A 53,356-nucleotide genomic window follows, 5' to 3' on the forward strand; every position below is an offset into this window, starting at 1 on the left:
TGGGTTGTGGCGGGCGCCGCCGGGGCGGCGGGGGGGGGGGGGGGGCGGGGGCGGCGGGGGCGGGGGGGGGGGGGGCGCCCCGCGGCCGCCCCCCCCCCCCCCCCAGCGCGCGGATCTCCGCGCAGCCCAGCGCCGCGCGGCTGAACCACCGCGCGGTGACGTGAACGCGACGAGAAGGGACCAAAGGCGTGGCGGACTCAGCGGCCGGCCCCGTCGACCTGGTCGTCCTCGGCGGTGGCAGCGGCGGGTACGCCGCCGCGCTGCGCGCCGCCGAACTCGGCCTGAGCGTAGTTCTGATCGAGAAGGACAAGCTCGGCGGCACCTGCCTGCACCGAGGATGCATCCCGACCAAGGCGCTGCTGCACTCGGCGGAGATCGTCGACAACATCAACGACAGCGAGTCCTTCGGTATCCGCTCGACCTTCGACGGCATCGACATGGCGAAGGTCCACTCCTACAAGGACTCGGTCGTCGCGGGCCTGTTCAAGGGGCTGACCGGCCTGGTGCGCTCGCGCGGCATCGAGGTCGTCGAGGGTTTCGGGCGGCTGGTGTCGCCGACCGCGGTCGCCGTCGGCGACCGGGTGATCTCCGGACGGCATGTGCTGCTCGCCACCGGCTCGCAGCCAAAGACGCTGCCCGGGCTGGAGATCGACCACGAGCGGGTCATCACCAGCGACGACGCCCTGACGATCGACCGCGTGCCGCAGTCCGTCGTCGTGCTCGGCGCCGGGGCGATCGGCTGCGAGTTCGCCTCGGTGTGGCGTTCGTACGGAGCCGAGGTGACGATCGTCGAGGCGCTGGCGCACCTGGTTCCCCTTGAGGACGAGTCCAGCTCCCGGCTGCTGGAACGGGCGTTTCGCAAGCGCGGCATCGCGCTGGAGCTCGGCGCCCGATTCGCCGGAGTGAAGACGACCGATCACGGGGTGACGGTGTCGCTGGAGAGCGGCACGACGATCGACGCCGAGTTGCTGCTCGTCTCGGTGGGCCGCGGGCCGGTGTCGGCGGGCCTCGGCTACGAGGACGTCGGCGTCGCCACCGACCGTGGTTACGTTCTGGTCGACCGGGACCTGCGTACGAACATCCCGACCATCTCGGCGCTGGGCGACCTGCGCCCAGGTCTGCAGCTCGCCCACGTCGGCTTCGCCGAGGGCATCTATGTGGCCGAGCGCCTCGCGGGGCAGCGCCCCGTCCCGGTGGACCACGACAACATCCCCCGCGTCACCTACTCCCACCCCGAGGTCGCCTCGGTGGGGCTCACGGCGGCAGCGGCGCGGGAACGCCACGGCGAGATCCGTACCTACACATACAACCTTGCCGGTAACGGCAAGGCGCAGATCCTGCGCACCGCCGGGGCCGTCACCCTGGTGGCGCTGCCCGATGGTCCCGTGGTCGGCGTCCACATGGTCGGCGACCGGGTCGGCGAGCTGATCGCCGAGGCGGAGCTCATCACGAACTGGGAGGCCTATCCCGCAGAGGTCGCCCAGCTCATCCACCCGCACCCCACGCTGTCGGAGGCGCTCGGCGAGGCCCATCTGGCACTGGCCGGAAAGCCGTTGCACGTCCACGGCTAGGCCGGCGACGACCGCTCCCCGCGGACGGCCATGGCCGCGCATAACGTGCCACGCCGCACCGCACTCGCACCGCACCGCAGGTAACGCCCGCGGCGGGAAACCGCCTTCAGCATGTAATGCCCAGTTCAATCCGCCCCAGCAGGCAACGCCATAGCATCAAACGCCTCCGGCCGGCCGCTCTCGCGGTACATGCCGGATGCGACGAAGGAGTCGTTCCAGCATGTCTGTATCTGTCACGATGCCCCGGCTCGGGGAGAGTGTCTCCGAGGGAACCGTCACCCGTTGGCTGAAGCAGGAGGGCGAGCGCGTCGAGGCCGACGAACCGCTCCTCGAGGTCAGCACGGACAAGGTCGACACCGAGATCCCCGCCCCCGCGTCCGGTGTCATCAGCTCGATCAAGGTCGCCGAGGACGAGACCGTCGAGGTCGGCGTCGAGCTCGCGGTCATCGACGACGGCTCCGGCGGCGGCAGTGCCGCGCCCGCCGCCGAGGCCGCGACGCCCGCCGCACCCGAGCCGGAGCCCGAGCCCGAGCCGGCGAAGCCCGCCGCCGCAGCGCCGCCGCCCGCACCCACCCCGCCGCCCACGCCGGCCGCCGCGCCGGTCCGTGCCCCGGAGCCGGTGCCCGCCCAGGCATCGAGTGCTCCGGCACCGGCCGCCACCGCGAACGGTGACGGTGGCATCGGGCGCTACGTCACTCCGCTCGTCCGCAAGATGGCAGCAGAGTTCGGCATCGACCTCGCCGACGTGTCCGGCACCGGCCCGGGTGGGCGGATCACCAAGCAGGACATTCAGGATGCCGCCCGCGCAGGCGGTGCGGCACCCGCACCCGCACCCGCCGCCGCACCGGCACCGGCACCGGCCGCGACGGCTGCCCCGACCGCCCCGGCACCGATCGCCCCGGCCGCGGCCGCGCCAGCTGCCGCCGCACCCGCGGCGTCTGCCGTCCCGGCGCCTGTCCGTGGCCGCACGGAGAAGCTGTCCCGGCTGCGGGCCCTGGTCGCCCGGCGGATGGTCGAGTCGCTGCAGATCAGCGCCCAGCTGACCACTGTCGTCGAGGCGGACGTCACCCGTATCGCGAAGCTGCGCGACCGGGCGAAGGGCGGCTTCCAGTCCCGCGAGGGGCTCAAGTTGTCGTTCCTGCCCTTCTTCGCGCTCGCGACCTGCGAGGCGCTGCGCGAGTTCCCACAGCTCAACGCCAGCATCGACGTCGACGCGGGAACCGTCACCTACCACGGCGAGGAGAATCTCGGCATCGCCGTGGATTCCGAGCGCGGTCTCGTCGTGCCGGTCATTCACCACGGCGGTGACCTGAACCTGACCGGCCTGGCCCGCAAGATCGATGATCTGGCCAGTCGCACCCGCTCCAACAAGATCTCCCCCGACGAGCTGGGCGGCGGAACGTTCACCCTGACGAACACCGGCAGCCGCGGCGCCCTGTTCGACACGCCGATCATCAACCAGCCGCAGGTCGGCATCCTCGGCACTGGAATCGTGACCAAGAAGCCGGCGGTCATCGACGACCCCGACCTCGGCGAGATCATCGCGGTGCGGTCGACGGTCTACCTGTCGCTCACCTACGACCACCGCATCGTCGATGGCGCGGACGCCGCCCGCTTCCTGACATTCATCAAGCGGCGGCTCGAGGAGGGCGCCTTCGAGGCCGACCTGGGCCTCTGACCGCGCTGACCTTCGGCGGCACTGGCGCCGGTCCGCGCCTACGGCAGGTCGTGGCCGGTCGGCCGTCTCGCGTCGGGGACGGAGACCGGCCACGATGGTCGCCATGCGCATCGTGGTGACCGGGGCTTCCGGTCTGATCGGCTCGGCGCTCGTGCCCGCCCTGCGCGCCGACGGGCATGAGGTGAACGTCCTGGTGCGGCGCCCGCCCCGCGCCGGCGGCGAGATCGCGTGGGATCCGGCGGCCGGCCGGCTGGACCCGGCGGCGCTGGCCGGTGTCGACGCCGCGGTGCACCTCGCTGGCGCCGGCGTCGGCGACCACCGGTGGACGGCCTCCTACCGGCGCACGCTGCGGGACAGCCGGATCGCCGGCACCGAACTGCTGGCCCGGACGCTCGCCGGACTCGACCCGCGGCCACGGGTGCTGCTTTCCGGCAGCGCGATCGGCTGGTATGGCATCGACGCCGGCGCCGCCACGGGCCCGCTCGACGAGTCGGCGCCGGCCGGGGACGGGTTTCTCGCCCGTCTGGTCGAGGACTGGGAGGCCGCCGCCCAGCCGGCCCGGGAGGCGGGGATCCGAGTCTGCACGCTGCGCACCGGAATCGTGCTCGCGCCCGACGGTGGGGTGCTTGCCCGCCAACTGCCGCTGTTCCGCCTTGGACTCGGCGGACGGCTCGGGTCGGGCCGGCAGTGGCTGAGCTGGATCGCGCTGCCCGACCATGTCGGGGCGGTTCGCTTCCTGCTCGCCACCCAGCCGGTGTCGGGCCCGGTCAATCTGGTGGCCCCCGAACCAGTGACCAACGCCCGGTTCACCTCCGCACTGGCTGGCGCACTGCACCGGCCAGCGTTCGCCGCGGTACCCCGGGCCGCCCTACGCCTGGCACTCGGCGAGTTCGCCGACGAGGGAGTGCTGGCCTCCCAGCGTCTGGCGCCGACCGTCCTGACCACCGCGGGTTTCCGCTTCGCCCACAACGACATCGACGGCGCACTGCGGTCGATCCTGACCAGTCGATCCTGACCAGGTGACCATGACCTGCTGCTCCTGGTCAGACGTCTCTGGTCAGTTGACGACGTTGAGCGACTGCGACACCCGCCAGCCCACCGTGGTGTGCTGGAGTACGAGGTCGCGCTGGACCGGCGCCTTCGCGTCCTGGTGGCCGATGACCTGTCCGCCGGCATCGAGGAAGTCGTAGCTTTCCAGCCGGTCGGTGACCCGCAGGAGGGTCTGCCCTGAACTGCTGGACCGCACCTGCAGCGCGAGGATCTCGGTCCGCAGCGGCGAGGAGTGCGCGCCACGGCCGACGATCGTGCGGATCAGCTGCACGTCGCTGTTGTAGGCCTGGCTGCCAGGCACGTCCGAGTCCGCCAGCAGCACCTCCTTGCCCTGTTCGAACGCCCGGCTGCGGGCCGCGTTGAGCCCACCGAGGACACCGCGCCAGACCTGCTCGGGAGACTGCCCGGCGACCGGGGAGGCCGTCGGCTGGCCCGCGGGCGCGGACGTCGCCTGGGCGGCTCCCGCGGCGGCGGAGGCCGATGGCCGCCCGGAAGCGGGTGACGCGGACCGCGCCGGACCGCCATCGTCGGAGGGGTTGGTCAGCAACAGCACCGCGGCCACGACGGCGACGAACAGCCCCACGCCGGCGGTCGCCGGGAGCAACCAGCCTCGTTTCGGTGCTCCCTCGCGCCGCGGCCTGCGGGCCGAGCCGGAGGACCCGCCTGGCCGGGGCGCGGATCCGGCTGAACCGCGCCCCGGCCCCGCGTCGGTCGCCGACGGCCCCGCGGACGGCCCCGATTCCGACTCCTCGACACCGCCGGCGGCCCGGCGGTCGCGGGCCGCTGCCGCGGGGCCGTGGCCACTCGCCCGCGCCGCACGGCGCGTCGGCGTTGAGCGCCGCGGTGGCGGCGGCAACGAGTCGAGCAGTTCCCCGGCCGCCACGGCGGTGGCGCCGGTGGCTCCCCGGCCCGGTCGCCCGGACTCTCCCCGCCCGGCGCCCTCGCCCCCGCGGGTGCCGTCACCCCCCTGGCCGAGGCGGGCGCCGCCCAACAGCCGCGGTCGTGCGTCCCCGTCCTGCGCCACATCCGGCGGCACCGGCCGGGACGGCTGGCGGGCCGAGCGCCGCCCGGTGGCCGGCGGCTCGCTCGGTGCGGTCTCGGTGACCGGACCCCCGGTCTGTGCCGGAGCCGAGGAGCCCTGACCGGAGGGCACCGCGGCGGGGAGATCGGGCAGATCGAGCCGGACGGGCAGCGGTGTCGCGCTCCGGGCGAGCGCCGCGGCCACATCGTCGGCGCTCGGCCGCCGGTGGGCATCGTCGACCATCGCCGTGGCCAGAGCCACCGCCACCGCGGCCGCGTCCGGCCCGGTGGCCTCGCGCATCGACTCGAGCAGCATCGTCGCCAGGTCGTACACATCGCCCGCGGCCACCGTGGCGACCGCGGGCGACATGGGCGCGGTCCGCCCGGGGTCGGCCAGACCTGCGACTCCCAGCCCCACGAGCACCGGTCGACCGGTCGGCTCGAGCAGGATGTCCTCGCGGGCGAGCCGGCCGTGGACGATGCCGGCGGCGTGTGCGGCTCCCAGCGCCTGCGCGATCGGCAGACCGACGGTCACCACCTCGCCGGGGTCGAGCGCACCGCGGGCCGAGAGCAGCCGGGCGAGGCTGACCGCCCCGCTGACCGGCCCGGTGATCAGGGCCAGACCATCGGACGTCGGCAGCGCCATGATCACCGGGACCAGATGGGGATGGCTGAACCCGGTGAGCCCCTGCGCCGCAGCGAGAGCTGCCGAGCGCAACACCGGGTCGGGCGCCAGGCGCACCCGCCGCACGACGCACTCGGCGCCGGACTGCTCGATCTGCCCGGCCCACAGCTCACCGGCACCGGCGTCCCGCAGGCGTGAGCGCACACTCACGCCTGGCACATCGGGTGTGCCGCCGGCTCGCCGGGCCGGCCTGCCCGCGGGATCGTCCGAGAAGGTCACAAGTAGCGACGCTAGGCTCAAAACCGGCGGGGCAGCAGGCTTCTCGACCAGTTGTGGATAACTTTTTACGATCTCCTGGCCGGTTGTCCACGCAGCCCGCGCCGACGACCAGCCGACGACCAGAAAGCGATGCGCCGTGCAGATCCTCGCCACCAGCGCCGGTTTCGTCCCCGACGGCCGCTACGGCGCGCGGGTCGGCCCCGTCCTCACCCACGCCCTCACCCTGTCGGGTGCTGGGCCGCGCCCGCGGGTCTGCCTGTTGCAGACCGCCCTCGGTGACGACCAGGCCGCCTACGCCCGGGGCTACGCGGCGTTCAACCGGGACCGCCCGGACGTGCGGCTGTCCCATCTGGCCCTGTTCCCGATGCCGAACATCCCGGACATCCGGGCCCATGTGCTGGCCCAGGACGTGGTGTGGGTCGGCGGCGGAAGCGTCGCGAACCTGCTGGCGGTCTGGCGGGCGCACGGGCTCGGCGAGATCCTGCGCGAGGCGTGGCAGGCCGGCGTCGTCCTTGGTGGGGTGTCCGCCGGGTCGCTGTGCTGGCATGTCGGTGGCACCACCGACTCGTTCGGCCCGGACCTGCGTCCGGTGACGAACGGGCTGGGCCTGCTGCCGTTCAGCAACACTCCGCACTACGACTCCGAGCCGGGCCGGCGTCCGCTCTACCAGCGGCTCGTCGCCGACGGCACGCTTCCCGCCGGCTGGGCCACCGACGACGGCGTCGGGCTGCACTTTCAGGGGACCGAGCTGGTGGAGGCGGTGGCCGACCGGCCCAACGCCCGTGCCTGGCGGGTCGAGCCTGGACCGGACGGCGGCGTGGTCGAGACCCCGGTCGAGCCCAGGCTGCTGGCAGGGGCGTCCAAGGGTGATTCCCAGTAGCGAGATCGTACGTTCCCGCCGCGACGGAGCACACCCCGCGCGCAGTCCGGACAGCCGACGGGCGGGGCGTACGCTTTTGGGGTGGACGTGCTCAGGCTGGCCGTGGTCCCCTACCGCGAGGCGTGGGACCTGCAGCGCTCCCTCGCCGAGGCCCGCGTGGCCGACGAGGTGGACGACACCCTCATCCTGGTCGAACATCCCAGCGTCTACACGGCGGGCCGGCGCACCCAGCCCTTCGAGCGGCCGCTGGACGGCACCGAGGTGATCGATGTCGACCGGGGCGGTCGCATCACCTGGCACGGCCCCGGCCAGATCGTCGGCTATCCGATCCTGAAACTGCCTCGCCCGCTCGATGTGGTGGCCTACGTCCGTGCCCTGGAGCAGGCGCTGATCGATACCTGCGCCGAGTTCGGCCTGCGGACCCGCCGGGTCGAGGGCCGCAGCGGCGTCTGGACCGCGGATGGCCAGCGCAAGATCGCCGCGATCGGTGTACGGGTGCGCCGCGCCGTCACCACCCATGGTTACGCCCTGAACTGCCTGACCAAGCCGGACGGCTTCGGCCAGATCGTGCCCTGCGGGATCGCCGACGCCGGGGTGACGAGCCTGTCCGCCGAGCTCGGCCGGCCCGTGACCGTCGCCGATGCCCGTCCGGTGCTGGAGCGGCACACCGTCGCCGTGCTCGGCCGATATCTCGGTGGGCGTCATCTCGGGGACCGCGTCACCGCCCAGGTCGAGTCGGCGGATTCCCCCGTCCGTGGCGGACAACCCGGCCGGTCCACCGGTCCACGGCGGGAACCGACTGGCCGACCCGAGGAGCTGGTGGGATGACCGTCGCGCCGGAGGGCCGTTCACTGCTGCGCCTGGAGGTCCGCAACGCGCGGACCCCGATCGAGCGCAAGCCCCCGTGGATCCGCACCCGGATGCGCACCGGCCCCGAGTACCAGGACCTCAAGGGCCTCGTGCGGGGCGCCGGGCTGCACACGGTGTGCGAGGAGGCGGGCTGCCCGAACATCTACGAATGCTGGGAGGACCGGGAGGCGACGTTCCTGATCGGCGGGGACGTGTGCACCCGGCGGTGTGACTTCTGCCAGATCGACTCGGGCCGTCCCACCCCGCTGGACGCCGACGAGCCACGGCGGGTCGCCGAGTCCGTGCGCACCATGGGCCTGCGTTACGCCACCGTCACCGGGGTTGCCCGCGATGACCTCACCGATGGCGGCGCCTGGCTCTATGCCGAGACGGTCCGCAAGATCCACGAGCTCTCCCCCGAGACCGGGGTCGAGGTGCTGATTCCGGACTTCGGCGCCCGGCCCGACCAGCTCGGCGAGGTCTTCGCCGCCGAGCCCGAGGTGCTCGCGCACAACCTCGAGACCGTACCGCGGATCTTCCGGCGCATCCGCCCGGCATTCCGTTACGAGCGTTCGCTCGACGTGCTGCGCCAGGCTCGCGCGGCGGGGCTGGTGACCAAGTCGAACCTCATCCTGGGCCTCGGCGAGACGCCCGACGAGGTGCACGCGGCGATGCGGGACCTGCACGACGCCGGATGCGAGCTGCTCACTGTCACCCAGTACCTGCGACCCACCCCGCGGCATCATCCGGTGGAGCGCTGGGTGCGCCCCGAGGAGTTCCTCCGCTGGGAGCAGGCCGGCGCCGAGCTCGGGTTCGCCGGGGTGATGTCCGGCCCACTGGTCCGCTCCTCCTACCGGGCCGGCCGGCTGTATCAGCAGGCCATCACCGCACGTGGCGAAGATCCTGACCGGATGTCCGAATTTCCCCCGAGCAAACCCGTGACTTCTCACACGCAGTGATGGTGAGCCTGGTGGCCACCCCCGGACGGGGGTTAGGGTGGCACCACAGGTTCACCCCAGGTCACCAATGAGCTCACTCCAGGTCGCGATGGGTCTGTGTTCGCGGCCGAATGTTCTCGCCCCGCGTCGCTCCTTCCACCCGTGCCTACGACCGTGCCCGGGAGGTCGTTCCCGTCGTGCTCCGTTCACTGCTCAGCGTCCTTGAAGAGGCCACCCTGCTCGTGCTGCCGCACGGCGGCCAGAAGACTGCCCGGCGCAACGCCTGGCGAGCCGCCGCCGACCTGCAGGGCATCCGGAGTTATCGATGGCTCGAACCCGTCGCGGTCACCCCGCAGCGCCCCGCGCCCGGTCCCCCGCTCGCCGACGTCCCCTCGGCCGCTGACCGCCGACGGGCTGACGTGCCCCGGGCTGACCTCGGCTCCCGGGCTTTGGCGCCTCGGGCTGACGACGTGTCCCGGACTGATGACGTGTCCCGGACTGATGGTGCGCGGGCACGGGTGCCCGCTGAACGGGCGCTGGTCGAGCCGGCCCTCGCCGAGGGCGCATGCGCGGTCAGCGATCTCTTCGCGCCCGCGGGCTTGCCGCCCGCGGCCCACGCGGCCCGTTCGACCCGACGCGGCGGCCGACGTTCCGGCGCCCGCGTCCTGTTCCCCGCCGCGATCGCGCGTAGCTGACCAACCGGTCGGTGACCACCGTCCTGATCACCCAGCGGTGATGGTCACGCGGCGGAGGCTGCTGATCGCCTCGTGATGGCGGCGCTGATGGGACGAGGTCGTAGGCCGTAGGCTCGCGGTCATGGCACTGAGGAAGCAGCCACGGGACTCCGCCCCCGCGGCACCGCAGAAGAGCACGCCCGCGGGATCGGGCGGAAAGAACGGGACAGGCCGGGGCGGCGCCTCCGGTCGAGGCGGTGGCGACGACAGGGCCGGGCGGTCCACGGCCGATCGCGGCGCAGCCGCGGCGAAGACGAGTGGTCGCGGCGCGGCGGCACCATCGGCAGCACAGGGCACGGGTTTCCGTGCCCGACTGTCCCAGCTACGGCTCGTGTTCGCGATGACACGCAAGCGCGACCCACAGGTCCTGTGGATCACCCTTGCCGGACTCGGTCTTCCGCTCGCCCTCGGCATCGTCCTCGGCCTGTTTGTCGGCCCGCTGTATGTCTGGATCCCGATCGGCCTCCTGCTCGGCGTCGTCGTCGCCCTGAACCTGTTCAGCCGTCGGGTCCAGCGCACCGCCTACGCCGAGATGGAGGGCAAACCGGGCGCCGCCGCCGGAGTCGTCGAACGTATGCGGGGCGACTGGCGGATCACACCCGCGGTCGGCATCAACCGTAACCAGGATGTGGTGCACCGGGTGGTGTCCCGGGCCGGAGTGGTGATCATCGCCGAGGGCCGCGGCCGCGGGCCTCGGGAACTGCTCGCCGCCGAGAAACGCCGCATCCGCAAGGTGGTGGGCGACACCCCCATCACCGACATCATCGTCGGTACCGGCGAGGGCGAGACGCCGTTGCCGAAGCTTCAGAGCACCCTCATGCGGATGCGCCGCGCACTGCGCCGCGGCGAGGTGGATGCCCTCGACCGCAGGCTACGCGCCATGGGTGGTGCTGCCCTGCCCATCCCCAAAGGCCCGATCCCGCGCAACATCCCGCGCGGCGGACGCCCCCGCTAGGTCGCCTCTCCTCGATCTCCAGCCCACGGGACCCGCCGTCACCCCGGCCATCTCACCGTCCGTGGTCGCTTTCGGGGGTGGTGGCGCTGCTGATGCGCGGCGATGTCGCTTCTACCGGGTTTTTCGTCCGATTTGCACCTTCGTAACCCTGTAGAAGCGACATCGAGAGATAGAAGCGCTGGTCCGGTCGTCACGCGCGGCGGCGGGGAGGGCGGCGGCGGGGAGGGGGCCTGGCTGTGACTGGTCGGAGCTGACGGTGACGGCGCAGCCCCGCGTGCACCACCTGCCACCAGCCACTCGGTACGCCGGATGGTGCGCTTGCCGCCGAGGACGTCGGACGTGGTCCGAGCCCGACGACGGTCCGAGCCCGACGACGGTCCGAGCCCGACGACGGTCCGAGCCCGACGGTGGGTCCGAAACCCGGCGATGGTCGGGCCCGACAGGCGTCGGCGGCCGACGATGGCGGCTTACTGGTCAGCGCCGACCGGGTCGCGCACCACCACGGTGCCGGCGGCCCGGTCATGCGTGCCACGCAGGTCGCGGTCCCAGATCAGGACCGGTACGAGCAGCGCCAGCAGCAGGGTGCGCAGGGCGATCCACGGCCAGGACTGACTCGCCCGGTCCCGCAGCCGGATCACCCGCAGGCCCAGCAGCCGCATCCCGATCGTCTGCCCGGCGGCGCTGACCAGGATGAATTCCTCGAGCAGAAAAACCACATAGATCGCCAAGCCCCGGACGTCGGCCGAGAAGCGCAGTCCGACGAGGTAGAGCACGCCGACGATCAGATTCGCGGCGATCGCGTCGATGAGGTACGCGGCCAGGCGCGGGCCGAGGCCCACCACCGAGCCCCGGCCGTGCTCGGGCAGCCCCAACCGCACGCCCGGCGGCTGGTCACGCGGCATGCCAGGGCCCTCAAGCCAGCCACCAAGTGCTCGTCCCACGACGCAAGCCTATGCGCCCCGAAGACCTGCACCCAACGGGTCACCAAGAGTGATAAAGTCCCTTCCCGTAACATCGGCGAAACGACTTTGTGATGTCATGTGTCTGCCCGGGCATGACGAAAGACATCTGGACATGCCGCGATGTGCAGACCGGGAAGCGTGACGGGAGACTCGAGGACGAATGTTCACCAACGCCGAGGACGTGCTCCGCTATATCCGCGACGAGAAGGTACAGTTCATCGACGTACGGTTCTGCGACCTGCCCGGGATCATGCAACACTTTACGATTCCGACCCAGGTTTTCGCGGAGTCTGTCTTCACCGACGGCCTGATGTTCGACGGTTCTTCCATCCGCGGTTTCCAGGCCATCCACGAATCCGACATGCTGCTGCTCCCGGACCCGCAGACCGCCTTCGTCGACCCGTTCCGCGAGCATAAGACCCTGGCCATGACGTTCTTCATCCACGACCCGATCACCAAGGAGCAGTACTCGCGCGACCCGCGCAACATCGCCAAGAAGGCGGAGACCTACCTGCGCGGCACCGGGATCGCCGACACGGCCTACTTTGGGCCGGAGGCGGAGTTCTACATCTTCGACGACGTCCGGTACGACTACAACCCGTATGGCTCGATGCACCAGGTCGACTCGGTCGAGGCGGCCTGGAACACCGCGCGCAAGGAGGAGGGTGGCAACCTCGGCTACAAGCCGAGGTTCAAGGGCGGCTATTTCCCGGTGCCACCGACCGACCACTTCACCGATCTGCGCTCCGAGATGACCAGGGTGCTCTACCAGACCGGCATCACCGTCGAGATGCAGCACCACGAGGTCGGCACCGCGGGTCAGGCCGAGATCGACATTCGCTACGACACGCTCCTGAAGACCGCCGACAACCTGATGCTCTACAAGTACGTCATCCGCAACGTGGCCCGCAGCCGGGGCAAGACCGTCACCTTCATGCCCAAGCCGCTGTTCGAGGACAACGGGTCCGGCATGCACGTGCACTCAAGCCTGTGGAAGGACGGCGATCCGCTGTTCTACAGCGCCAACGGCTACGGTGGCCTGTCAGACCTCGCGCGCCACTACATCGGCGGCCTGCTGCACCACGCCCCGGCGCTGCTCGCGTTCACCAACCCGACGACGAACTCCTACCGGCGTCTGGTTCCCGGCTACGAGGCACCGGTGAACCTGGTCTACTCGGCGCGTAACCGGTCCGCCTGCTGTCGCATCCCGCTCGGCGGCGACTCACCGAAGGCCAAGCGGGTGGAGTTCCGCGTCCCGGATCCGAGCTGCAATCCCTACCTTGCCTTTGCCGCGATGCTCATGGCCGGCCTGGATGGAATCCGGAACAAGATCGACCCGCCGGACCCGATCGACAAGGACCTCTACGAACTGCCCCCGGATGAGCTCGCCGCCGTCCCGCAGGTGCCCGGCTCGCTGGAAAAGGTACTCGACGCCCTCGAGGCGGACCACGAGTTCCTACGCGAAGGTGACGTGTTCACGACCGATCTGATCGAGACCTGGCTAGACTACAAACGCCGCAACGAGGTGGACGCGATCCGGCTTCGGCCGCACCCCTACGAGTTCACCCTGTACTACGACATCTGAGCCGGTGATCCGACGGCTGAATGTTTCGCGGCGGGTGGCTGTTCCGACCGGTGGAAAATTGCCGGACATCGGCGCGGCACACGGGCCGGGCGGGCGGATCTGACACCCTGTCACCCGGCCGGCGGCAAGGACGACAGTCACCTACGAGAGATGAAGAATTAACAATCATGGAACGGTAAGGTAACAGGGCCCGACGAGGCTCCGACCGAACCCTCCCGTCATCGCGGCCTGGGTCGGCCTCCCCCTGGCCGACCACACAGTCGCACCGTGACGTACAGGACCAACAGCGGGGAGTAGTTGAGTGAGTTATCAGGCCGAGTACATCTGGATCGACGGCACCGAGCCCGACCCGCTGATGCGTAGCAAGACCCGCATCGTCAAGGACGGCAAGGAGCCGGAAATCTGGGGCTTCGACGGCTCAAGCACCAACCAGGCGCCGGGATCGAACTCGGACTGCGTGCTGCGTCCCGTCTTCGTCACGCCCGACCCACTCCGGGGCGGCGACAACCAGCTGGTGCTGTGTGAGGTCGAGCTGACCGACTTCACGCCGCACCCGACCAACACCCGGGCGTTCAGCCGCACCGTGGCCGAGAAGTACGCCGACATGTCGCCGAGCTTCGGCATCGAGCAGGAGTACACCTTCTTCAAGGACGGCCGTCCCTACGGCTGGCCCGAGGTCGGCTACCCCGCGCCGCAGGGTCCGTACTACTGCGGCGTCGGCGGTTCGAAGATGCCGGGCCGCGAGATCGTCGAGCGGCACACCCAGGCCTGCCTCGACGCCGGGCTCGCGATCGAGGGCACCAATGCCGAGGTCATGATGGGCCAGTGGGAGTTCCAGATCGGCGTTCTCCCCGCGCCCGCGATCGCCGACCAGATCTGGCTGGGCCGCTGGCTGCTGCACCGCATCGCCGAGGACTACGGCGTCGAGGTGTCGTTCGAGGCCAAGCCGATCGCCGGCGACTGGAACGGTGCCGGCGCGCACACCAACTTCTCCACCAAGCAGACGATGGCCGGCTGGGATGCCATCGTCGCCTGCTGCGAGGCGCTCGGCACCCGGGTCCTGGAGCACGTCACCCACTACGGGACGGGCATCCAGGACCGGCTGACCGGCAAGCACGAGACCGCCCCCTGGGACAAGTTCTCCTGGGGCGCCTCCGACCGCGGCGCGTCGGTCCGCATCCCGTGGGCCGTGGAGAAGGCGAAGAAGGGCTGGCTGGAGGACCGTCGTCCGAACGCCAACATGGACCCGTACCTGGTGTCCGCCCTGATGATCGACACCTGCTGCAGCGCGCTGGCCGGCGACAAGCCGACCCTGTTCGTACCGGAGCAGGGCACCCCTGTGGTCACCGGCGTCACCGCCAGCGTCTGACGGCCTGCCGGCCCGAAGCCGGCTCGTCCGCCCGGCCGCGGAACAGCGAAACATGGCAATGGTGGGACCGGACAGAAACGGCACGCAGCACAGCAGCACAGCCGGGGCGGTCGTGCGGGGGAGCGCGTACGCCCCGGTTTCTCCGCACATACTCCGCGGCTGCGCGACGGTGCGAACCGCGACGTGAGGCGACAGCCGGAAGGCCCGGCCTTCCGGCGTATGTGCTTCGTCGAGACGCGGCCGAACCGTGGCCGGGGCGCACAGGGCGCACTCAGCCCAAGTCTCGAACGAGGCACAGACGAGTCAGAAGGGACGAGAGCGAAGCTCAGCCGAAGTCCGCGGTCTCCTCGCGGGCGAAGATGGTCTCCACCACCTGTTCGGCACGCCGAGCCAGGCGCCCGTGCTCGACGAACAGTTCCGCGGCGCCACCTGCCGCCCACCCGGCGGCCCGCGCCGTCCGCTCGGCCTCCTGCGGGTCGGTCGGGATGAGATCGGGGTCGCGTCGACCGGCGAGCGTGCCCGCACCGCGGATGCGGGACGCGGACAGCCAGGCGGCCTGCAGATCGCCGGCGTCCCCCTCCCCCAGCAGTCCGGCGATGACCGCGGCGCGCAGCCCGGCGAGGGTCGAGGTGGTCCGCAGCGACGGCAGTTGCCGGGCATGGCGCAGCTGCAGGATCTGCACCGTCCACTCCACGTCGATGAGGCCACCGGGGCCGAACTTCAGGTGCCGGCCCGGGTCGACTCCGCGGGGTACCCGCTCCCGCCGCATCCGGCCGCGCAGCCGCACGATTTCGGCCAGCGCGGTGGCCGGCAGGGTGTAGGGATAGCGCACGGAGTCGATGAGCCGGCAGAACCGGTAGGCAAGATCCGGATCACCGGCCAACGGCCGGGCTCGCAACAGAGCCTGTGACTCCCAGTCCCTCGACCATCGCCGATAGTAGGACTCATATCCGTCGAGGGTGCGCGAGACCGGGCCGCTGCGGCCCTCCGGCCGCAGGGCCGTGTCCAGCCGCAGCGCCGGATCCGGTCCGGGCAGGGCCAGCAGCCGATGTAGTTCGCCGACAACGTCCGCAGCCGCCCGGGCCGCCACCTGCTCGGTCTCCCCGGCGCGGGCCTCGTGGACGATCACCACGTCGGCGTCGCTGGAGTAGGACATCTCGTCCCCGCCGAGCCGACCCATCGCGATGACGGCGATTCGCGCGGGCAGACGGTCGGGGTCGCCGCCGGCGACGCGGCGCTGCGCCACGAGCAGACTCGCCGCGATCGTCGCCGCCGCGGCGTCGCTGAGCGCCCTCCCGACCGCGGCGACATCGAGCAGCCCGAGCAGGTCGGCACAGGCGACTCGGACCAGCTCGACGCGGCGCACCGCCCGGGCCCGGCCCACGGCGTCCGCCCAGTCCGGGTTGCGGTGCACGATGGCCAGCAGCGTGCGCGAGAGTACCTCGCGGGGCACCGGCACCAGATCGGCCTCGGTGCGCAGCAGCCGCACCGACTCCGGCGCCCCCGCCATCAGCTCGGCCACGTAGGGGCTGGTCGCGAGCACCCGGGCCAGCCGGTCGGCGGCGCCGACGGAATCCCGCAGCAGCCGCAGATACCAGGGCACCCGGCCGAGTGCCTCGCTGACCTTACGGTAGGCCAGCAGCCCCGCGTCCGGCGTCGGCGCGTCGGCGAAGGTCGGCAGCAGCGTGGGCAGCAGATGCCGCTGGATCGCCGCGGTCCGGCTGACCCCCCTGGTCAGCGCCTCGATGTGCCGCAGCGAGCGTTCCGGCGCGGCGAAGCCCAGGGCGGTGAGCCAGTGCGCCGCCTCGGCGTGCGAGAGCCTGATCTCCTCGGTGGACAGCCGGGCGACCGCCTCCAGCAACGGCTGGTAGAACAACCGCTCGTGCAGGGACCGGACGGTGTGCACGATCCGGGCCCGGGCGGCCTCGAACTCGTCGGCGGTCCGCATACCCATCGAGCGGGCGAGCCAGCGCAGCTCGGACTGCTCTCGGGGCAGGCAGTGCACCCGCCGCAGGCTGCGCAGCTGCAGTCGATGCTCGGCGTTGCGCAGGAAGCGGTAGGCCTCGGCGAGAGCGGCGGCGTCGCGGCGCCCGACGTACCCACCGCGGGCGAGACCGTCGAGCGCGGCCAGCGTCGCGTTCTCCCGCAGCTTCGGGTCGGCCCGGCCGTGGACCAGCTGGAGCAGCTGCACCGCGAACTCCACATCGCGCAGGCCACCCGGGCCCAGCTTGAGATTGCGTTGCGCCTCCCCTCGCGGCAACGTCGACTCGACCCGTCGCCGCATGGCCCGCACGTCGGCGACGAAGTTCGGCCGGGACGACGCGGTCCACACCAACGGGGCCACCCTCGCGCAGAACTCCGCGCCGAGGCCCAGGTCGCCGGCGATCGGCCGGGCCTTGAGCAGCGCCTGGAACTCCCAGGTCCGCGCCCAGCGGTGGTAGTAGGCCACATGGCTGTCCAGGGTGCGCACCAAGGCGCCGTCCCGTCCCTCGGGCCGCAGGTTCGCGTCTACCTGGAACAGTGCTCCCGCGGAGGTCACCAGCCCAGCGGCCCGGACCAGGCCCTCGGCCAGCCGCGTCGCCGACCGCAGCATCGCGTCGACCCCGACCCCGACCCCGACGCCGACGCCGACGCCGACGCCGGCCGCCGCCCCAGCATCGCCCTGCCCGTCGGCACCAGCCTGCGCATCGGCCTCCGTGCCCGCCTCGGGCGGCGCGGCGACGAACAGGACGTCGACGTCGCTGACGTAGTTGAGTTCCCGGCCGCCACACTTGCCCAGGCCGATCACAGCCAGCCGCACGGGCGGCAGGTTCGCCGGCAGACCCGCGCGGGCGATCGCGAGGGCCGCGTCGAGCGCGGCTCCGGCAAGGTCGGCGAGCTCGGCGGTGGCGTCGTCCAGAGCAACGGCCCCGGTCAGATCCCGGGCGGCGACGGTGAGCAGCTCACGACGGTAGGCCACCCGCAGCGCGTCGAGAATCTCCGGCCCGTCCCCGGCGGCCCGGGGCGACGCCTCGGTCGGGTCGGCGCCGACCTCCCCCAGCAGCGTCGCCCGCATCTGGGCCGGATCCGGGCGCACGGACGCCAGCGCGTCGGGGGCCAGTACCTGCCAGTCGCCCGGATGGCGAGCCAGGTGATCTCCCAGCGCGCGGCTGGCCCCCAGCACCGCGCACAGCCGTTCCCGTAGGCCGGGGTGGTCCGCCAACGTCGACAGCAGACGCGGTCCGGCCTGCGGACCGAGCGCGTCGACCACCCGCTCAAGCGCCGCCAGCGCCAGGTCCGGATCGGCCGACGCGGCCAGCGCCGCCGCCACGGGATGGACGACGACCGCCGACGCGCCCGCGGGCAGCAGCGCGAGGCGCCCCATCGCGGCCGCCACCCGGTCGACGTCGGTGAAGCCGAGTCGCGCGAGCTGGGCGGCGATCGACCTGCCCCGAGCGTGATCGACAGCCGCCGGGCCGGGCCGCTGCGGTGTCACAGGACAGGCAGGTACCGGTCGATCTCGAACGGTGTGACCTGCCGCCGGTAGTCCTGCCACTCGGCCCGCTTGTTCCGCAGAAAGAACTCGAACAGCTCGTCTCCGAGGGTCTCCCGCACCAGCGACGACCCCTCCATCACCGTGATCGCGTCGGCCAGCGAGCCGGGAAGGGCGGAGATCCCCCGCTCGCGACGCTGCACCTCGGTCAGCGTCCAGACGTCGTCGGCGGCCGGCGCCGGCAGGTCGTAGCCGCCCTGGATACCCCGCAGCCCGGCGGCGAGCACCAGCGCGAAGGTCAGGTACGGGTTGCAGGCGCTGTCCGGCAGCCGGAACTCGACTCGGGTGGCCTGCGACTTGTGCAGTTTGTACAGCGGGACCCGGACCAGGGCGGACCGGTTGTTGTGCCCCCAGCAGACGTACGCGGGCGCCTCCAGTACCTCGCCGGCCCGCTGATCCCCGATCAGCCGCTTGTACGAGTTCACCCACTGGTTCGTGACGGCCGTGATCTCTGACGCGTGGGTGAGCAGTCCCGCGATGAACGACTTCGCGACCTTGGACAGCTGGTACTCGTCGGTCGGGTCGTGGAAGGCGTTGCGGTCGCCCTCGAACAGGCTCAGGTGGGTGTGCATGCCTGAACCCGCCTGGTCGCCGAACGGCTTGGGCATGAAGGTGGCGTAGATTCCCTGCCGCAGCGCCACCTCCTTCACCACCTGGCGGAACGTCATGATGTTGTCCGCGATGGTGAGCGCGTCGGCGTAGCGCAGGTCGATCTCCTGCTGCCCGGGAGCCACCTCGTGGTGACTGAACTCCACCGAGATGCCGAGCCGCTCCAGCATGCTGATCGCCTGCTGGCGGAAGTCGTGGCTGATGTCGTTCGGGGTCAGGTCGAAGTAGCCCGACTCGTCGACCGGTGGCGGCATCGGGCCGCCGCGCTTGGGCGGCTCCTTGAGCAGGAAGAACTCGATCTCCGGATGGGTGTAGAAGGTGAACCCGGCGTCAGCCGCCCGGGCCAGGGTGCGCCGCAGCACCCAGCGGGAGTCGGTGGCAGCCGCCGTCCCATCCGGCATCACCAGGTCGCAGAACATCCGCGCGGTCAGCGGATGCTCCCCTCGCCACGGCAGCACCTGGAACGTGGACGGGTCCGGTCGGGCCAGCATGTCCGCCTCGTGCACGCGGGCGAAGCCCTCGATGGCCGAGCCGTCGAACCCGATGCCCTCGGCCAGCGCCCCCTCGAGCTCGGCCGGGGAGATCTCGACGGACTTCAGGTACCCCAGCACATCGGTGAACCAGAGCCGCACGAAGCGGATGTCCCGCTCCTCGAGAGTCCGCAGCACGAACTCCTGCTGTTTGTCCATGGCGCCTCCACACTGAGGTGAGGACTCGACGATACGGGCCCCTCCGGCCTGAACGGGCCCCCTCACGTCCTCACCCGACCATAGCGATCCCCCACCCCGGCTGCCGTGATGTTGCACGCTGGCAACACCACCGCCCACAAAGCGTCACCGCCCAGCTGGTCAGGCACTCGTCAGCCTGGTCTGGTGGGTGTTCCGATACGCGGGCCGGCATCGTCGTCGAGCCCGTCGGCCCCCGCGGCAGCGCGTACCCAGGCCGTCGGAAGCTAGACGGGTCAGGTCAGGCCTGGCCCTTACGTCCCATCCCCAGTGCCTTGCGGTAAAGCTCGGGGACACGGTAACGCTCGGCGTCGTCACGCGAACCGAGGTCGATCCCGAGTAGGCCGACCTCCAGGCCCAGGTTCACCACGTCTGCTTCGACCCGGGCAAGCTCACCAGCGGGGAAGGGTGTACGTCCGGCCGCTCGCAGCGCCTCGAACAGCGGCCCGAGTTCCGGAAACTCCTCTTCCACGGAGCGCATCTCCTGGTCGCTGATGTCCTCCAGGGACTCGACCAGGGCCCGGGGCCGGATCAGGCTACGTTCGTAGGGCGCCGATCCGTGCCAGTCGCGCTCCCGTTCGGCCGCACGATCGAAAAGTCGGATGAGGGAGCGTGGAGAGTGATCGCCGTTGCTGTCCGCCAGCCGGTTCCAGACCCAGTTGTGGGTAAAGGCGGTCTTACCCCCGGAGACCCGCTCGCCTACCAGAACCCGCCAGACGTCGAGCACCTGGCCCTGCGACCAGGATTCGACCCGGTCCACCGCACCGTCCGGCAGCGCGTCCGGGACCTCGGTTCGGACGAGGCGGGCCACCACCGGCGCCCGCAGTGCCTGCTTGATCACTACTTTCAGATAGTCAGTCTGGTCCGCCCAGGACAACCGCGCCTCACGCCCATAGAAATGGGACTGGTTCGGCACCGGGACACTTCGGTAGATATCATCACGAATCAGAACTTTCATCCGTAGGCGGGACAGTTCGTCACCGCGCTCGCCCAGCAGGGCGAGTAGCCCCGCAACCCCCTCCCGCCGCCGTGCCAGATCAGCTGCCGTTGGGCCGAAACCGGCGTCCAGGCCATCGAACAACAGGAATGTCTGCTCATCGGTGGCCGCGTCCAGTTCTCTGATCCACTGCCACACCACCAACCCGGCATCCGGGACTGACAGGACGGCTCGCAGGTCCTGGACGAGGTCGATCTCGCTGTACTGCGACTCGGGTCCACGAACGCAGACAAGGCCACCGAAGATGGCGGGTACGGGCAGCCGCGGCCCGCCGCGCAGCCGCACCGTCACACCGATCAGCGCGGACCAGGCGACTCGCCAGTCGGTCCCCGTGTCCGCGATGATGGAGTCAACCGCCTTGAATGTGTCGCTCGACGGTGTCCACGCACGGCGCGCCAGACCGGATGGGCTGGTTACGGCGACACCGCCTGCCATCGCGAGCTTGCGGAACAGTGCTGTCTTGCCGGTGCCCTTTCGGCCGCGGATCAGTGGTCGGTCCGGCCTCAGCGCCTGCTGAATGATCCCGGTGCGCAGGTAGGTCTCTTCGAATTCGTCGTCAGACTGGGCCTCCGCGATGCCAGCCGACATCCGCAACCCGGCAAGGGCCGCCGCTTTCGTGGTGGTCACCAACGACGGCGCCCCGGGAATGGCGGTGGTGGCGTGGACAGTGTCCGGCCGGATCGTGGCGGAACGCGAGACAAAACCCTTGATCCACTCGCTGACCGGCGCATAGGCGCTGGCACCAGACTCGGCAGTCACCGCGTCCGTGCTAGCCATACCTTCGCTGTACCCCACGACGTGTATGAGCTCATCCACGTCGGGAAACGCCGGTCGGCCGTCCTTGAGGACCGCCGGAGCCAGCCACTCACTGACCCAGTTCGCGGCGCGATCCTCGTAGTAGCGGCGGGTTTCCGGTAGACCGCCAGGAACCGGGCTGACCAGGAACCGCGGCTCAGGGGTATAGGTGCGCTCGGAGCGCGCAGCGAGCAGAGCACGGGTCAGTGCGCCCGTACCCACTTTGGATTGCGGATGCGGGAAGAAGGTGACGACGGCCAGATCGGCGAGATCAAAGAGCAGCGGGGCCGACAGCGGGCTGATGCCGGTCCGAGCGTCGATGAGGACGATCTGCGGCGCGATCCGCAGGCCGCCAACGGCGGATAGCAACATCCGCAGCGGATTGTCCTCCTCCCGATACCAGGAGGCGGGATCCAGCTGGGCAAGCCGGCGAGCATAGTCGGCGTCCGGATGACCCGCCGGAAGCAGATAGAGCTCCCGGTCGGGATGCACGCGCAGCAGGTGCGGCGTGACGTCCGGAAGCGCGCCGGCGATCTCCGCACCCAGCAACAGCGGGACGACTCCCTGATCACGCCGAACCTCACGCTCGACGTCGAAAAGCGCGGCAAGCCCAGGTGCCTCCAAGTCCATGTCGATGCAGAGGACCCGATGCTCCTGCGCGAGCAACTGCGCCGTGTGAGCCAACGCGGTGGATCGGCCCACTCCTCCCCGCAGGGAATAGAACGTCGCGACCAGCGGAGCAGCAAGGAAATCGTCCGACCGTGACGGTAGCCGAACCTCGATTTTGTCCCGGAGTTCGCCGCGAGCCAGCGAATCCGGCCACAGCGGGAGATCGGAAACTGGGACCCGCAGTGGATCGTCGGTCCCCTCGGCCGCAGCGATGTCATTCTCGGCTGGAGCGAGGAGGCGGAAGTAGGCAATGTCGTCGTCTGCAATAAAGGGGCCGAGTGAACGGTCACGTCGTTCCGACGGAGGCAGTCCCTCAAAGGTGCGGCTTACCACCCGGATCCGGTAGCCCCGAAAAGGATCGGGGACCACCCAGGCGACGGCCTGCGGATCGTCGCCGCGCAGACGGTCGAGGATGGATTTACGAACAGCATCGGCCTCAGCCTGCTTCCTGTCCGGCATCTCGCCCCCTTCTGCCTCGTTGCCAGCTCGTTGTCAGCGTAGCCGTCGGAGCCGGTGGGCCAGGAGCTTGGCCAGCTGCCGGGCGCTGGCGAGTTCTCGCTCGTAGTCGGCCTCGGGGGAGAGCACCGGGTCGTAGCGCATCTCGACAGTGCGACGATCCGCATACTCACGCACATCGTGCGGCAGGTCAGCTCGGCGAAAACCGCAGTCCGCCAGCAGAACATCAAGATCGTGTATCTTCTTGACCGACCCGCCGTTCAGGGCGGCCCCGAGGGCTTTGGCGTATGCCTCGACCACATATCCGGTGAGGTAGAGAGCGCCAAGCTGCCGCGCCTTCGCATGCAGCACCTCGGCATCCTGACCGCGTTCGCGAGCTACGGCAACCCAGTGATCGATCTGCCTTCTTCTGCCTGGCTTCAGCACCCACCCCCGTCTGCCTGATGACGACAGGGCGCACTGTAACCACAATCGGTGTCACAGATCCGAGCCGAGACCAACTGCGGACAACAGGCAGACGACATGGAGGACCACGGAGCGCGCTCGGAACTGCGAATGCCCCCATGTCCGCGCCCCGGGATCTCGGCGTCAGACCTGGATGCGGCGTTCGACGGCGTCGAGGATCTCGGCGATGGCGTCGTCGACGGGGACGCCGTTGCGCTGGGAGCCGTCGCGGAAACGGAAGGAGACGGCGCCGGCGGCCACGTCATCGTTGCCGGCCAGGAGCATGAACGGGACCTTCTGCTTCTGCGCGGTGCGGATCTTCTTCTGCATCCGTTCGTCGGAGGCATCGACCTCGACCCGGATGCCGTGACCGGACAGGCGGCGGGCGATCTCGTCGAGGTAGGGCACGTGCTCGTCGGTGATGGGAATGCCGAGGACCTGCACGGGGGCGAGCCACGGCGGGAGGGCACCGGCGTAGTGCTCCAGCAGGATGGCGAGGAAGCGCTCGATCGTCCCGAACAGGGCCCGGTGAATCATGAACGGGCGCTTGCGGGTGCCGTCCGCGGCCTGGTATTCGAGGTCGAAACGCTGCGGGAGCTGGAAGTCGACCTGGATGGTGGACAGCTGCCAGGTCCGGCCGATCGCGTCTCGGGCCTGCACGGAGATCTTCGGGCCGTAGAACGCGCCGCCACCCGGGTCCATGACGAGTTCCAGGTCCTGCTTCTGGGCGGCCTCGCGCAACAGGTCGGTCGCCTCGGCCCATTCCTCGTCGGTGCCCACGGCCTTCCCCTCGGGGCGGGTCGAGAGCTCCAGGTAGAAGTCGTCGAGCCCGTAGTCGCGCAGGAGGCCCAACACGAAGCTCAGCGTGCTGTCGAGCTCGGTGGGCAGCTGCTCGCGGGCACAGAACAGGTGCGCGTCGTCCTGGGTGAGACCGCGCACCCGGGTAAGACCGTGCACCACGCCGGACTTCTCGTAGCGGTAGACGGTGCCGAACTCGAACAGCCGCAGCGGCAGCTCCCGGTACGACCGGCCGCGGGACCGGTAGATCAGGATGTGCATCGGGCAGTTCATCGGCTTGAGGTAGTAATCGGTGCCGCCGTCGAGCTGCATGGGCGGGTACATGCCGTCCGCGAACCAGTCGAGATGCCCGGAGATCTCGTACAGGTCGGACTTGGAGATGTGCGGGGTGTTGACGAACGAATAGCCCGCCTCGGTGTGCCGGCGGCGCGAGTAGTCCTCCATGGCGGTGCGGATGGCGCCGCCCTTGGGATGGAACACCGACAGGCCGGGGCCGATCTCGGTCGGGAAGGAGAACAGGTCGAGTTCGGCGCCGAGACGGCGATGGTCGCGCCGTTCGGCCTCGGCGAGGCGGGTCTGGTAGTCCTTCAGCGCCTCACGGGACTCCCAGGCGGTGCCGTAGATCCGCTGCAGTTGCGGGTTCTTCTCGCTGCCCCGCCAGTAGGCCGCGGCCGAGCGCAGGATGGCGAAGGCGGGGATGGAGCGGGTGGTCGGCACGTGCGGCCCGCGGCAGAGGTCCTTCCAGCACAGCTCGCCGGTCTTCGCGTCCAGGTTGTCATAGATTGTCAGTTCACCGGCGCCGACCTCGACGCTCGCCTCGGCATCCTCGCCGGCGCTCGACTTGAGACCGATCAGCTCCAGCTTGTACGGCTCGTCGGCGAGCTCGGCGCGGGCCGACTCGTCGGTGACGACCCGCCGCGAGAAACGCTGGCCGGACTTGATGATCGTCTGTGCCTTCTTTTCAATGGCCTTCAGATCGTCCGGGGTGAACGGGGTCTCGACGTCGAAGTCGTAGTAGAAACCGTTCTCGATCGGCGGCCCGATCCCCAGGCGCGCCTTGGGGAACAGTTCCTGCACGGCCTGGGCGACGACGTGCGCCGCGGAATGCCGCACGATCGCCCGCCCGGCCGGCGATTCGAGGACGATCGGCTCGACGACCGCGCCATCGGCGAGGACATGGGTAAGGTCGCGCTGCTGGCCGTCGACCAACGCTGCGATGACCGAGCGGTCGTCCGCGAACAGGCCGGCGGCCGTCGTCCCGCCTGGCACCACCCGCGGCTCGCTGCGCTGGTCATGCTGGACGGTCACGCGGACGTCGGACACCGAAAATCTCCTGTGTGCGAGGGGACGCAGGCGTGGGGATCCTCCCGTGGACGGTGTGTCACCATCCCTGCGGGCGACCCCACGGCGGGCCTTCCTGACCCGATCGCGATGCTACTCGCGAGCGGGCACTGCCTCCCACGCGCGCGCACTCAGGGTGACGGTTCCGGGGTGATCGTCGGGCTGTCGACGGGATACGCGCCGCCCACCGGATAGGGCCCGCCCACCGGGTAGACCCCGCCGACCGGGTATGCGCCGAGGCGGGGCAGCACCCCCTGCCCTCCCGACCGCGGCGACCCGGACTGGCCCGCACCGGACGGGACCGGGTCAGACGGGTCCGGGTCGGACGGGCCCGGGTCGGACGGGGCAGCCACGATGGTCGAGACCTCGGCGACGATCACACCGCCCGGTAGTCCGCTGGGCCGCGGCGCGACCTCCCGCGGCTGACCGTCGGCGGACCGCCCGGCATCGCCACTGACGGGCGCCACGGGATCCCTGCCCTCGCCTGGATCCCCGACCTGTGCGCCCACCTCCCGGGCGTCCTCGGCGCCTGCCTCCCGCGCGCGGATGCCGTCGAGCGCCATGTCGACGATCCGGCCGATCCGGCTGCCGCTGACCTCACGGTCCCCGCTGAGGTACTGCCGGTAGGAGACCGTCCCGGCCAGCATGTCGACGACGAGATCGACGTCGACGTCCGCGGGCAGTTCGCCCGAGGCGATCCCGCGCCGGAGCAGGTCGGCGGCCCACCGCCGGGGCGGTTCCAGCACCCGGTGCGAGTAGGTGGCGAACAGTTCGGGGTGGGCGCCATGCTCCGCGGCAAGCTTGGGCATGATCTGCCCGGCCAACGAGTGCGAGTTACGCCGGCGCAGGGAGATGAGCCACGCGACCAGGTCGTCCCGCAGGGATCCGGTCTCGACCGTCTCGACGTCATCGGCCAGCGTGTCGAGCGCGTCACCGATGAGGGCGTCCTTGGTGGGCCAGCGCCGGTAGACCGTGGCCTTGCCGACACCAGCGCTGGCCGCGACGGCCTCCATCGACAGCCCGGTGAAGCCGACGGTGGCCAACTCGTGCAGCGCGGCCTCTATGATCGCCCCGTCATAGCGGGGATCACGCGGACGGCCGGGCGCACGCGGAACCCGCACCCCGGACGGGGCCCGATCCTCCGGTCGACGAGGATGCGGCGGACGGGCATCCGATGTCGTCGTCATTGGCCGCGTCCTCCGCTCGCCCCGCCGATCCGGTCGCCGTACCGGTGCGTCCGCATGGATAGGCCACCCGCCACGTGGTGGAGCCGCTCGTTCCTGCCGGTGTTCCTGTCCCATTTCAAGATCAGCATACGTGCCGCCGGCCCCTGACGCATCCGTTTGCGGTGCCAGCGGCGTGGCGCAGCCTGGATGACCAGGCGGTGGGAATCGGCGGCGGGAGTCGGCGGCCGGTGGCAGCATGGGCAGCACGCCGGGACGCCCAGCGCCCGGACGGACCATCAGGAGTGCTCATGATCTCGTCAGGCAGTGCCTCCCACGCATCGGCATCCTCCGAGTCGGCATCCCACGAGTCACCCGACCAGAGCCACGAGACCGCGGCGGCGACGCTCTACGGCGCGCCGGCCGCAGCAGGTCGCCCTCATCTCCGCCCCCGCACCCGCTTCACCGTCCGCGACGTCGCGGCGGCCAAGGCCCGCGGGGCGAGGTGGGCGATGCTCACCGCCTACGACTTCACCAGCGCCTCGGTGTTCGACGAGGCCGAGATTCCCGTCCTGCTGGTCGGCGACTCCGCCGCCAATGTCGTGTACGGCTACGACACCACGATCCCGGTCACGGTGGACGAGCTCATCCCCCTGGTCCGCGCGGTGGTGCGCGGGGCGCCGCACGCGATGGTCGTGGCCGACCTGCCGTTCGGGTCGTACCAGGCGGGGCCGCGGCAGGCCCTGGAGACGGCCACCCGTTTCCTCAAGGAAGGCGGCGCCCACGCGGTGAAGCTCGAGGGTGGGGCACGGGTCGCCCCGGCGGTGGAGACGCTGACGGCGGCGGGCATCCCGGTCGTCGGCCATCTGGGGCTGACCCCGCAGAGCATCCACGCCCTCGGCGGCTACCGGGTGCAGGGCCGCGACGCGGCCGGGGACGTCCTGCTCGCCGACGCGCTGGCGATCGAGGCCGCCGGCGCGTTCGCCGTCGTGCTGGAGGTGGTGCCCGCCGATCTGGCTGCCCGGGTGACGAAGGAGCTGCGCATCGCCACCGTCGGCATCGGCGCCGGACCGGACTGCGACGCCCAGGTGCTCGTCTGGCAGGACATGGCCGGGTTCAGCGGCGGCCACACCCCCCGGTTCGTCAAGCGGTACGCCGACCTTCGCGCGGCCCTCGGCGCGGCGGCGCGCGCCTACCGCGACGAGGTCGAGGGCGGCCAGTACCCGTCTCTCGAGCACAGCTACTGAACCAGCACAGCTACTGGACCAGCCGCGTTACCGAGCCTGCCTTACCGAGCCAGTGCGACGGCAAGCTCCGAGCGGGCCGCCACCAGGGACGGGCCGTACCAGGTCAGCAGGCGGCCCGAGACGCACACCGCCGGCGCGGTGAACGACTCGGGTCCGTCCGCCGGGCTGAACGCGTACGGCTCGTCCGGCAGGACGACCAGGTCGTGCGGCGCCACCGTGGCCGGGTCGAACCGGGGATAGCGCTGCGGCGAGTCGGCCAGCACGTTGTCGACGCCGAGCCGGCGCAGCACGTCCCCGGCGAACGTGTCGCGCCCGACGGCCATCCATGGCCGACGCCAGATCGGTATCAGCGCGCGCCGGCGTGGTCCGGCCGGCGCGGGCTGCGACCAGGCGGCCCGGGCCTCGTCCAGCCAGCCGGGCCGGGGCAGCCGGCAGGCCAGGCGCAGCATCCGGTCCAGGCTGCCCAGGGCGGCGTCGACGGTGGTGGGCGCGGTCACCCACACGGCAAGCCCGGCCGCCCGCAGGGCGTCGAGGTCTGGTGCGCGGTTCTCCTCGGCATTGGCGAGCACGACGTCTGGGGCGAGCTCGACGACGGCGGCGACGTCGGGATTCTTCGTGCCCCGCACCCGGGTGACGTGCAGCCCCGGCGGATGGCTGCACCAGTCGGTCGCGCCGACCAGCAGGCCCGGGGCGCTCACCGCGACCGACTCGGTGAGGCTCGGCACCAGTGAGACCACCCGCCCGACCCTGGTCGGGACCGCCACCGTCAGCCCGAGATCGTCCCGCTCGGGGTCGTCAGGTTCGCCGCCCAGGAGTCGCCCGGGACCGTCCGGCCAGCCGGATGTGGCCGGATAGGGACTGTCCAGCTCGCCTGCCATCACCGTGCCCAGACGTCAGACGTCGGTGACGCGCAGGCCCGCGTGGGACTTGTAACGTCGGTTGATCGAGATCAGGTTGGCAGTGAGCGCCTCCACCTGGCCGGCATTGCGCAGCTTGCCGGCGTAGATGCCGCGCATGCCGGGGATCCGCTCGGCGAGCGCCGCGACCAGGTCGGTGGCGGCCCGGTCGTCGCCGAGCACGAGGATGTCGGTGTCAATCGACTCGACCGACTCGTCGGCGAGCAGCACGGCGGAGATGTGGTGGAAGGCCGCCACGACGGTGCTGTCGGGCAGGACGGCCGCGGCCTGCTGGGCGGCGCTGCCCTCGGGTACGGGCAGGGCGAACGCGCCGCCCTTGTCGAACCCCATCGGATTGACGCAGTCGATGACGATCTTCCCGGCCAGCGGGCCGCGCAGCGACTCGAGTGTCTCCCGGTGCCCTTCCCAGGGAACAGCGATGATGACGATGTCGGCGCGCGCGGCGACGGTGGCGTTGTCCGAGCCTTCGATGCGCCGCCCCGGCCCGGCGAGTGCGGCTGCGGCCTGCTCCCCGCGTTCGGCCGAACGTGAGCCGATGAGCACGAGATGCCCGGCCTGGGCGAAGCGCAGACCGAGGCCGCCGCCCTGCGGTCCGGAGCCACCGAGGATGCCGACAGTGAGCGCGGGGACGTCCGCGGGGACGTACTGGGTCGAGGTCACCCTGTCATCCTGCCCGAGTCGTCCGTCGGCCGCGAGGTTGCGCGAACGACGCCAAACCCGCAGGCGAGACGGCTGGAGCACGGAGCCGGACCGTGCACCCTCCGGCACCGCGGCCGATAGCCAACCCACCCGCCGACGGACAGCCGGGTGCAATGGGGGACTATGCATGAACAACGGGACAGCTACGTGACCGTCCGCCCCCGCCCGCCCACCGGGACCTTCGGCCGGACAGACGGGATCCCACACACGTCGCTACCGGCAGAGGAGCAACGAGCGTGACAGACAGTTACAGCTCATGGGTCAGCACCGTGAGCGAGCGAAACGGCACTTCGAGTGATATGCCAGGTGTGTCCGGTCACCCCGGGCGTGCGTTGGCTACGGATGGGCCGTACCGTTCCGTTTCACACGCATCGAGCAGATCTTCCGAAGCAGGCGAGAGAGGTCGAGCAATGGCGGACGTATCGGTTCGCTTCGCGATGACGAACGACAGCGAAGTGGTGCTGAACCTGTCGCTGCCGCAGGCGCTGCGCCTGATGGAGGCGATCGCACGCAAGGTGGGCGAGACGCTGTCCGAGCGCAGCACACAGGCGGTGGGCGGAGTCGGCGGGGTGCCCACCTCGGCGCCCTCGAACGGCATGCCGAGTCTCGGGCCCTACACCCCGTCCTGACCAGTGTCGTTCTGGCCAGTGTCGTTCTGGCCAGCGCCAGCGCGGTGGTTGGACGGCACGGCTGCGAGCCGTGGTTCAGAACCCTGTGGTGGGCTCGGTGAGCCTGAACGGATCTCCGCCGGGACGCGCGGAGCCCCCGGCGGCAATGGCGTGGCCGGCGGCGAGAGCACGCGGATGGGACGTCGCGTACACCTCACGCAGCCGGTCGACGGTGACAAGCGTGTAAATCTGGGTCGTGCTCACCGAGGCATGACCGAGCAGCTCCTGCACGACCCGGACGTCCGCTCCCCCGTCCAGCAGGTGGGTGGCGAAGGAGTGCCGCAGCACGTGCGGTGACACTCCCTCGACCCCGGCAGCCGCCGCGGCGAGACGCAGCTCGGTCCAGGCACTCTGCCGGGACAGCCGGTTGCCGCGGCGCGACAGGAACACCGCCGACCCGGAGCGGGCACCGCACAGATGCGGCCGGCCAGCCCGCAGGTAGTCGCCGAGCGCGAGGACCGCGCAGCGCCCCAGCGGAACCACCCGGTCCCGCCCGCCCTTGCCATGCAGGCGCACCGACGCGCCGTCGAGGTCGAGACCCTCGAGGTCCAGGCCAACGGCCTCGGAGATGCGGGCACCGGTTCCGTACAGCAGCTCCAGCAGGGCACTGGCCCGCAATCGACGCGCGGCCTGCACCGGATCTGTCCCCACGCCCCTGGCAGCGAGGAGCGCAGCGTCCCCGGCGGCGGCTGGCACAGCACCCCCGGCGGCGGCGAGCACCGCGCTCACCTGGTCGACGGTCAGCGCCTTCGGCAGCCGACGGGGCGGCACGGGCGGCCGCACCGGCCGGGACACGTCCTCGCGCACATCCCCCTCGTCCGCCGCGAAGCGGTGCAGCGAGCGCACCGAGACCAGCATCCGCGCCACCGACGCGGCCGCGAGCGGCGGATGCGTGTCGTCCCCGGCGCGCAGCGCGGCGGCGAAGCCGGCAACCTCCGCCTCGCCCACCGCGTCCAACGAGCACAGCCCGTGCGCCGACAGGTGGACGAGGTAGCGCCGCAGATCGCGGCGGTAGGCGAGTACCGAGTTGCGGGCCAGCCCGCGCTCGCCCTCGAGGTGGTGGAGATAACGGGCGATCACGTCCGCCGGCGCGTCCGTCCCGGCCGCGAGCGTGTGGGTACGCGGCCGGAAGAGTTCGTCGCCGTCGGTCGCCGCCATCATCAACCTGATAGTAGGACCTGCCGGCAGTTGTCGGCGGGTGCCCGTCCACATGCCGCGATTCCACGGTTATTCTGGCGATCTGTGCGGATGGCCACCGGACCATCACGTCGCGCCGCACGGCTGGGGGTCACCATCATCACTGTCGCCATGCCGCCCGGTGCCCCGCCCGCCGGCCCGCACGCTGCCGTCGCGGCCGCACGGAACCTCCGAGCCACGCTCGCTGATCGCCTTCCCACCACCACGTCCACGGCACGTCGCCGCGTCCTGACCGCCCTGACCGCAGTGCTGCTCGGCGTCGGTCTTGTGGCCGGTTGCGGCGGCGAGGGGGCGCCCGGCGGTGCCGCTCTGCCCGCCCGGTCGGGTGCCGGCGGGACGGGCGATCCGGCCCCGGGCGGCACCAGTGCGCCGCCCAGCCCGGATGTCAGCGCGCCGGCCGCGATCCGCACGGTCGAGGCGTACTTCCAGGAGATCAACGACGCCATCCGGGCCGGGCGTCTGGCGGTGCTCGGCCCGACCTCGCTCGACGGATGCCAGGCCTGCGCCCTCGACGTCGGGGTGTCCCGATCGCTACAGCAGCGGGGCCTGCACGCCGACGGCCCCGCCTACCAGCTCGGCGACGTCACCGCCCGGCCCAGGGCGGGTCTCGCGGCAACCGTCACGTTCACCCTGCGCACGGCCACCGTGGGTCTGCTCGACGCCGCCGGGCGGCACGTGACGGACGCTCCCGGCGTCGCCACCCGTGCCGCCACGGCGCAGCTCGCGCTCACCGCCCAGGGCTTTCGCATCCAGACCCTGCGATACGCCACGGCACCGGCGTGAGGCGAGCGGGGCTCGTCCTGATCGTCGCCGTCGCGTTGACGTCCGGGCTCGGGCGGGCCGGACTGCTGGGCCCGGGTGTCGCGTTGGCCGCTCCCGGCAGTACGACGGTGCCGTGCGCCACCGTGCTCTGGGGTACCTGCGACACCAGGGCCACCGCGAGCGGCTACCAGTACCGCTACCACGACGGCATGCTGGAGCGGATCCCGGTCGGCGGCGGCGGCACCGGCGGCGGGCGGCGGGCGGCGAACTGCGGGCAGAACTGCCCGGACGACCCGGCCGAGGTCTGTGAGCTGCTCGAGCTCGTCGGCCCGAACCCGGAGATGTCCGTCGCGGAGCGCGCCCAGTACGACCAGACGATGGCCGGCTGCAACAACTACCTGATTCCGGTGGCGAACGCCGTGCCGATCGCCGCGGTCCAGGCCGCGCTCAACGACTACCTGCGCGAGAAGGTCCTGCCGAAACCGACGATCGTCATCGCGCCGTCCGGCCGCAGCTTCGCGAACCTGGCGACGATCCTCTACACACCGGTGTCGGAGTCCTACACGTTCAACGTGGACGAGCCGGTCCAGGCCACGATCAGCGCCGTCCCGCACTACCGCTGGGAGTTCGGCGACGGCCAGGTCGGCCCGGACGCGCCCGGCCGGCCCTACGATGCGGCGATCTCCCCGCGGGACCACCCCGACGACTACGTCAGCCACCAGTACGACCGAGCCGGCCAGTACCAGGTGACCCTCACGGTCACCTGGCAGGGCACGTTCACCGTGCCCGGTGTCGCTCAGGCGTTCCCGCTCAACGCCGTCGTCCTCGCCGCCGCGCAGCCCCTGGTGGTCGACGAGGCCTCCGGCGTCCTCATCCACAACGACTGACCGGCCGGGCCGATCGTACTGTTGCCGTATGTGACGGCGACCTGGCAGCCGCACGGTTCAAAGGGACCACCGTGGTCGGAGTTACCGGTTCCGTGTCCGGTTTGCCCTACCAGAGCGACCCGCCGTCCCAACCGACCCCCCGCACACCCGAACGGTGTGTCACCACGCGAGCCTCAGCGATCCGGGGGTGGCGGGGGCGGCGGCATCGCCAGCGGAAGGCCGCGTGCGTCAAGCCACCTCGGCCGCCGGGTCAGCCGCCAGTCAGCGGCGGTGGGCGGGGGTCAGCCGCTGTGCGCGGGGCGGGCCGGCCAGGGGGTGTCGGTCGGGCGCAGACCGGTGAAGCCCGCCGATCGGCACCGCTCGGCGGCCAGCAGCCCGGCGACGGCCATCCCGTTGGTGATCTCGCCACGCAGCACCCGGCGGACGGCCTCGTCGAGGTCGACGCGGGCCACGCCCATGTCGGCCTCCTCGTGTTCGGGCACGTAACGCTGCTCCGCTGGGATCTCGTGCAGTCCGCGGGCCAGGAACACCCGGTAGGCCTCGTCGGTCATCCCCGGTGAGGAGTAGACGTCGACGAGCAGGTCGTACCGGTCGGCACGCAGTCCGGTCTCCTCGGCGAGCTCGCGGGCCGCGGCGATGCTCGCCGGCTCGCCGGCGACGTCCAGGATGCCGGCGGGCAGCTCCCACAACGGTTCGCCGACCGGATGCCGGTACTGGTGCACCAGCACGACCCGCTGGTCGTCGTCGAGTGCCACGACGCCGACCGCACCGGGGTGCACGACGACGTCCCGCTGGGAGACGTCGCCATCCGGCATCCGGACGAGATCCCGCCGCACCCGGATGATGCGCCCGGCGTAGGCGGGCGAGCTCTCGGTAACCTCGTAGCTGTGCTCGGTGTGGCCGTGCTCGGTGTGGCCGTGCTCGGGGCCGGTCACGGCGACACCAGCGCCGCGCCGTCAGCGCTCGTACCGGACGCGCGGCTCTTGCCCGACCCGCCGCCCGCCCCGCGCCGTCCCGTCCCCCGCCCGTTGGCCGCGGCCGCTCCCGCACCGGCCGCGGATCCGGATCCGGATCCGGACGCCGCCTGCGTGGCCAGGTCCGACCCTGGCTCCGATGCTCCGGCCGCGGACGTGGCGGCGGCCGGTTCCCCGGGCAGCTCGACCGGCAGGACGCCGCGGCGTCGGTCCGCGTGGACGAGCGCCGCCGCGACCAGCCCACGGAACAACGGATGCGCCCTGGTCGGCCGGGAACGGAACTCCGGATGCGCCTGGGTGCCGACGTAGTACGGATGCACTCCCGCTGGCAGTTCCACCACCTCGACCAGCCGGCCGTCCGGGGAGGTGCCCGAGAACATCAGGCCGGCCGCCGCGAGCTGCCCGCGGTAGTCGTTGTTGACCTCGTACCGGTGCCGGTGACGTTCGTCCACCTCGGGTGCGCCGTACGTACGCCGGGCGACGCTGCCGGATTCCAGCACGCAGGTGTACAGCCCGAGCCGCATCGTCCCGCCCATGTCCTTCGCGCCGGCGACGACCTCCCGCTGGTCGGCCATGGTCGAGATGACCGGATGGGCGGTGTCCGGCGCGAACTCGGTGGAGTTCGCCCCGGTCAGACCCGCGAGGTTGCGGGCCGCCTCGATCACCATGCACTGTAGGCCCAGGCAGATACCCAGCGTCGGGATGCGGTTCTCTCGGGCGTGGCGCAGCGCGGAGAGCTTGCCCTCGATGCCGCGGATCCCGAATCCGCCCGGCACGATGATCCCGTCGACGCCGTCGAGGCAGGCCGCCGCCCGCTGCGGCGAGTCGCACTCGTCGGAGGTGATCCAGCGTAGGTCCACCCGGGTGTCGGTGGCGAACGCGCCGGCCCGCAGCGCCTCGGTGACCGACAGGTAGGCGTCCGGCAGGTCGACGTACTTGCCGACGATCCCTATCGTCACCCGGTTCGCCGGCTGGTGGACCCGGCGCAGCAGCCTGTCCCACTCGGTCCAGTCGACGTCCCGGAACGACAGCCCGAGCCGACGCACCACATAGGCGTCGAGGCCCTCCCGGTGCAGGACTCGCGGGATGTCGTAGATGGAACTCGCGTCCGGCGCGCCGACGACCGCCTCATCGTCCACATCGCACATCAGTGCGATCTTCTTCTTCAGAGCGTCCGGCAGCGGCCGGTCCGAGCGGCAGACCACCGCGTCCGGCTGCAGTCCGATGCTGCGCAGCGCCGCGACGGAGTGCTGCGTGGGTTTGGTCTTGAGCTCGCCCGAGGGCGCCAGATACGGCACGAGGCTCACGTGCACGGTCAGTGCGTTGTCCCGGCCCACCTCGTGCCGGACCTGCCGGATCGCCTCCAGGTACGGCAGCGACTCGATGTCGCCCACCGTCCCGCCGACCTCGGTGATGACGACGTCGACGTGCTCACCGGCCAGCCGCCGGATCCGATCCTTGATCTCGTCGGTGATGTGCGGGACGACCTGCACCGTCTGGCCGAGATACTCCCCGCGCCGCTCCCGGGCGATGACCGCCGAGTACACCTGGCCAGTCGTGACGTTGGCACTGCTGTCCAGGTTGACGTCGAGGAACCGCTCATAGTGGCCGATGTCCAGGTCCGTCTCGGCGCCGTCGTCGGTGACGAACACCTCCCCGTGCTGGAACGGGTTCATCGTGCCTGGGTCAACGTTGAGATACGGGTCGAGCTTCTGCATCGTGACCCGCAGGCCACGAGCCTTGAGCAACCGCCCAAGGCTGGAGGCTGTCAGTCCCTTGCCGAGGCTCGAGGCGACCCCTCCGGTGACGAAGATGTGCTTGGTGACATGCGCCTGGCCCACACGAGACTCCCGTGGTCACGCCGCCGGTCCGAACCCGGCGCCTCCACGGGACTTCACGGTAACAGCTCCCCGCGCCACCACACCCGCACGGGGTCCCGAGCGGACCGCCCCCGGATGACTCAACCCACACTCAACCCACCAGGCCGGCATCTATCCGGTTTGGGTGACTATGTCATGCTGTTCGAGTGACCGACGGGGGTGGGGGGCGGGCTTTCGACGTCTTCGTGTCCCATGCTCCGGATGGGCGGGAGTGGGCAGCCTGGATCGCGTGGGGGTTGGAGGAGGCCGGCTTCCGGGTGCGCCTCGACTCCTGGGACGTGGTGGCCGGAACGAACCGGACCCACTGGCTGGACGGGGTGGTCCGCACCGCGCCGCAGACCATCGCCGTCGTCTCCGACGACTACGCCGACTCGCCGTGGGCGCAGGCCGAGTGGGGTGCGGTCTGGGCGCCGCGGGCGTTGGGTGGCGATCAGCGGCTGCTGGTCGCGCGGGTCACGGACCGGCCGGTCCCGGGCCTGCTCGCCCAGGTTGACCAGATCGACCTGAGTGGCCGCAACCAGCTCGCCGCTCAGGCCGCGCTGCTCGCCGCCGTCCGCCGCCGCGAGTGGGCGCCCGGCGAGGCAGGAATCGGCGGGACAGGCGTCGAGCGCCGGTCGGCCGCGGAACGGTTCGCCGCACAGCCCATCTTCCCCGGTGAACTGCCGCCGGTCTGGAACGTGCCGCAGCCGGCCACTCGCTTCGTCGGTCGCGACGCCGAGCTGGCGCAGCTCGGCGAGGCTGTCTCCCGGTATCCGCTGGTGGCCTCGGTGGGGCTCGCCGGGGTCGGTAAGACGAGCCTGGCGGCCGAGCACGTCCGCCAGCAGCGGGCCGATTACGACGTCGTCTGGTGGCTGCCCGCCGGCCGCCCCGACCTCATCGCCGAACGCGTCCGTGCCCTCGGCCCCCATCTCGGCCTGCCAGCCCAGACACCACCGTCGGCTGTGCTGGCCCGCCTCGACGCCTCGGGTGGCCGCTGGCTGATGGTCCTCGACGACGCCGCCGGGCCCAACACCCTGCCCGACTGGCTGATGCCCTCCACCCGCGACGGCCACATCCTCGTCACCACCCGCCACAGCCACTGGGACCAGGCCGGCCTCGCTCTCCCCATCCGACCCCTCGAACGCGCCGCATCGGTGCGGTTCCTCGCCGCCCGGCTCCCCGACATCGACCAGGCCGTCGCCGCCGACCTCGCCGAACACCTCGGGGATCTGCCCCTCGCGCTCACCCAGATCGCCACCCTGATCGACGACACCGACACTCCCGCCGACGTCTATCTGACGGCGCTGCGCGACAACCCGGCGCAGGTTCTCGCCCGCGGCGAGGTACCCGGACGCCCCGGCATCACCGCCGCCACCCTGTGGGACGAGTCCATCCACCGCCTCGGCCGCGACACCCCCGCCGCCGGCGAACTGCTGCGTCTCGCCGCCCACGCCGACCGCACCACCCCCCTGCCCACCTGGCTGCTCGCCCTCGACCCCAGCGCGATCCGCCACCCCGGGCTACGCTCCGCCGCCGCCGACCCGCTGGAACTCGGCGCCACCACCACCGACGTCACCCGCGTCGGCCTCGCCCACCGCGACGGCCAGGGACTCGCACTGCACAGCCTGGTCCGCACCGCCGTCCGCGCCGACACGGTCCCCGAACACGCCCACCAGATCTCCGACACCCTCAGCCGGCTGCTCCACACCGCCCTCCCGGAAGACGTCACCGCCAATCCGGAGGCCTGGCCCACCTGGCACGAACTCCTCCCCCAGGCAATGACCATCCTCGAGGACGTCACCCCCGACGCGGACACCCCCGAAACCACCTGGCTCGCCGAACACGCCGCCGCCTACCTCACCGAGCAGGGCCGCCCCGCCCTCGCCGAGCCACTGGCCGCCCGCGCCGTGGAAGCCCACGAACGCCTCGACGGCCCCGACCACCCCGACACCCTCACCGCCCGCAACACATATCTCCGCGCCGCCCTTCAAGCCGACCATTACGCCGCCGCCGGCCCGCTGGCCGAACGCAACGCCGACGACCGCGAACGCATTCTCGGACCCGACCATCCCGACACCCTCACCAGCCAGGACACCCTCGCCCGCGTTTACCACAAGGCTGGCCACCTCGACAACGCCCATGTCCTGTTCACCCACACCCTCGACGAACGCACCCGCACCCTCGGACCCGACCACCCCGACACCCTCGAAAGCCGCCACCGCCTCGGCGCTCTTCTCCACGACACCGGACAAAGCGACGAGGCCGCCGACGCCCTTCAACCCGTCCTCGTCGACCGCGTTCGGATACTTGGCACAAACCATCCTCACAGTCTCGACACCCGCTACCGACTCGCGACGGTCTACCACGGTATGGGCGATTATGAAGACGCCCGGGCGCTGGGCGAGCCCGCTCTCGCCGCCCGCGAACGCATCCTCGGATCTGATCATCCGGACACCCTCGACAGCAGGTACCAGATCGGCATCGCCTACCGAAGACTCGGACGCGGAGAGGACGCCACCCGCGAGCTCGGTCTTGCGCTCGAGGGCCGCGAACAGATTCTCGGACCTGACCACCCACGAACCCTGAACGTCGCTTATGCTCTTGGTCGCACTCACCTCGATGCCGAACGGCCAGGATCTGCCATTCCGCTGCTCGAGCGTACGTTGGACGGTCGCAGCAGACTTCTTGGGCCGAACCATGAAATCTCCCTACAGATCCGGGAGCGCCTCATCGAAGCCTATATCGCGGACCGCCAGCCGGGTAAGGCGACCGAGCACTTCGAATACATTCTTAACCGACACGAACGCGCAAACGAGAAGGATCATCCTGACACGCTTGCGGCGAGGGACCGGCTCATCGCGAACTACGAAGAGATCGGCCGGCGTGGCTCAGCGCGCCGCTGCCTCGAACAACAACTCGCCGCCCGTGAGCGCACCGATGGTCCCACGCACGAAAGTACCCTGCGTACCGCTGCCAATCTGTCGGCGGTGTGCGGTGAGTCCGGCCGGCTGCCCCGCGCCATCGAGCTCGGCGAGCGCGTCCACGCCGCCCGTACGCGCAGCCTCGGCCCAGATCATCCCGACACCCAGACAAGCCGCACGGCTCTCGCCGACACCTACCGCCGGGCCGATCGCCACACGGACGCCGCCGACCTCGACCGAGTCACCTCAACCGAAGAATCACAGCAACGACCCGAGAGTCCGGGCCGACCTGAGCTTCCTGGGACCCCCGAAAGCAGAACGCCGGAGACCAGACACCACCGAATAGGCCCCTGATTAAAAAACGCCGCGGGCGCTACTGGCAACAAGTCAATCGGCGGTAGGTGAACTTGACGAGCCGCCATCCGGCGCCTCGTTCTCGTCGTCCTCGAAGACACGGCCGAGGTTCTCCAGCCGGTCGAACAGGCTCTGCTTTATCCCATCCCGGCCACCTGGCTGCCCGCCCTCGCTCCTATGCTCCTGCCTTTGTTTCTCCTCCTGTCTTTGCCTCTCGAGTCGCTGGGCCTCGACGCGTGCTCTCGCCTCCTCCAGCCTTGCTTCCCTCGTACGCTCCAGATCTCGACGATCCGCCTCCATCTCGTGCCGTTCGAGAGCCAAGGTCGTGAGTTCGTTGTCGTCGCGGGACGCCCAGGTGCGGGTGAACTCGCCGTCCCAGTCGACGGGACGAAGCGGGGGCCGGGTCGACGGGCGCGGCTCCGACGGTTCCGCGGAACCGTCGGGCCGGGACGCGCGCGGTTCCGCGGAACCGTCCGCGCGGGGCTCGGTGGGAGCGGCGTCGGGCTGGTCGTCGGGGTCAGGGGTGGGCGGGGCGTCGGGCACGAAGGTCCTCCCTGGCGGCTGGTGCTGCCGGTAATCATTCCACTGCTCCAGGTTCGCCAACCACACCCTCGCCGGTGCCGGTTCCGCGGAACCGGCGGACGGCCGCAGCCGGTCCGGCACCTCGCCGCGGCCCTGCCCACCAGGCGGACTCGATCCCGTCCCGCCGCCGGATCTCCCAGGGTCAGGCGTCGGACCTGAGCACTCCGGCGGCGGCCCAGTTGTCGGCGGGGTATTCCTGGATCCAGACCTGGACGGAATCGGCGGGGATCTGCAGGGAGTCGACGAAGGCATCGGTGATGCGCCTGACCAGTTGGCGCTTGAGTTCGATGTCGCGCGGGCCCTGCTGCACGGTGACGATCGGCATGGCGGATCTCCCATCCACAGTGGAGTGAGAACTCGGACTTCACACCGCGGTCAGCGGTGCGGCCGAACCGGGGGGCTTCCCCTCTCCGGCTGACAGGTCGATTCCATCTCGGTTCGGCGGGCCCACCAAGGCGTGTTTCGGGATGGCCGCCATCACCAGTCGTGATGATCCACGGTGGCTCGCCGAGGGGTGGGGCGCGTACGACGGTCGAGGTAGGGGCCGGCCGCACGATGTGGGACGGCCTCACGGTGTGGGACAGTCGGGCGGTGACGGATCGACGGGATGCCACCACGGACGGAGAGGTCACCTCGGCGGACGGGACGCGGATCGCGGTACGCCGGGTCGGCACCGGGCAGCCGGTGGTGCTGGTGCACGGGTCGTACGGCGGGCTGGACTCGTGGCAGGAGGTCGCGGAAGGACTCGGCGACGGGTTCGAGTGCTGGCTCATGGCTCGGCGCGGGCATGCGCCGAGTGGCGCGCCGGGCCAGGCGAACACGTTCGCCGCGGAGGTCCCCGACGTGCTGGCGGTGCTGGACGCGGCGCGGAACCGCGCGGGGTCCGACGGGCGGGTACCGCACCTGGTCGGCGGCTCCTACGGGGCGACGCTCGCCCTGCACACCGCGGTCGCCGACCCGGACGCGCTCGCCGCGCTCGCCCTGTTCGAGCCGCCTTTGTTCGCCGCCGGTCCGAGGCTGGCGGCGGTTCTCGGCCAGTACCGGGTGCTGCTCGGCGCCGGTGACGTCGCCGGGGCATCCCTGCTGTTCGCCCACCGGGTCGCGCGCGCCCCAGCCGCTCTGCTGGCCGCCGAGGGCACACCGGACGGCCAGGATGAGCCGGACGCGCATGACGGTGCCGGTCGCGGCACGCCGGATCACGCCCCACAGCCGAACGGGGCGGAGCAGACGGAGGCGGAACTGCGGGTCGCCCGGGGCGCGTTGCACGACCTGGAGGCCATGGCCGCCGACAGCGAGGACATCGGCCGGTGGTCCGCCGTGCGCGCGCCGACGCTGGTAATCGGCGGGGCCGACTCCTGGGTGCCGCTGCCGGAGACCATGGATGAGCTCACCCGCGCGCTGCCGGACGCGGAGCAGGTGGTTCTGCCCGGGCAGAACCACTTCGTCACGGCCACGGATCCCGCCCTCGTCGCGCGGACGCTGCGCCCGTTCCTGCGACACCATTCCTGACCGGCCGGGTGACGCCGGCCGTCGCACTCGGCGGCGCGCCTCGGCCAGCGACGGCCCGGGGGCTCGGAAAATGCGCGGTCAGTCGTCCTGCTCGGCCGCCGCGGCGCAGGCGTCGAGCAGCAGCGGCAGGTAGGGCGTGGGGGCGTCCGCTCGTACGCACAGGGCGGTGGGCACTGACAGCGGCTGAGAACGCAGCGGCCGGAAGGCGACCCGCGGGGTGTGCAGTTGGCGGGCGTGCGCCGCGTAGACGACGGTCCAGGCAGGAGTGCCCGCTCCGATCGCGGCGAGGGTGTCGTCGAGGGAGGTGCCGGTCAGCGGGCTCGGCACCGGCTGGAAGCCGGCGTGGTGACATACGCGCAGGATCAGGTCGACCAGCACAGGGTTGCGGGCGCGGGGCACGAGGCGCAGTGGCAGGTCGGCGAGGTCGGCGAGGTCCACGTCCACGCCTGTGGCGCAGGGGTGCCGGGCCGGCAGGGCGACGACCAGCGCGTCCTCCCAGACACCGATCGTGCGCAGCGCAGGGCCGGCCTCGGTACCGCGCAGGAACGTCGCGTCCAGCGTGCCGGCTCCGACTCGGTCCAGCCGGGCCCTGGTCGGCTCACCGACCAAGTCGATTTCCAGGTGCGGCGCGCGCCGCCGCAGCCCTTCGAGGACGCTCTCCAGCCGGGCGCCGAGCCCCCGGCTCGTGCCCAACCGCAGCGTCCCGGTGTACTCCCCGGCGAGACGGGCCGCCACGCCCAGGGCCCGGCCCTCTGCGGCGAGCACCGCCCGGGCCTGGGGCAGGAACAGCTCGCCGGCCGCGGTGAGCCGCACCCCGCGCGGCGAACGGTCGAACAGCTCGATGCCCAGCTCGCGTTCGAGGCGCCGAACCTGCTGGCTCACCGCCGGCTGCCCGGTGCGCAGCCGCTGCGCGGCCCGGCCGAAGTGCCGCTCCTCCGCGACGGCGACGACATACCGCAACTGGCGCAGCTCCATCACCGCATTGTGCCGCCGTTCGGTCGGAGCACGCCCGCGCTGGGCCCCCGCAGGCTCGACGAAGCTCCCCGACTCTGAGCGCCGTGTGCGAAACACCTTGGTGGCGACACGGCAGGAGCCGCTTCCCCTTTCACGCTGGCAGGCAGGGACGCCGACCAGGTGAAGCGGCCACCAGGAATGGGCGGATTTCCTACCCGCTAATGATAGGTGAATGTCACGTGGCCGGATACCACAGCGCCGTAGCTGACGCCGCCGGCCTGGTAGGACAGCGAACTCCAGATGTAGGTCCCGTGCACGACGCTCGAGCACCAGGCGCCGTTCGGCGCCAGGCCGATCGTGCCGGTCTGGCCGAGGTCACTGCTGTTGTCGGATCGACCAACCCGGCCCACCACGTTGCTCTTCCCGTTGGCCTGGGTGTTGCGGAACTGCACCAGCAGCTGGGAGGAACCCGCGCTGGGCCGCCCATACACGATGATCTCGGAGCCGAGATCCGGCCGCCCGTCCGCTGCCAACGGGTGAAAGGGGCTGGTCTGCCCCGCCACCTCCGGCTTGGCGATCTGCCAGCCGGACAGGGTGCGCGGGCAGTAGCCGTCAGCCGAGGCCGGCGAGGCTCCCACCAGCACACCCAGGGAGGTAAGTGAGGTGAGAAGCAGCGTCGCTCCCACCGCCGTCAGTCTCCGCAACCGCATGATGCCCCCTAGTCAGTTCGATCGCTGACGGGTGGCACATCGCTCAGGTTTGGACGTCCGGCCATTGCCCGCAGGCCCAACTCCGTATTTGGCGACATCCCGCAGCGATGACGTCAGGGCGGGAACGTGGCACCCGGACAGCGAAGGACGAAGATCTTTTCGGCTCTTCGTCGACGTAGGGTAAAGATATCGTTATTTTTGGCGATCGATGCGTTTCGGTTCACGTCCACCGTGTCCCAAGTCCGACAGTCGGACCGGCTGCGCGACACGGCTCGTTCGCAGACAATCGAAGGTCCGCTCAGACTCCGAACCTTCGCTCGGAACCGGGTCGAACCCCGGTCAGGGGCGGGCCTTGTCCGCGGCGGCGGCGGCGAGCAGCTCCTCGGCGTGGCCGCGGGCGAGCGAGCTGTCCTCCTGGCCGGCGAGCATCCGGGACAGCTCCCGGACCCGGCCCGCGTCGTCGAGAGTGATCACACCGCTGCGGGTGACCGAGCCGTCGTCGGCCTTGTGCACGACGAGGTGGCGGTCGGCGAAGGCGGCGACCTGCGGCAGATGAGTGATGCAGATCACCTGGTGGGTGCGGGCGAGCCGGGCGAGACGCCGGCCGATCTCGACCGCGGCGCGACCGCCGACGCCCGCGTCGACCTCGTCGAAGACCATGGTGGAGCCGGTGTCGGCGGCGGCGAGCACCACCTCGATCGCGAGCATCACCCGGGAGAGCTCACCGCCGGAGGCGCCTTTGTGCACCGGCCGCGCCGGCGCCCCGGGATGCGGGATGAGCCGAAGCTCCACGTCGTCCACGCCGGACGGCCCGAACGCGACGCGGCGCGGCGATGCGCCTGCCTCCCCGCCACCACCGCCCTCACCGAAGGGGAGGCCCGCGGGATCGTCGCGCTGGGAGACCACCGCCCGCACCTGGGCTCGGGGCATGGCGAGCCCGGCGAGCTCGGCGGCGACGGCCGCGCCGAACCGGTCGGCGGCGGCGCCACGGGCAACGCTGACCTCGGCCGCCAGCCCCGCGAGCTCGGCGGTCAGTTCGTCGCGGCGGGCGGTGAGCGACTCGGCGGACTCGGCGCTGCCGTCCAGCTCCAGCAGCCGGCGCCCGGCCTGGTCGGCCCAGGCGAGCACCCCGTCGATGTCCGTGCCGTGCGCACGGGTCAGGCCCGTCAGCGCCGCCTTGCGCTCCTGCGCGTCGGCGAGGCGGGCGGGGTCCGCGTCGATGCCCTCGGCGTAGGAGGCGAGGTCGGCGGCGACGTCTGTGAGCAGCATCCCGACCTCGGTGAGCCGGGTGCCGAGGGCGGCGAGTTCCGGGTCGAGGTCGGCGTCACCGGCGATGACCCGGCGGGCGGCGGACACCAGGTCGACCGCGCCCGGCTCGTCCGACCCGGAGGCCGGGTCGCTCATCAGCGCCGCGTGCGCGGTGCGGGCGGCGCGGACCAGGGTCTCGGCATGCTCGAGCCGGCTGAGCTCGGCGCCGAGCGTCACATCCTCGCCGGCGGCGGGCTCCACCCGCTCCACCTCGGCTAGGCCGATCCGCAGCAACTCGGCCTCGTGCTCGCGTTCCCGGGACCGCTCGGTGATCTCGGCGAGCGCCCGGCTGGTCCGGGCGAGCTCCGCGTACACCGTGGCGTAACGGGACAGCGGTTTCGCGACCGTCTCGCCGGCGAACCGGTCGAGCGCGCCGCGCTGGGTGGACGGCCGCAGCAGCCGCTGCGCCTCGGACTGCCCGTGGACGGCGATGAGGTCCTCGGCGATCTCGCCGAGCAGGCTCGCCGGCACCGAGCGCCCGGCGACCTGCGCGCGCGAACGCCCCTCGGCCGTGAGCGTCCGCCCGAGGACGAGCACCGCGCCGCCGGGATCGTCGTCGAGGTCGCCGCCGGCGTCGCGGACCCGGGCGGCGACACCGGAGTCGGCCGGGATGACCAGGCGCCCCTCGACGAACGCCCGCTCGACTCCCGGCCGGATCAGCCCGTAGTCGGCCCGCCCGCCGGTCAGCAGGCCCAAACCCTGGACGATCATGGTCTTACCCGCGCCGGTCTCGCCGCTGACCACGGTGAGTCCGGCGGCGAGGTCGAGGGCGGCGTCGTCGATGACCCCGAGGCCGCGGATGCGAATCTCCTCGAGCACGCCCCGAACTCTAGCCGCACCACCGCATTCCCCGACATCCTCACACGCAATCGGCCGGCTCAGCGTTCCACGCGGCCACGCCAGCCGGCGACGGGCAGGCCGAACTTGGCGACCAGCCGGTCGGTGAACGGCCGCGGATGCACCACGGCGAGCCGCACCGGCCGTCCCCCACGGACCACCTCGACCCGTGCCTGGGGCGGTACCTCGACCATCCGGCGCCCATCGCAGTACACGATCGCGGGCACGGGCTCGAGCACCTCGACGGCCACGGTCGCCTTCGGCGCCAGCACGAGCGGCCGGGCGAACAGGGCGTGCGCGCTGATCGGCGCGACGAGCAACGCCTCCACCCCCGGCCACATCACCGGACCACCGGCGGAGAACGCGTACGCGGTCGACCCGGTCGGCGTGGCGCAGATCACCCCATCGCAGCCCCACCGAGACAGCGGACGCCCGTCGATCTCCAGAACGCACTCGAGCATCCGGGCCCGCTCGGCCTTCTCCAGCGACATCTCGTTGAGCGCCCACCCGGAGTAGACGAGCTCCCCGTGCCGGCGAACCGTGACCTCGATGGTCATCCGATCCTCGACCGTGTAGTCCTTGCGCACGACATGGTCGATGGTGGACGTCAGCGCATCCGGCTCGGCCTCGGCGAGAAAGCCCACGTGTCCGAGATTGACCCCCAGCAGCGGCACGTCCGCGGTGCGGGCGAACTCGGCGCCGCGCAGCAGGCTGCCATCGCCGCCCAGGACCATGACGAGCTCCACGCCGACGGCGGCGTCCGCGTCATGCGGCACGACAGCCGCGCCGGTCAGGTCGAGCTGGGCCGCCTCGTCGCGCAACACCCGCGGGTTCACCCCCGCGGCGACCAGCCCCTCGATCACCCGCTGCGCACTGTCCCGCACCACCGACCGGCGTGGATGGGTGACGACGAGTACCTCGCGGGTCATCCTCGTCACCCCGTCCGACCGGCGGGCCCGGCCGCGATTGCGGCGGCGAGCTCGTCCTCATCCAGCGGCGGCGCGCCCGCGGTCAGCCAGAGCAGGTATTCGACATTGCCCGCGGGCCCCGGCAGCGGACTGGCCGTGACACCCCGCACGCCAAGCCCCAGCTCTCCCGCCGCGGCGGCGACATCGCGCACCGCCTGGGCGTGCAGCCGCGGATCCCGCACCACTCCGCCAGCACCAAGCCGTTCCCGGCCCACCTCGAACTGCGGCTTGACCAGCAGCACCAGATCGGCGTCCGGCGTCGCGCAGGCCCGCAACGCCGGCAGGACGAGCGTCAGCGAGATGAACGAGAGGTCCCCGACGACCAGCTGGGCGGGCTCGCCGACGTCCGCCACGGTGAGCGCCCGGGCATTGGTCCGGTCCCGCACCCGCACCCGCGGGTCGGACTGCAACCGCCACAGCAACTGCCCGTAGCCGACGTCGACGGCGACGACGGACGCCGCGCCATGGCGCAGCAGCACGTCCGTGAACCCACCGGTGGAGGCCCCCACATCCAGGCACCGCCGATCAGCGACCACCAGCCCAGTCCGCCCCGCCGCCGGGCGGGCCGCCGCGGCCTCCACAGCCGTGCCCTCCACGTCCGAGCCCGCTGTGCTCATGGCCGGCGAGCTCATGGCCGGCGAGCTCATGGCCGCCGCTTCCGGGCCCGCCGCGTCCGCGAGCGGGGGAACGCCGAAAGCGGCGAAGGCACCGAGCAGCTTGTGGGCGCCGCGCGACGCCCAGCCCGGGTCGTCGTCCGCGGCGAGGGCGATCGAGGTGGAACCGTCGACGATCGTGGCGGCCTTGGTCGCCGGGATGCCGGCGACCAGCACCCGGCCGGCGTTGATCTCGGCGACAGCCTGCTCGCGGGACCGCGCGAGACCACGCCGGACCAGCTCGCGGTCCAGACGCACGCGACGTGAGGACACGCCCGCAACCCGGCTCAGGACGCCGGACGGCTCGCGCCGGCCGCCCTCGCACCCGGTACGGCGGAGCCATCGAGGTCCGCGAGGGCGTCGGCCAGTCGGCGGTTCATCTCCTCGAAGACCTCCACGTGTGCGGACGTCGGCAGGACGTCGAGGGTGTCCAGCCGGGCCAGGGCATCCTGAATCTCGGTGGGCAGACTGTCGATGCTCACCCTGTCAGCCTCCCGCACTTTCGGTCGAGAATGCGACGCCTCCGCGGTCACACACTCCGTGCGGCGCATCTCATGTGTGGATCGTCGCGATCCGTACCGTCTCCGGACGATCCCATATCCACCCGCTCCGGCACTCGGCACCGCACCGGTTCCCCCTCCCCCGCACGGGTCATCCCGGGCCGCGTCACCGGCTCGGCGGGCGCACCATGGGAAGCCACGGCGGACGAACGCCGTGCGTGACCGGTCTGGAGGAGGCCCGAGCGTCCATGGCCGACAGGTCGCAGTGTGAGGCCGCGCTTCGGGCGCTGGCCGTCCAGACCCAACGGGCCGCCGCCCAGGGCCGCCCGCCACACGCCCCCGACCGCACCGTGCTCTGCCGGATACCCGATCTGTCCACCGCGTTCCGCGGCGCGCTGCGCGACGGCTGCCTCGGGGACATCATCGAGTGCCTGCCCGGCGAACCCGCCCAGATCGTCCTGACCGTGGCCAGCGACGATCTGGTCGCCCTCACCGAGGGAAGCCTGCCGATCCTGACCGCCTGGCGCAGCGGCCGGCTGCGGGTGGACGCCAGCCTGCGCGACCTGATGCGCGCCCGCACCCTGCTCTGACCGCGGATCCGTCACCGTTCGCGGGCCGGCGGGTCCAGCCGCGCGCATCCCGGCGGACGGTCGTCGACCACCGTGTGGACACGCACACCCGCATCGGCGGCGGCCCACCCCGCGGCGCAGGCGGCCCGCAGGGCGTCGAGATCATCGCCTGGGTCGCGGCCGGGCTCAGGGGTGGATCCGTTACCCGACGGACCATCAGCCGCGCTCAGGCTCGACCCCTCGGCGGGCGGCGATCCGGTGGCTGGCGACCGTGCGGGCGACCAGGACAGCGTCCCCGCGTCGACCTGGGCCGTCCACGCACCACAGGTGGCGACGAACGGGCCGGTACTCGGGCCGGTACCGTCGCCCGTGCCAGTGCCGGGCTGGCCGGGCCCGCCTCGCGCTCCGTCGCCCGCGCCCGCGCCCGCGCCCGCGCTGACCAGAACCGCCTCCGACGCGGGACGCAGCAGGCCGCGCAGATCGGGGGCGATGAAGGTGGGACGGTGTTCCGGCGGCGCGGCGAGCAGTTCGGCGGGGGTGGCCACGCCGGTGAACACGAGCAGGGTCGGAGTGCCCGAACGGGTGCCGGCCTCGATGTCGGTGTCGAGCCGGTCGCCGACGATGACCGGGGTGCGGGCACCGCTGCGGCGCATCGACTCGCGGTGCATCGCCGCCTCCGGCTTGCCGGTGACCAGGGGTTCCTGCTCGGTCGCGGCTCGCAGTAGCGCGGCGATCGAGCCGTTGCCCGGGGCGATGCCACGTTCGGTCGGCACGGTGCGGTCGGCGTTGCTGGCCACCCACCAGGCGCCTGCCTGGATCGCGTAGGCAGCCTCGGCGATGCGGGCGTAGGTGAGCTCCGGGTCGAATCCCTGCACGACCGCGGCCGGGTCGTCGTCGGCGCCCGTGACCGGGGTGAGCCCCTCGTCGGCGACCGCCTCCCGCAGCCCCCGCCCGCCGAGCACCAGTACTCGGCTGCCGGCGGGAAGCCGTCCGGCGAGCACATGCGCGGCGGCCTGCGCGGAGGTGACGACGTCCTCGGCCCGGGCCGGTACCCCGAACCCGGTCAGCCGGTCGGCGACCTCGCGCGGCGGGCGCAGCGCGTTGTTCGTGACGTACACCGTGCGCAGTCCGCGCCGCGCCGCCTCGGCGATCGTGTCGGCGGCGTGCGGCACGGCGGCGGCGCCGCGGTTGACCACGCCGTCGAGGTCCATGAGCGCGACGTCGAACAGCTCGACGAGCGGCCGATCCGTACCCCGCAACGGCGCATCCTCGGGCTTCGCGGCGTCCTCGGGCGTCACAGCATCCTCTCGGGTCTCACGGCATCCTCGGGTCTCACGGCATCCTCGGCCGTCACAGCATCCTCGGGCTGCCCAGCGCCGGGCTGCCAGGCGCCGGGCATCACGGCATCCTCGGGCCGCACGCGTCAGGTCCGGGCGAGGGCCGCACGCGCTCCGCGCAGGGCCACGCCGTAGTGGCTGATGTCGGGCCGCATCGCCACGGCGAGCGCCAGATGCTCCACCGCCGCCCGCAGATCACCGATCTTGCGCGCGGACAGGCCGAGCCCGAACTGGGCGTAGTCGTCGGTGGGATGCCGATCGACGATCCAGGCGAATGTCTCGCGGGCGGCCAGGTACTGCCCGGCGCTGAACTGGGCCCGGCCGAGCGCCTCACGCACGCTCGGGGACCCCGGCTCCGCCGCGACCGCGTGCGCCAGCAGCTGCACCGCGGCGTTCGCGTCGCCGTGGCCGAGCAGCGCCATCCCCCGGGTGTACCAGTCGTAGACCTCGCCGGCAGGGCCCGATCGGGCTCCCGCGGAACGCTCGTCGCCCCGCGAAGCGTCGATGCCCTGACGCGAAGCGCCACCGCCCAGTGGTGGATGGAGCCCATGGGCCGAGACATCCGCGAAGGGATCGTCCGGACCCTGCGCCGGGCGGCCGGTCTCGTCAGCCATCTGCACCTCCACGACCCATCTACGCCTCGACGACGCTCACGAGCCTCGACGACGCTGGCGAACACCACTCGGCGGCCCGCCCGTGCACCCGCTCCCGCGGACCACCAACCCCGCTGCGGGCATGCGTACTCCCGAAGCCCGCGATGGAGCCCGCAATCCCCGGAGCTGAGGCAGCTGGGTGCGCATCCTCGCGTTCCGCAACCACTCCGCTCACCTGCCCGGAGGCCGCGTGTCTCAATTCCAGTGTCGCCGCAACTCGTCCCGCGGGCTCCCGGATCGGATAACGATCACTTTCGCCGCTCGTCGCCGCGGTGTCCCCTGAGGTGGCGCGCGGCGCCCCCTAGCATGCGGTGCATGAGCTACGCCGACCCCAACGGGCCCATGTCCGTACCTCCCGAACCCGCGGGTCTGCTCCTGGCGCCGGTCCGGGCCGCGAGATTCCCCGTCCGCGGCGCCGCCTTGGCCGCGCGGACATCGCCGCCCTATGACGTCATCGACGACGACGAGCGGGCTCGGCTGTGGGCGCGCGACGAGCACAACGTGGTGCGGCTGATCCTGCCCGGGGACGACTACCTGGGCGCGGCCGCCACGCTGAACGACTGGCTCGCGTCCGGGGTCCTTCGCCGGGACGAGAAGCCGTCGCTGTACATCTGCGAGGAGGAGCAGGACGGGCACGTCCAGCGTGGTCTGATCGGCGCCGTCGCGCTGGCCGACCCGTCGGCCGGGATCATCCTGCCGCATGAGAACACCATGGCCGGACCGGTCGCCGACCGACTGGCCCTGACCCGGGCAACCCGGGCGAACCTTGAGCCGATCTTCTTGCTCTACGCCGGCGGCGGCGAGACCAGCCGGATCGTCGCAGCGACCGTCGCCACGGCGCCCGCCGTCGAGACGACCACCGAGGACGGTGTGACCCACCGGCTGTGGCCGGTGGACGACCCGGCCGTGCTCACCGCCATCGCCGCGGACCTCCTGCCGCGCCGGGCCGTCATTGCCGACGGCCATCACCGCTACGCCACCTACCGGCAGTACCAGGCGCAACGGCACGCCGATGGCGACGGTTCAGGCCCCTGGGACTTCGGGCTCGCCTTCCTGGTGGACGCCACCGTCTCCGGGCCGAAGGTGCATGCCATCCACCGGTCGATTGCCGGTCTCCCCCTCGCCGAGGCCACCCGCCTCGCCACCGGCGCCTTCACCGTCCGCCCGCTCGCCGGCCCCGACAGCGCGAACCTCGGGAGCCCCGGCTCGTCCTCGTCGCATTCCGGGCCGACCGACGACCTGGCTGGCCGGCTACTCGCGGAGTTGGCAACCGCCGGACGCGACGGGCACGCCTTCATCCTCACCGACGGGGTCTCGGCCTACCTGCTCACCGCACCGGCCGCGGACCTGCTGACCCGCAGCCTGCCCGCTGACCGCTCCGCCGCGTTCCGGCGCCTGGACGTCACCGTCGCCCACCTCGCGCTGATCGTCGATGTGTGGGGACTCGCGGACACGGTCGACGTCGTGGACTACCACCACGACGCGCCCGCGGCGATCGCGGCCGCGCGGACGTCCGGCGGGACGGCCCTGCTGCTCAACCCGACCCCGGTCGCGGACGTCACCGCCGTCGCCGAGGCAGGCGAACGCATGCCGCGCAAGTCGACCCTGTTCACTCCCAAGCCCCGCACCGGGCTCCTGCTCCGCCCGCTGGACGCCTGATCCCTCGCCTCAGTCCCCGGAGTCGGACCTGGGTTCGACCACCTCAGCCTCGACCGCCTCCGTCTCGACCACCTCCGTCTCGTCCACCTCGGGCATCCCGTCCGCCTCGGGCATCGGTACGCCGGTGGTGATGAGGTAGGCGCGGGCGGCGGCGTCGGTCTCGTCGTCGTCAATCGCGGCGGTCGAGGTGAACCAGCGGGCGGCCTCGGCGTCCCGACCGGCGGCCAGCAGCGCCTCGGCATACGCGTACCAGAGGCGAGGCGCCCAGGGCGGCGGCGTGCCCTTCGCGGTCGCGTGGTCACGCAGCAGCACCACCGCGGCGTCTGGCTGGCCAAGATCGCGACGGGCTCCGGAGACGACGATCAGCAGCTCCGCGTGGGCCGCCGGATCCAGCTGCTCGACCTGCGGGTCGCGCAGGTAGGCGACGGCACGATCAGCCCGGCCAAGGCCGCGCTCGCTGTCCGCCATCAGCGGCAGGTTGTGGGCCGAGCCGTCGATACGGCGTGCGGCGCGCAGCTCGAGCAGCGCCGTGGAGTACTCCCCCGCATGGTAAGCCGCGATGCCGACGGCCTCCCGCACGGCAGCGAGCCGCGGAACCCGGTCGGCGGCGGCCCGAGCATGGTTGAGCGCCGCCACGGGATCGTCGTCGAGCAGCAGCGCCGTCGCGACGAGGTGGCGGGCGATCGTGTCCGCCAGGTTTGCCGGCAGCCCACGCAGCGATCGCCGGACGTCCGGGTCCAACAGGTCGGCGCGGGCTTCCTCGGGCAGCGGCGGCGTGACGACGCGCGCCCGCCGGCTCCCGCCCGCCTCGGCCCGCTCGGGCCTCGCCGCCCGATCTGGCCGCCCGGGCCGGTCGGGCCGCGTGTTGCGGTCCGGCCGCATGGGCCGATCCGACCGGGTAGGCCGGTCCGACCGGGTGGGCCGGTCCGACCGGGTCGGATGATCCGGACGGGTGGGGCGGTCCGGTCGGCTCGGGCGATCCGAACGGGTCGGATGATCCGGACGGGTGGGACGGTCCGGCCGGGTTGGCTGGTAGCGATCGGTGCGATCCGGTGTGTCCGAGCGCGCCTCGCGCGGCGGACGTTCTGATCCCGTCGGCGCGGACCATCCGTCGCGCCGTGGACCCGCCGACCGTTCAGGTCGAGCCGAACGATCGGAGCGCTCCAGGTGCTGCGGCCGTTCCTTCCAGGCCGGTCGTTGCGCACGCTCCGATCCCACCGACGGCTCTGGCCGGTTCGGACGTTCGCGCCAGTCCGCACGCGCGGTATCCCTGCGCGGCGAGCTGTCATCCCTGCGCGGCGGACGCCCTGTGGCGTCCGTCCGATCGGGGCGACGGCCGTCGAAGCCGGTCCCCCGGCCATAGCCAGCGGAAGATGAGGACGAGCGGTGGCCCGCCACGCGCGCCGTCGTCCCCGACGTCACATCGCCTCGTCCGCGCGGTGCCTCGTGCCGCTGGTCTGCACGGCGATCCGAGCTGTAGCCGCCCCGCGGCGTGCGTCCAACGCCGTCTGCGGCGCTCGGCCGTCCGGCCGGACCGCCCGGTCCGCCACGTTCCCCCCGCCGGGCCCGCCACGCCGCCTCCGCCGCCAGCTTGGTCCGGCCGCCGGCGCCCCCGGTGCTCCGGTCCGCACTGGTGCTCCTGGTACGGCTATCAGTGCGCCCGCTCGGACCACGGCCGTCGGACGCCCCCTGCCCGCCACGAGTCCCATGCTCGCCACCGTCGGTGGCGCCGCGGAACCGCTCAGGACGGTCCCGGCCGGCTGCCGCGTCCGGCCCGCTCCTCGGGCCGCCGGTCCCTGGCCGCTGGCCTGAGCCGCCGGTTCCGGGCCGCTGCCCTCGCCTCACCTCGGATGGCGCGCCGAATCCACGCGTCTGCCTGACACCGCCCGAATACCCGCCACGTTCGGGTGCCGCACCACGAGCCGCCGACGGCGCGCCACGGCCGGTCGAGCCACGACCATCAGGGGAGCGACCATCGGCCGAGCGACCATCGGCGGAGCGGCCATCAGAGAAGCGACGGACCTGCGCGGGACGGGCCCGGCCGGCACCTCCGGCCGCGTCTGACGGCACCCCGCCTCGCGGCGCACCAGACCGAGCGCCGGAACCTCGCGCCGCCTCGCCGCCACGCGCCGACGTGCCGCCCCCTCGCGTCGACGCACCGCCGTAGGTGTTCCTGCGGGCGCCGGACGGTTGACCCCCGTCCCGGCCGGACCAGCCGCCGCGACGCTGCCCTCCGTCCGGTCGCCCGGACCCACCGGCGGTGGCGGGCCGCCGCCGGTCGCCGTCAGCTGCATCGTCCCTTGCCATGAACGGTTGGTCCCCTTCGTCCTTGACCCGGGCCGATGCCAGCTGAGCTCTCATCCGCGCCACGAGCTCGGTCATGCCCACAGTTCGACCCGATCCACAGTACGGGGACAACCGCCGCGTTCGAGCGGACGGTCCCCGCACGGCGGCCGCCGTCCGTCTCACGTCCCGGCACGGCGGTGTCGGCGTTGCGTGGGAGCCCACACCCCCCAGCCCCCCAGGCGGAAAATCCCAGAAACAGGTGAAGGGCCGCCCCGAAAACGGGACAGCCCCACAACCTGTATAAGTCCGGCGGCGACCTACT

42 protein-coding genes are annotated in these 53,356 nt (G+C 71.9%); 18 read left to right on the top strand and 24 right to left on the bottom strand.

Annotated features, from left to right (window positions below; translation table 11 throughout):
• The first annotated feature begins 188 nt into the window (after window positions 1-188).
• The 3 genes from lpdA to MXD95_RS10085 all read left to right on the top strand — a co-directional run bounded on the left by lpdA (window position 189) and on the right by MXD95_RS10085 (window position 4,264).
• Complete coding sequence (lpdA, locus tag MXD95_RS10075) at window positions 189-1,571, top strand: dihydrolipoyl dehydrogenase (RefSeq protein WP_250640300.1); 1,383 nt, start codon at window positions 189-191, stop codon at window positions 1,569-1,571.
• Between the two features lie 220 nt (window positions 1,572-1,791).
• Complete coding sequence (gene sucB / locus MXD95_RS10080) at window positions 1,792-3,249, top strand: 2-oxoglutarate dehydrogenase, E2 component, dihydrolipoamide succinyltransferase (RefSeq protein WP_250640301.1); 1,458 nt, start codon at window positions 1,792-1,794, stop codon at window positions 3,247-3,249.
• A gap of 103 nt (window positions 3,250-3,352) precedes the next feature.
• On the top strand, window positions 3,353-4,264 hold the full coding sequence (locus MXD95_RS10085) for a TIGR01777 family oxidoreductase (protein ID WP_250640302.1): 912 nt from the start codon (window positions 3,353-3,355) through the stop codon (window positions 4,262-4,264).
• Between the two features lie 42 nt (window positions 4,265-4,306).
• Here MXD95_RS10085 and MXD95_RS10090 read toward each other — a convergent pair whose 3' ends face one another.
• Window positions 4,307-6,154: a serine/threonine-protein kinase gene (locus MXD95_RS10090; protein WP_250640303.1), complete on the bottom strand. Its 1,848-nt coding sequence runs from the start codon at window positions 6,152-6,154 to the stop codon at window positions 4,307-4,309.
• 205 nt (window positions 6,155-6,359) lie between these two features.
• Here MXD95_RS10090 and MXD95_RS10095 point away from each other — a divergent pair, with 205 nt between their 5' ends.
• From MXD95_RS10095 to MXD95_RS10115, 5 genes are all read left to right on the top strand, one after another.
• Window positions 6,360-7,103: a Type 1 glutamine amidotransferase-like domain-containing protein gene (locus MXD95_RS10095; protein WP_250640304.1), complete on the top strand. Its 744-nt coding sequence runs from the start codon at window positions 6,360-6,362 to the stop codon at window positions 7,101-7,103.
• Window positions 7,104-7,184: 81 nt separating this feature from the next.
• Window positions 7,185-7,931: a lipoyl(octanoyl) transferase LipB gene (lipB, locus tag MXD95_RS10100; protein WP_250640305.1), complete on the top strand. Its 747-nt coding sequence runs from the start codon at window positions 7,185-7,187 to the stop codon at window positions 7,929-7,931.
• Window positions 7,928-8,911 (top strand): lipoyl synthase, encoded by a 984-nt coding sequence (gene lipA, locus MXD95_RS10105; protein WP_250640306.1) that lies wholly within the window; start codon window positions 7,928-7,930, stop codon window positions 8,909-8,911. Before lipB ends, lipA begins: the two co-directional genes overlap by 4 nt.
• A gap of 110 nt (window positions 8,912-9,021) precedes the next feature.
• Window positions 9,022-9,585 carry a hypothetical protein gene (locus MXD95_RS10110; RefSeq protein ID WP_250640307.1) on the top strand — a complete coding sequence of 188 codons (564 nt, stop codon included), beginning with the start codon at window positions 9,022-9,024 and terminating at the stop codon, window positions 9,583-9,585.
• A gap of 121 nt (window positions 9,586-9,706) precedes the next feature.
• Window positions 9,707-10,579, top strand: coding sequence for a DUF4191 domain-containing protein (locus MXD95_RS10115; RefSeq protein WP_250640308.1), 873 nt, complete (start codon window positions 9,707-9,709; stop codon window positions 10,577-10,579).
• Window positions 10,580-11,046: 467 nt separating this feature from the next.
• Here MXD95_RS10115 and MXD95_RS10120 read toward each other — a convergent pair whose 3' ends face one another.
• A complete protein-coding gene (locus tag MXD95_RS10120; RefSeq protein ID WP_250640309.1) occupies window positions 11,047-11,520 on the bottom strand; it encodes an RDD family protein in 474 nt (157 codons plus the stop codon).
• Window positions 11,521-11,701: 181 nt separating this feature from the next.
• On the opposite strand from MXD95_RS10120, the gene glnA (MXD95_RS10125) reads away from it, so the two are divergent.
• Together glnA (MXD95_RS10125) and glnII are read left to right on the top strand one after the other, a co-directional pair.
• Complete coding sequence (gene glnA, locus MXD95_RS10125; protein WP_250640310.1) at window positions 11,702-13,126, top strand: type I glutamate--ammonia ligase; 1,425 nt, start codon at window positions 11,702-11,704, stop codon at window positions 13,124-13,126.
• Window positions 13,127-13,427: 301 nt separating this feature from the next.
• Window positions 13,428-14,495 (top strand): glutamine synthetase GlnII, encoded by a 1,068-nt coding sequence (gene glnII / locus MXD95_RS10130; protein ID WP_250640311.1) that lies wholly within the window; start codon window positions 13,428-13,430, stop codon window positions 14,493-14,495.
• Window positions 14,496-14,820: 325 nt separating this feature from the next.
• On the opposite strand, the gene MXD95_RS10135 is transcribed toward glnII, so the two are convergent.
• The 6 genes from MXD95_RS10135 to MXD95_RS10160 all read right to left on the bottom strand — a co-directional run bounded on the left by MXD95_RS10135 (window position 14,821) and on the right by MXD95_RS10160 (window position 26,048).
• The gene (locus tag MXD95_RS10135; RefSeq protein WP_250640312.1) at window positions 14,821-17,970 is read right to left on the bottom strand and encodes a bifunctional [glutamine synthetase] adenylyltransferase/[glutamine synthetase]-adenylyl-L-tyrosine phosphorylase; all 3,150 of its coding nucleotides are present in this window, start codon (window positions 17,968-17,970) and stop codon (window positions 14,821-14,823) included.
• Window positions 17,967-19,325: a type I glutamate--ammonia ligase gene (gene glnA, locus MXD95_RS10140; protein ID WP_250640313.1), complete on the bottom strand. Its 1,359-nt coding sequence runs from the start codon at window positions 19,323-19,325 to the stop codon at window positions 17,967-17,969. The genes MXD95_RS10135 and glnA (MXD95_RS10140) overlap by 4 nt, the downstream gene beginning before the upstream one ends.
• Window positions 19,326-19,602: 277 nt before the next feature.
• Window positions 19,603-22,281 (bottom strand): KGGVGR-motif variant AAA ATPase, encoded by a 2,679-nt coding sequence (locus tag MXD95_RS10145; RefSeq protein ID WP_250640314.1) that lies wholly within the window; start codon window positions 22,279-22,281, stop codon window positions 19,603-19,605.
• A 33-nt stretch (window positions 22,282-22,314) separates the two neighbouring features.
• Entirely contained in the window at window positions 22,315-22,704 is a 390-nt protein-coding gene (locus MXD95_RS10150; protein WP_308301475.1) for a HEPN domain-containing protein, read from the bottom strand.
• Between the two features lie 162 nt (window positions 22,705-22,866).
• Entirely contained in the window at window positions 22,867-24,843 is a 1,977-nt protein-coding gene (thrS, locus tag MXD95_RS10155; protein WP_250640316.1) for a threonine--tRNA ligase, read from the bottom strand.
• Window positions 24,844-24,992: 149 nt separating this feature from the next.
• A complete protein-coding gene (locus MXD95_RS10160) occupies window positions 24,993-26,048 on the bottom strand; it encodes a TetR/AcrR family transcriptional regulator (RefSeq protein ID WP_250640317.1) in 1,056 nt (351 codons plus the stop codon).
• A 287-nt stretch (window positions 26,049-26,335) separates the two neighbouring features.
• Between MXD95_RS10160 and panB the strand changes: the two genes are divergently transcribed.
• A complete protein-coding gene (gene panB / locus MXD95_RS10165) occupies window positions 26,336-27,271 on the top strand; it encodes a 3-methyl-2-oxobutanoate hydroxymethyltransferase (RefSeq protein ID WP_250640318.1) in 936 nt (311 codons plus the stop codon).
• Between the two features lie 41 nt (window positions 27,272-27,312).
• Here panB and MXD95_RS10170 read toward each other — a convergent pair whose 3' ends face one another.
• A complete protein-coding gene (locus tag MXD95_RS10170; RefSeq protein WP_250640319.1) occupies window positions 27,313-28,149 on the bottom strand; it encodes a helical backbone metal receptor in 837 nt (278 codons plus the stop codon).
• 15 nt (window positions 28,150-28,164) lie between these two features.
• Window positions 28,165-28,848, bottom strand: coding sequence for an NADPH-dependent F420 reductase (gene npdG / locus MXD95_RS10175; protein WP_250640320.1), 684 nt, complete (start codon window positions 28,846-28,848; stop codon window positions 28,165-28,167).
• 449 nt (window positions 28,849-29,297) lie between these two features.
• Between npdG and MXD95_RS10180 the strand changes: the two genes are divergently transcribed.
• Entirely contained in the window at window positions 29,298-29,516 is a 219-nt protein-coding gene (locus MXD95_RS10180) for a hypothetical protein (protein ID WP_250640321.1), read from the top strand.
• 75 nt (window positions 29,517-29,591) lie between these two features.
• Here the strand turns inward: MXD95_RS10180 and MXD95_RS10185 are convergent, their stop codons facing one another.
• Window positions 29,592-30,716, bottom strand: coding sequence for a tyrosine recombinase (locus MXD95_RS10185; protein WP_374122005.1), 1,125 nt, complete (start codon window positions 30,714-30,716; stop codon window positions 29,592-29,594).
• Between the two features lie 87 nt (window positions 30,717-30,803).
• Here MXD95_RS10185 and MXD95_RS10190 point away from each other — a divergent pair, with 87 nt between their 5' ends.
• Window positions 30,804-31,535: a hypothetical protein gene (locus MXD95_RS10190; protein ID WP_250640323.1), complete on the top strand. Its 732-nt coding sequence runs from the start codon at window positions 30,804-30,806 to the stop codon at window positions 31,533-31,535.
• A complete protein-coding gene (locus MXD95_RS10195) occupies window positions 31,532-32,401 on the top strand; it encodes a PKD domain-containing protein (protein WP_250640324.1) in 870 nt (289 codons plus the stop codon). The genes MXD95_RS10190 and MXD95_RS10195 overlap by 4 nt, the downstream gene beginning before the upstream one ends.
• A 281-nt stretch (window positions 32,402-32,682) precedes the next feature.
• Here MXD95_RS10195 and MXD95_RS10200 read toward each other — a convergent pair whose 3' ends face one another.
• Both MXD95_RS10200 and pyrG read right to left on the bottom strand, forming a co-directional pair.
• Window positions 32,683-33,336 carry an NUDIX domain-containing protein gene (locus MXD95_RS10200; protein WP_250640325.1) on the bottom strand — a complete coding sequence of 218 codons (654 nt, stop codon included), beginning with the start codon at window positions 33,334-33,336 and terminating at the stop codon, window positions 32,683-32,685.
• Complete coding sequence (pyrG, locus tag MXD95_RS10205) at window positions 33,333-35,216, bottom strand: CTP synthase (RefSeq protein ID WP_250640326.1); 1,884 nt, start codon at window positions 35,214-35,216, stop codon at window positions 33,333-33,335. Before pyrG ends, MXD95_RS10200 begins: the two co-directional genes overlap by 4 nt.
• A 185-nt stretch (window positions 35,217-35,401) precedes the next feature.
• Here pyrG and MXD95_RS28905 point away from each other — a divergent pair, with 185 nt between their 5' ends.
• Window positions 35,402-38,509: a tetratricopeptide repeat protein gene (locus MXD95_RS28905; protein ID WP_250640327.1), complete on the top strand. Its 3,108-nt coding sequence runs from the start codon at window positions 35,402-35,404 to the stop codon at window positions 38,507-38,509.
• Between the two features lie 33 nt (window positions 38,510-38,542).
• Here MXD95_RS28905 and MXD95_RS10215 read toward each other — a convergent pair whose 3' ends face one another.
• A complete protein-coding gene (locus MXD95_RS10215; protein WP_250640328.1) occupies window positions 38,543-39,052 on the bottom strand; it encodes a hypothetical protein in 510 nt (169 codons plus the stop codon).
• 181 nt (window positions 39,053-39,233) lie between these two features.
• Entirely contained in the window at window positions 39,234-39,416 is a 183-nt protein-coding gene (gene dmpI, locus MXD95_RS10220) for a 4-oxalocrotonate tautomerase DmpI (RefSeq protein ID WP_250640329.1), read from the bottom strand.
• Window positions 39,417-39,682: 266 nt separating this feature from the next.
• Between dmpI and MXD95_RS10225 the strand changes: the two genes are divergently transcribed.
• Window positions 39,683-40,600, top strand: coding sequence for an alpha/beta fold hydrolase (locus tag MXD95_RS10225; protein ID WP_250640330.1), 918 nt, complete (start codon window positions 39,683-39,685; stop codon window positions 40,598-40,600).
• A gap of 78 nt (window positions 40,601-40,678) precedes the next feature.
• On the opposite strand, the gene MXD95_RS10230 is transcribed toward MXD95_RS10225, so the two are convergent.
• The 6 genes from MXD95_RS10230 to MXD95_RS10255 all read right to left on the bottom strand — a co-directional run bounded on the left by MXD95_RS10230 (window position 40,679) and on the right by MXD95_RS10255 (window position 46,512).
• The gene (locus tag MXD95_RS10230) at window positions 40,679-41,575 is read right to left on the bottom strand and encodes a LysR family transcriptional regulator (RefSeq protein WP_250640331.1); all 897 of its coding nucleotides are present in this window, start codon (window positions 41,573-41,575) and stop codon (window positions 40,679-40,681) included.
• Between the two features lie 197 nt (window positions 41,576-41,772).
• On the bottom strand, window positions 41,773-42,264 hold the full coding sequence (locus MXD95_RS10235; protein WP_250640332.1) for a hypothetical protein: 492 nt from the start codon (window positions 42,262-42,264) through the stop codon (window positions 41,773-41,775).
• 339 nt (window positions 42,265-42,603) lie between these two features.
• Complete coding sequence (recN, locus tag MXD95_RS10240) at window positions 42,604-44,391, bottom strand: DNA repair protein RecN (RefSeq protein ID WP_250640333.1); 1,788 nt, start codon at window positions 44,389-44,391, stop codon at window positions 42,604-42,606.
• A gap of 59 nt (window positions 44,392-44,450) precedes the next feature.
• Entirely contained in the window at window positions 44,451-45,338 is an 888-nt protein-coding gene (locus tag MXD95_RS10245; protein WP_250640334.1) for an NAD kinase, read from the bottom strand.
• 5 nt (window positions 45,339-45,343) lie between these two features.
• Window positions 45,344-46,303 carry a TlyA family RNA methyltransferase gene (locus tag MXD95_RS10250; RefSeq protein WP_308301476.1) on the bottom strand — a complete coding sequence of 320 codons (960 nt, stop codon included), beginning with the start codon at window positions 46,301-46,303 and terminating at the stop codon, window positions 45,344-45,346.
• 14 nt (window positions 46,304-46,317) lie between these two features.
• Window positions 46,318-46,512, bottom strand: a complete 195-nt coding sequence (locus MXD95_RS10255; RefSeq protein WP_250640335.1) for a hypothetical protein — start codon at window positions 46,510-46,512, stop codon at window positions 46,318-46,320.
• A gap of 266 nt (window positions 46,513-46,778) precedes the next feature.
• Here MXD95_RS10255 and MXD95_RS10260 point away from each other — a divergent pair, with 266 nt between their 5' ends.
• Complete coding sequence (locus MXD95_RS10260) at window positions 46,779-47,120, top strand: alkyl sulfatase (RefSeq protein ID WP_250640341.1); 342 nt, start codon at window positions 46,779-46,781, stop codon at window positions 47,118-47,120.
• A gap of 11 nt (window positions 47,121-47,131) precedes the next feature.
• Here MXD95_RS10260 and MXD95_RS10265 read toward each other — a convergent pair whose 3' ends face one another.
• Together MXD95_RS10265 and MXD95_RS10270 are read right to left on the bottom strand one after the other, a co-directional pair.
• Complete coding sequence (locus tag MXD95_RS10265; protein ID WP_250640336.1) at window positions 47,132-48,397, bottom strand: HAD-IIA family hydrolase; 1,266 nt, start codon at window positions 48,395-48,397, stop codon at window positions 47,132-47,134.
• 125 nt (window positions 48,398-48,522) lie between these two features.
• The gene (locus tag MXD95_RS10270) at window positions 48,523-49,050 is read right to left on the bottom strand and encodes a tetratricopeptide repeat protein (RefSeq protein ID WP_250640337.1); all 528 of its coding nucleotides are present in this window, start codon (window positions 49,048-49,050) and stop codon (window positions 48,523-48,525) included.
• A gap of 345 nt (window positions 49,051-49,395) precedes the next feature.
• On the opposite strand from MXD95_RS10270, the gene MXD95_RS10275 reads away from it, so the two are divergent.
• Entirely contained in the window at window positions 49,396-50,748 is a 1,353-nt protein-coding gene (locus tag MXD95_RS10275) for a DUF1015 family protein (RefSeq protein WP_250640338.1), read from the top strand.
• Between the two features lie 9 nt (window positions 50,749-50,757).
• On the opposite strand, the gene MXD95_RS10280 is transcribed toward MXD95_RS10275, so the two are convergent.
• On the bottom strand, window positions 50,758-51,630 hold the full coding sequence (locus tag MXD95_RS10280) for a tetratricopeptide repeat protein (RefSeq protein ID WP_250640339.1): 873 nt from the start codon (window positions 51,628-51,630) through the stop codon (window positions 50,758-50,760).
• Window positions 51,631-53,356 lie beyond the last annotated feature (1,726 nt).

The sequence above is a fragment of the Frankia sp. AiPa1 genome (assembly GCF_023243075.1).
Taxonomy (GTDB): domain Bacteria; phylum Actinomycetota; class Actinomycetes; order Frankiales; family Frankiaceae; genus Frankia.

What these genes read in the sequence shown, in the direction of transcription:
- sucB (WP_250640301.1), top strand. Translation starts at nt 1,792, where the DNA reads ATGTCTGTATCTGTCACGATGCCCCGGCTCGGGGAGAGTGTCTCCGAG.
- MXD95_RS10235 (WP_250640332.1), bottom strand. Translation starts at nt 42,264, where the DNA reads ATGCGGTTGCGGAGACTGACGGCGGTGGGAGCGACGCTGCTTCTCACC.
- MXD95_RS10110 (WP_250640307.1), top strand. Translation starts at nt 9,022, where the DNA reads ATGTTCTCGCCCCGCGTCGCTCCTTCCACCCGTGCCTACGACCGTGCC.
- panB (WP_250640318.1), top strand. Translation starts at nt 26,336, where the DNA reads ATGATCTCGTCAGGCAGTGCCTCCCACGCATCGGCATCCTCCGAGTCG.
- glnA (WP_250640313.1), bottom strand. Translation starts at nt 19,325, where the DNA reads ATGGACAAACAGCAGGAGTTCGTGCTGCGGACTCTCGAGGAGCGGGAC.
- MXD95_RS10170 (WP_250640319.1), bottom strand. Translation starts at nt 28,149, where the DNA reads ATGGCAGGCGAGCTGGACAGTCCCTATCCGGCCACATCCGGCTGGCCG.
- MXD95_RS10230 (WP_250640331.1), bottom strand. Translation starts at nt 41,575, where the DNA reads ATGGAGCTGCGCCAGTTGCGGTATGTCGTCGCCGTCGCGGAGGAGCGG.
- dmpI (WP_250640329.1), bottom strand. Translation starts at nt 39,416, where the DNA reads ATGCCGATCGTCACCGTGCAGCAGGGCCCGCGCGACATCGAACTCAAG.
- MXD95_RS10260 (WP_250640341.1), top strand. Translation starts at nt 46,779, where the DNA reads ATGGCCGACAGGTCGCAGTGTGAGGCCGCGCTTCGGGCGCTGGCCGTC.
- lipA (WP_250640306.1), top strand. Translation starts at nt 7,928, where the DNA reads ATGACCGTCGCGCCGGAGGGCCGTTCACTGCTGCGCCTGGAGGTCCGC.
- MXD95_RS10280 (WP_250640339.1), bottom strand. Translation starts at nt 51,630, where the DNA reads ATGCGGCCGGACCGCAACACGCGGCCCGACCGGCCCGGGCGGCCAGAT.
- MXD95_RS10180 (WP_250640321.1), top strand. Translation starts at nt 29,298, where the DNA reads ATGGCGGACGTATCGGTTCGCTTCGCGATGACGAACGACAGCGAAGTG.
- MXD95_RS10115 (WP_250640308.1), top strand. Translation starts at nt 9,707, where the DNA reads ATGGCACTGAGGAAGCAGCCACGGGACTCCGCCCCCGCGGCACCGCAG.
- glnA (WP_250640310.1), top strand. Translation starts at nt 11,702, where the DNA reads ATGTTCACCAACGCCGAGGACGTGCTCCGCTATATCCGCGACGAGAAG.
- MXD95_RS10245 (WP_250640334.1), bottom strand. Translation starts at nt 45,338, where the DNA reads ATGACCCGCGAGGTACTCGTCGTCACCCATCCACGCCGGTCGGTGGTG.
- MXD95_RS10160 (WP_250640317.1), bottom strand. Translation starts at nt 26,048, where the DNA reads ATGACGACGACATCGGATGCCCGTCCGCCGCATCCTCGTCGACCGGAG.
- MXD95_RS10085 (WP_250640302.1), top strand. Translation starts at nt 3,353, where the DNA reads ATGCGCATCGTGGTGACCGGGGCTTCCGGTCTGATCGGCTCGGCGCTC.
- MXD95_RS10270 (WP_250640337.1), bottom strand. Translation starts at nt 49,050, where the DNA reads ATGGCTGACGAGACCGGCCGCCCGGCGCAGGGTCCGGACGATCCCTTC.
- MXD95_RS10275 (WP_250640338.1), top strand. Translation starts at nt 49,396, where the DNA reads ATGCGGTGCATGAGCTACGCCGACCCCAACGGGCCCATGTCCGTACCT.
- MXD95_RS10145 (WP_250640314.1), bottom strand. Translation starts at nt 22,281, where the DNA reads ATGCCGGACAGGAAGCAGGCTGAGGCCGATGCTGTTCGTAAATCCATC.
- MXD95_RS10190 (WP_250640323.1), top strand. Translation starts at nt 30,804, where the DNA reads ATGGCCACCGGACCATCACGTCGCGCCGCACGGCTGGGGGTCACCATC.
- MXD95_RS10185 (WP_374122005.1), bottom strand. Translation starts at nt 30,716, where the DNA reads ATGATGGCGGCGACCGACGGCGACGAACTCTTCCGGCCGCGTACCCAC.